Here is a 57,671-nt window from a genome sequence, read left to right as displayed (position 1 = left end):
CGCTTGCCCCCTGCAGCGCAGAACGAACTGGTGGAGACTTTTACATCTTCTTCACCAGGCGCGCCATACTAGACGACGATCGCATCAACGGACGGGTGTCACGAAGCGGCATCAAGCGATGCGCTGAACCTGGGGGCCTACTTGAGCGGTGACAACAGACGACGGGGTGTCATCCACCTGGGCGGCAGCGGGCCTTCCGTCGAAACCGAGAGGCATACGCCACGAGAGACGGCGCGGTCGCCGCGTCCGCTTGCGACGGAGCTCACCCGGCAGACGCCACGTGCCGAGATCGCAGGCCGCGGAGTCCTCCAGGTCAACCTCAACTGGTCGGTCGCATCCGAGGCCGATCTCGATCTGGGCTGCCTGGTTCTCACCCGTGACGGCGCGGGAACCGCTGTTCAGCCCCTTGGGGAGACGTTCGGCGATCTGGACGCCTGGCCCTACGTCAGCCTCGACCAGGACGACCGGACCGGCGAGACCTCGGACGGGGAGACACTGCGGGTCAGCCTTGAGCATCGGCGCCAGTTCACCAAGCTTCTCGTCTATGTGTACATCTACGAGGGAGCGGTCGACTTCCGGACACTGGGCGGCGTCGTCACCATCAGCGCCCCGAGCGGCACGTGGCGGATTCACCTCGACGACTCCCCTTCCGGAGCCACTTCGTGCGCCATCGCGCTGCTGACCCCAGGACGTTCCACCCTCGACCTCCAGCGCGAGGTGCGCTGGTTCACAGCCGACCCGTGGTCGTCGAACCAGGAACTCATCGACCGGGCCTACGGCTTCGGCTTCGAGTGGGTGACCGGGTTCAAGCCCTCTCTATAGCAGGTCGCTTCCCGAAAGGCGGTCTTCGGCTTCCACTTTGCACCGGCTTCCACTTTGGGTTGGTCCGACAGGCAGGAGCCGTGCCGCCGTGTGCCATGCTGTGGCAGTTTCCGGAAAGGGAGGGTGAGATGACCGAGAAGGCGCTGACGCACAAGCAGGCGCTCGCTGCGGTGATCCAGGCGCTGGCCGGCACCTGGGACACCGAACGCGCTGTCCTGGCCCTGCGCGTCGCCGCGTACGAGCCGACGAGCAGCGAAGTTGCCGCCAAGGAGGCTCGCCGCATCCTGCGTGAGCTGGCCGATGAGGGCCTCATCGTGAGACCGGACCCCGGCCAGGCGGTGTATCGACTGGCGTAGTCCTCCCTCGAGGTTCGGCGCTCCCCGTCAAGGGATGACGGGCTCCTGGAAGCCGTACATGGTGATGTGGGCGATGGCCTACGGGTGGCTGGTCAGCCACTCGCCGCACACCCGCCAGCGCGGGGAGGTGCCGTCTCTGAACTCGGGGTGTACCTCCGCGACGAGCTTCCCGCCGGGCCGGGCTCCAGTCGACCGAGGACGCCCCGGTGCTGCCGCTGCCCGGGGTCTGCCATGCCGTCCTGACCAAGCCGACGGCGTAAGACGTACTGGCGAACGTCCCCAGCCGCCTGCGGCCTGGCGCACGGAGCCGCGCTGCAGGGAACGTACCCAGTCGAGCACGAAGCGCTGTACCGACCTGTCGCCGAGGCGCTCAGCGGTTGCCGGTCCAGACGACCCGGTTCGCGAACCCGCCGCGCTCATTCGCCTTGGCCTGGCGGATCTTCTCCAGATGGTCCATGTCGATCCCCAGGTCTGCGGCGAGCGCGTGCACGACCTCCAGCACGTCCGCGAGTTCCTCCAGCGCCTTGGCGTCGTCGGCCTCCAGAAACTCGGCGATCTCCTCACCGAGCTTGTCCCGCAGGCGGTTGCGGTACTCCTCCGGGCTCGCCGTGTAAGTGACGGGCTCGGACCCGTCCTCGCGGATGATCTGCGGAATCCGGTCCCGCACCAACTTGCCGTACGCACCCCTGCGGTTCACCGGTCGTTCTCCCGCACCCATCACCGCGAGGCAGGCCCCGATAGCCGCCTCTTCATGCCGAGGCAGCCTAGGGAAATCGCCTCACCACTCGCCATGCAAACCGCCATTCTTGCCCGTTTGGGACCCAAGGGCGGGATCGTCCCGCCTTCACCGCGGGTTGACCGCGCGTCACCGCGACTGCCTCCGGTCCGGCTGGGACGGGTGCGCGCCGACGCTCTCAGCTGATCATCATGTGCGCCGACCACGGCGACACCTTCGGTGAGGACGGCTACCGTGGCCGCGGCATCGCCCATCCGACCGTGCTGAACGTGCCGTTCGCGGCCTGGCTGTCAGAGTAGGCGGCTACGCTCCCGGCCATGAGCGACACATCCCGGCGAGGGGCAGAGCGCGCCGCCTCCGTCATCGTGGCCCGAGACGCGGACAGCATGGTCGCTGTTCTGACCGCCGAGTTCCCCCGGCACGGCGGGGAGTACGTGTTCCTGCCCGGGGGGCGCCGGGAAGATGACGAGACACCGGAAGAGTGCGCGCGGCGCGAACTGCGCGAGGAGGCCGGCGTCACCGCCCAAGCCTGGCGCCCCCTCGGCTCGTACGCGATCACCCTGAACTCCCCGGCCCGAATCCACCTCTTCCTGGCCGAGGGACTCGCCTGTGGCCCGCAGCTGCTCACGCCGAGCGAAGCGGACTTCAAGCTCATGTGGTGGCCGATGGCCGACGCCATTAAGGCAGCCATCCAGGGACGATTCCTGCTCCAGGGCGGCCCCCTCGCACTGTTGCTTGCCCAACAGGTGACCGCAACCTAACGGCAGCGAATCCCCTTTGCCGTCCACTGCAGCCCTATCGCCCGCGTGGACCGTGGCCGGTGCGGCAGCGCGGGCAGCGGCACGGGGGCCACCCGAGGGACACCGGCGGGAGCGTGGCCGCGCCGGGTGCGTACGCGGTCGGCTCCGCCACGCCGACCCGGCGTCCGTCGCCGTCGAGGCGGTAGACGCTGAGGGTCAGGCGTGACGCGCCCGGCTCGGGAGGCGTTCCGGCGTTCACTGGTCATCCCCCGCCGTGTGCGTGCGGGAGGGGCGCGGGCAACTCCGCACCGGCAGGAAAACGACCGTCCCGGGCAGCGGCACCTCGCTGGTCCTACGACACGCCTCGCGCACCAGGTCGTGCCCTGGGGCACGGTCGAGGGTCGGCACCGCGACGTTCTCGGCCCTGTACCCGCCGCTCACCTCTCGCCCTCGCCACGGCCGGCCTCCGGCGGCAGGGACAGCACATCAGGCACGCGCGGGAAGTGCGGGGCGCAGTCCCGGCACGCGTACACCGTGAAGCCCGGACCGGAGCCCTGGTGCACCGCCGAGACGACGACCGGCGCATCGGTGATCGCACAGCAGCGGACACACATACGCACCGGCACCCGCGTCCCACCCGGTACGCCCCCGGGCCGCTCGCCCCGCTCACCCGACCCACTCATCCGGCCACCGCCTCGACGCCCACCACATGCAGGTCGAGGTCGATACCGAAGTCCGCCGCGAGAACCATCGCGACACGGCGCCGCCGCTGCCGCGCCCGCTCACACTCCAGCGCCCGCTCCCGCTCGGCGAGAACGACATACGGCTGGACCACGGCCGTCGCCTCACCGGGCAACGGCTCCTCCAGGCCGTACGGCGACCGCCGCACCGGGGGCCACGGCGCAGCCACGCCGGGCGCCTCCGGCATACGCGCGAGGGTCTGCCCGGCGGGGCGTGCGCCTGCCCTGCGCCTGCCGGTACCGGGGGCGAACACGCCCAGGATCCACCGCGCGAAGGCATGGATAATGCTCACTGTCATCAGCTCCTCAGAGGCTGGTGGCCATGCCCCCGGACCGGTCGGACGGTCGCGGGGGTCTTTCCGTCTGGACGGTAGCCCCGAGGACAGACCCTTGTCTACCTATGTATAGGAGAAGCACCTATACGTAGGTGGACAAGCACGGCTGTATCTCATTGCTTACCGTCAAACCCATGGGAGAGATCGACTACGGCTCGTACATCCCGCCGTACCAGCAGATCGCGGCGGAGCTCATCGCCGACATCAAGAGTGGGGCGCTCCAGCCGGGCCGCGCCATTCCATCCGAACCCCAGCTTGTGCAGCGATACGGCGTCGCACGCGCCACGGCCCGACGCGCAGTGGCGTACCTCCGAGACCAGGGGTACGTCTTCACGATCGCGCACAGGGGTAGTTACGTCTCACTCGACCTTGCCGACCGCGGCCTGCTCTCCGAGCCACCCGCCGACGCGTCCGAGGCCGACGAATCCAGCGACTGACCCCTCTCTCTGCCTGGAGCGCCGTCCCCACCGCTGTCGGCCGTGAGGACTGGACGCTGTTCGTGCAGTACGCGGCGTGTCTGAACAAAGTCAGCGGTGCTTCCACAGGCCATAGAGACGCAGGACATCGAGCTGCCACTGCGCGTGCAACTCGTCCTGTCGAACGGGAAGTGCCCGGCCGAGCGAGTACGCCACATGCCGGTACAGGGGGTGCATCTCCCCGTTGTTCGTGGTCACCAAAGCGGAGAGAAGCGGTTCGCTCATCGGGGTGTCCACGTCGACTAGGACCAGAACTTCCCCTTGGTCATCTGGGTGCAGATGCGGAAGATCGGCGCCCGGACGGTGCCGGATGGCGGACCAGGTTGTTGTCGTGCCGCCTTGTGCGACGTCTTCCAGTGCGGCGCGCACGACGGCCGCGAGTTCGGAGAGCTTCTCCCTGCTCGGCCGGGACTCGCGATCCGTCTCGGGGGCAGGGGGAGTCGCCTCACTCCGCGACGCGGTCAGCTCGTCCCGTAGTTCCCCGCAGGCTCCGAGGGCTGTTTGGAGGTCCTCCGGCAACTTGCCGTGGTACTTCCTCTTCAGTTCCTTCGCTCTGTTCAGGCTGTCGCGCAGGGTGTTGTCCGCTGCGGCTCTGTCCCTCCGCACAAGGCTCTCAAGCAACGGACGGAGTTCCGCCAGGACATTCTCGTTCTCGCGGTCCCGGACCCACTCGCCCATGGCGAGCAGGTCGTTCCGGTGCTCGGCCTGGGTCTCAGGCGTCAGTTTCGTACCGTAGAGCCTGCCCGCCGTCTGCCAGACCCGCTTGGCTTCGGCGAGGTCGCCTGCCTGACGGGCCCTGTCGAATCGCCAGCGGAGCCCCGTGAGTGTGCCGATGGCCGCAGCTTCGGAAACATCGACCTGGGGTGCGGAGTCCGATTGAGCCACAGGGATGGCTGCGGCCTCGGCCGGTGCGGCTCCGGCGGCCTTCTGCGGGCGCTGGGCCTCCGTGTACGCGTCGCGGATTCGGCCCACCTCCAGCTGCCTGGCCCAGTGCACCTCGCTCAGGAGACCAGGTACCGGCCGGCCATGACGCTGAAGGATCGTCGCGAAGTACGGCAGTGGCTTGCCGTCGTCGGCCACGACCAGGGCCGCGTACATAAGGCCTCGGTCGTGGAGTGGTTCGTCCACGCGGAACAGGAGGCCGGCGCAGCGCTCGTCCGAGAGAAGTCGGAAGGCGAACCCCGTCGCTTCCGAGAGTTCACGCCAGGTCACGTCGGCCGCCCCATTCTTCGCGCGTGCTCTGAGGTGCTCACGCAGTGCGAGTACGAGCTGAAGCGTGGGAAGGCCGGCCGGCGAGATCGGCTCGCGGACAGCCGGGTACTTCTGGGCCTTCTGCACCCCCTGCGGCTGACGTGCCGACGTGGAGGGGGTCTCCGCTACCTCCCTACGCGGCGAAGCCTCGGCCGCGCGCCCGCCGCAGAGCCGGTACGCCCGCTCCAGCTCTTGCAGGTGGATTCGATGAGCCTCCTGTGAGGACAGGCCTGGTGCCCCACCCAGCTCGGTGAGTACATCGGCGAAGAAGGATGCCGGTCCATCACCGCCCGTGGTGAGCAGCGCGGACAGCATCGGCCTGTCCTGGGCACGGGGGAAGTCCATTGCCACGAGGAGCTTGAGGCGGCGTTCCGGTGTGATCGGCTCGGCGCCGTCCCCCATCGCCCGGACGAGCGTGGACCAGGTGACCCGGCCATGGGAGCGGGCAGTGCGCTCCAGGCTCTGCCGGAGGGAAGCCACGATTTCGGGGTCGCTGAGGTGTGGTCGCGGAGCGTCAGGCGCCGGAGCGGGCTGGGCGGTCTGAGTAGGGCCGGATACCGCCGACTCAGGCAGCGCCGGCTTGAGTCCACTCCAGGCAGCGGCCTCCTGGGCGTTCAGGCGTCGTGCCCGGCCCGCGGAGAGGAGCCAGGCAGGGGCTTCATCCTGGGCGTCGGCGCCAAGAGGGGTCAGCGTCACCCCGCCCCCGAGGACGTACACCCTGGATGGATTGGGGGCCGGAGTGATCGAGGGAAGAACGATGCGGGCCCGGAGCGCTGCCGAGCCCACGGGCTGGATGTCCGCGTCGTAGACCCGCCCTTTTGTTCCGGCCGGTGGGGGTACCTCGTTCCGCGGTGCGGCCCCGGTGAAGGCCACGGTGTCGTCGGCCAACCGGAAGGAGACCTCGGCGGGTGTGACAGCGGCCTCGGCGGAACGGCGCGGCACGATGCCCTGGGGTGTGTACACCAGACTCGGCGTCACGATGCCCGCACGCGTCATCAAGCACTCGGACAAAGTCGTCCACTCGATGGTGTTGCCGGGAAGCTGGGTGCCGATGCGCACCTCACGCGTGGCACCGACGGTCCGGCACTCGACGCGAATCGCGTAGCCGTGTGTCTCCACCCTGTCGTAGGCGAGCATGCTGTCCGGGCCGAACAACCACTCCACGCCGTCGACCCCCCTGGCGAGGTCTTCCGCCTCCCGCTGCCACTGCCGGAGGCCCAGCCGGGCCATCTGTACCCGTACGAGCTGCCGTCCGCCGGACAGCCGGAAGTCCACGGTCCCTCCCGGCCTGTCCCCTACCGTCCGGTACGACGCCTTGGCCTTTCGGTGGTTCTGTTGGGCGAGCCATTGGGCCAGGGCCTGACCGATGTAGAGGTGGTCGGCACTGGACTCGCCGTTCGCGGTACGGCGGCAGTGCACGGGCGGGCGGTGGGCGAAGTGGCACTTCTTCTCGGTGTACCGCTTGGGCGTGAGCTTTTTGCCGCAGCCGCCGAGGAGGGTTCCGCAATAGAACCCGTCGCGCGAGCGGCCTCGCATAAAGGTGTCGAACTCGTCGTGTTCGTACGGGAGGAAGACTGGTACATCGGACCCGGCACGTCCGATGACGGCGGTCTGGACCTTCCGGGTGTCTCCCCAGTCGGGGAACGATGTCATGACACGCCTCCGGGTGGGTGGTGAGTCAGGGCGTACAGCAGGAAGCGGAACCGGCGGTCGTGACGGCGGCGAGGTGTCCCCCGACGCCGCCTCGGAAACCGGAGCCTGCCCACTGGGCGGGCGCGCCTCGGCGGACCGCTCGGTCAGCCTTCCGCGTCCCGCTCTTCCTCGTCGCCGCCCCCATTCCGACGGCGCACTCGCTCGGCGATCCCGCTGGCGAGCCTGCCCGTAGTCGTTCTTGCCCGGTCGAGGGTCTCGTTGCCGAGGCTCTTGGCTGCGCCGACGCCATTCGCTCCTGTTACCAGCGCCTTGTCCCTTACCTCCACCGCCGCTTCCACCCAGCGTCTGGTCTCCGATGACTGGCGACCAGACTCGATCCCGAGCCGCGCGTGGAAGTCATGGACGCCGGTCACCACATGGTTGCTCGACTGCACCACGACCGGAGATTTGGTCGGGTGTAGCAGCACCTTCGAGTTGGCCGCTTCGGCAGCCGCGTTCATCCGGGCCACCAGACGCTCGGTGCCTCGCGAGATGAGATCCAGCCGGTTCTGTCGGGCAGCCCGTAGCCCGAGACGGTGCTGGTCCAGCTGATCCGGGTGCGCGTCCAGTACCCGGTCGAGTTCGAGCACGGCGATCGCGTCCTGCAGTTGGAAGCAGCGAGCCAGGACGGCGAGCCACTCCCGAGCCCTGGGCTCGACTTCCTTGACCTTCACGGCGAGATCGCCGATCTTGGGCTTGCTCTCCAACTTCTCAGCAAGCCAGTCGAGTTGCCGCAAGGCGTACGCTTGGGTCTCCGCGATCGTCGTCGGCGCGGCCTGCACCTTCGACCACGTGACGTCCGAGACCCGGCCCACCTGATCTCGGATGGTCATGGTCTCCTCGATCACGAGGTCCATTCCGATCATGCGGGACAGCACAGCGTCCTTCTGGGCGCGGAGCACGTCGTCGACCTTCTCGTCGATCGTGGCGAGGTAGTCGGCGATCTCGTCCATGGTCTGCTGCATCGAGGACTGCGACATGATCCCCGCAACACCAGCCAGACGTGCCGGGTTAGTCAGGAACGAGCCGGCCCCCTTCTCGATCTGGAGCCAATTCTTGATCGAGCCGGGTTTCCCTATCATCGCGTGGCTGATGCCTGGCGTCTTGGTTTTCATCAGCCCGTACTTCTTGACCCGCTCGGCGGACTCCGTGGTCAGCTTCACCCAACGACCGGAGCTGGCGGCAATCTCCGAACCCGCCTGCGCGACTGCGGCCCCAGTACCGAAGACGGACTTGAGTCGATGCGCTCCGAGGTCCTTCGACGGCAGTCTTTCCGAGGCGAGGAAGCGTTCAACGTCCGTCGCAGTCCCGATGACCGCCAGTCCATCACCGTCACTGATCAGCTGGATCTCGTTGTCCAACGCCTGCTCCTGGAGTCTTTATCGCAGTTGGAAGAGGTCGGGATGCGCGCGGCAGTCACTCGGGCTGGCCGGTGACCGCCATCTGGACCTTGTCGGCGACTTCGTCGAGGCGCGACATCGTCACGCCGGGATACACGCTCGGTCAGGCAGGGTGGCGGGGGCCGTTGCCTGGAGGTGGGGTTAGCGTGGATGTGTACGTCTCGCCGTCCACGAGTGGGTTCTCCATGGTGAGTCCGGCCGTGGCCATGCGGTCGTACTCGGTCAGGACCAAGCGCTTGGTGCGGTACTCGCCGTACTTAGCGATCTCGTTGTTCTTCAGGCCGCCGTTCTCGGTCTGGAAGGACTCCAGGATGTAGTCGGCGTCCTCTCGGTTCACTCCGTAGAGGTGGAGGAAGTACGCGTCCAGTTCGGCGCGGAGCTGGGCGCGGCGGTCCTCGTTCCAGATGAAGGGGGCACCGGTGTCGTCGAGGTTCCTAGCGAGGGGCTCCATGTCCCAGGCGCAGTAGACGAGTTCCAGAGTGCGGGGTGTGAGGAAGCGGGTGTGGCGGGCGAGATCGTCGGGGTGGGGGACTGGGAGTTGCTTCCAGGTCATGAGGGCCATGTGGATGCCGCCAACCTTTTGACGGGCGACGAAGTCGAAAACCAAGGAGCTTTGCGCGGCGACCATGGCGGCGGCCAGCTTGACGGAGACCTTTGGAAACATGAGCGGGAAGGTGTGGCCCACGGCGACCTTCGGCAGAAGCGCCGGGATCGCAGTCCGCTCATCTGTCGTCCGGGCGACATCACGCCAACCCAGCAGCCAGTCTCTCTCCCACTCCAGTTCCTCCAGGCGGAGGTCGACGCCGGCGATCGTGACCTCCTTGCCCTTGCGTACCGTCGGGATGCGGCCACTCTCCTTGATCCACTGACGCGGCAGCGTCACACCGTGCGCGTCCTCCTTGTCTTCCAACGGAACGCGCTCGTAGTCGTCGTTGCCGAGGTCGTAGTAGCGGTTCCATCGGTGGTCAAAGATGTGAGCCATCTTGCCTTCGTAGAGGGGCAGCATCCGCTCCCCGTCCCGTACGAAGACGTTCCCCTCAAGCTCCCATCCTGCGGCTTCCAGCCTTCCGAGGTCACGGAACAGGTCGGAGTCATCAGTCACGTTAAAGAAGTTCTTGAAGGTGATGTTCCACGGATCACCACCTACGCGTCCCTCTGCGACAAGAACCGGGATCCGTCGCTGAATGGCAACCGTAAGATCGGCATCCCTCCGCCTCCGAAACACCGGAAGCGTCCCCGTATTCGGGTTGATCAGCGCGATCTCCTCGGGCGACAGTGCGAACACGGTCTTCCCATCAGCGAGTTCATCCGGATGACCGAGGAAGAACGCAAACCGTGCGGCGGGCTCCGTCAGGTCACGCCCAACGAGGGAGATGAGCGAGAACGAGTAGCGGGAGTCCACTGCCGGGAACAACTTCTCCCGCCTACCGTTCTCGAAGTCGTAGAGGTGCTTCACCGCACCCCGCTGTGTCAGATCCTGGAACAGGAACTGTGCTCCCGCACCCGTGGCGATCTGTGTCGGTACGACCGTGCCGCATCGCCCCTCTGGCGCCGTGATGGACACGAACCGCTCGGTGAACAGCTGATCGGTTTGCAAGGAGTTGACGCCCTTGATGGACAGTCCCTTACGCAACTGCGGATAAGCCCCCGAAGACCCCAAGAACAGGAACGACGACTTCACCCTCCGCCGAGCCTCCTGATACCGCGCCCCCTCCTCGGGGTGCTCAGAAGCCCACTTCGCGATCGCCGTACGCCGCTTCGTACCGGCGATCTCCGCGAGCGACGGCTCGACCACGCTGAAGTACTTCTTATCCTCGAAGTCGACCTTGTCCCACGGCGGATTCCCCAACACACAATCGAACCCCCCGGCCCACCCGGTAACCGGATCAACCCCCACCGCCGCCGACGGGTGGTCAGGCACGCTGAACACATCCGGAAACTCCAGATGCCAGTGGAAGAATCGGTACTCCCGGCTGAGCCGCACGATCTCCTGGTGGGTCTCCTGCAGCGCACCTTCGCTCTCGGCGTTCTGCAGCGACAGGAAGACGCGCTGCGTCACCGGCGCGGGCGCATCCTCCGTCTTCTCCCACATGAACGCGGCACACCACGCATCCGCGATGTGCAGGGCGTTGAGGTACGCGGGAGACTCCTGCCACGTCCGGTACCGCTCGGCGAGCGCCCGCACGCGGCCCAGCCTCGCCGTGGGGTCGTCGTCCTTCCCCACGACGTCACGCAGCTCGGCCGCGAACGTGTCGTTGCTGACGCTCACCTGCTCGTCGAGGGCCGCGTCCAGCATGTAGACGCCCTCGTGCTCCAGCTTGTTGCGCTTGAGCCAGTCGTTGGCCACCGACTTGTCGTCACCCTCGACGACCTTGAACGCCTGCTCCGGAATCCCACCCCGAAGCAGCGCGGGCGTGGCCCCGATGAGACCGTTGCCCAGCTTCACATGGGCGTCCAGGAAGCCCAGCGCCTTCCCCGGCTCCAATGCCTCCATCCACAGCGACACCTTGGCCAGCTCGACAGCCATCGGGTTCAGGTCCACCCCGTACACGCACCGTGCGATGACCTCGTGCAGCGCGTGCCGGACCTTCTCCGGCGGGGGCTCGGGCGTGCGCTCCCGTACCGCCGCCACCCGCTTGGCGATACGACGAGCGGCGGCGACCAGGAAGTGCCCGGAGCCACAGGCCGGGTCGCACACGGTCAGCGACAGCAGCTCGAAGACGATGTCTTCCCGGGCGTCGGACCGTCCCGCCTCCGCGGCCGCACGCTCACCGCGCCGCTGTGCCTCGTCAATGACCGGGTCGAGCGTGGAGTCGAGCAGCACGTCGACCAGTGGGCTCGGGGTGTAGTACGAGCCGGTCTTCTTGCGTTCGTTGCCCGCGCGGATCGCGAGCTCGAAGGTACGCTCGGTCGCGCTGTACTCGGGGACTAGGGCGAGGAGCGACTCGTAGATCGCGCCGAGTTCCTCGGCGTCCAGGGTGCGGTAGTCGACGGTCCGCCAGCGCTTGGCCTCGGTGTCGCGGACGACCGCGAGGTGCCGTATGGCGGCCATGAGGTGCTCGTTCGTGAGAGTGAGGCCGCGCAGCGGCTCGTCGGCCTCCGTGGCGTCGAAGAGACCGCCGAGGCCGGGGAGGCCCAGCTCCGGGCGGCCGGCCTCGTCACCCAGGGCGGACAGGACCAGGCGGAGCGCCTCCCAGCGGTCCGCGTGCGAGGTACCTCGGCGGCGGCGGGACTGTTCGCGCAGCCGGGCCGTCGAGAAGTACTTCGCGTAGCGGTTTCGGGCCTCCAGGGTCGCGGACGGCGGGTGGAGGGCGTCGCGGTCCTCGGCGACGAAGACGAACAGCAGGCGGTAGACCAGGCGGAGCAGTGCCGCGTGGTATGAGTGGCGGTCGAAGTTCTCGCGCAGGGCCGTGTTGGCGGGGTGTCGGAGGAAGCCCGTGCCCAGCTCCGTGATCGCGAGACGTACGCCCTCCCCGATGTCGTCGAGGAAGCGGGCGCCCAGGCGCAGGGCGGCGTCCCGCCACACCTCCAGCCAGCACGTCCACTGGGTGCCGCCGTCACGGGCCTCGAACCGGGAGGCGTGCAGCAGGCGGTACACGATCACGAACTCGCTGAACAGCTCACCGTCGAAAATTGCTTCCAGGTCGAACTCGACGTACGAGGCCGTGGCCAGCGCGTTGGAGTCGCGCAGCAGCCGCAGCTGGCGGCCGTTGGTGAGCAGGGCCCACAGGTGGGCGTCGGTGCGGTTGAGGGCCTCCTGTAGCAGGGACTGCGGGGCGGGGGAGCCGGCGCCCTGGTACTTGTTGAGCGGGGTGTTCCAGGGGGTGACGTGGACGAGGGTGTCGTCGCGGCGGTGGCTGACGGGGAACGTCTTCGTACCGTCGTCCGCCGCGATGCCCGTCGCGTCGACCGCGGTGAGGTGACCGAAGCCGAGCGTCTCGAACAGCGGCTCCACCCAGTTGGCCTGGGCGTAGCCGGTGCTGTCGGGGGGCACGGACGCCTCCGGGGCGGCGGGCAGCTTCTCGCGCAGCTCGCGCCAGAGCGACTTGAGGTTGTCCCAGTGCCGCTCCGCCTCGTCGCGCACGGAACGGGAGCCGGGGATGCGGTAGTCGGCGGGAGCGAGGCCCTTGAGGTCCTTGGTGACCTTGCCCTCGGAGATCCGTACCAGCATGTCGGCCGGCAGCAGCCCCCCGACCGTGTGGACGGCGGTGAACACCTGGTTGCGGGTGGTGGCGGACATCAGGCGGACACTCCAGCGGGGACGGAAGCGGTGGCGGGCAGGTAGACGTAGGCGCCGAGGACGTCGGCCGGCTTCTGGGCCGTCACCGACAGGCCGCGGACGATCTCGCCGGACGCGGCCCGCACCCGGCGGTGGGCGGCGTCCAGCTCGGCCGCCAGCTCGTCGCCGTACGTCTCCAGGTGGGCGTTCACATCCGGGAGTTGGTCCAGGATTCGGGTCATCGTGCGCTCCCCGAAGTGTGGGTCCGTGTTCCCCGAAGCCGTCGCGTCCAGCAGGCCCACCGCCCGCTCCGGAGGCAGCCACACCGCATTCCTCGGCGCCCCCTCGAAGGCCAGCAACCGCGCGTCCTCCGCCACCAGCTGCCGCTCACCGCTCCGCGACGGCAGCGTCAAGTGGAAGCGATACCTGACCAGCAGCAGTGTCGTCCTCGTGCTGACCGCGTCCGTCGTGATCACCCCGCAGCGGCGGGCCGGGCGGGCGCCCTCCGCCTGGGTGTCCAGGGCGGCGTTGAGGACGTGGGACGCGAGGGCGCCGACCACCGGGTCCGTGCGGACCAGGGCCGCCTCGCCGCGCGCCACCGCCGGGTCGCCGCGGAACGGGATCGCGCGGTCCTTCTCCACGATCTCCGCCCCCACCACCGGCGCCAGCGCGTCCCGCAGGCCCGCCGGGGTGCCGCCGACCTGTGCGGTGAAGTCCCCGGACTCGCCACCGCCGTCGGCGCCTCGCAGCACCGCGCCGAGCGCGCCCAGCGCCTCCCGTACGAAGGTCCGGATCTCCCCCGCCCCGCCCAGCGCCTCGCGGATCGAGGCGACCTCGCGGGCCACCTCCTCCGGGTGGATCGACCGCTGGGCGAACCGGGAGCGGGACTGCCGCTCGCGTTCCGCCGCCGAGTTCCAGTCGTTGTCGAGCTTCGCCGTGCTCACCTTGAACGCGTCCGCGCTGAACAGCGCGTCCTCGTTCTCCCGGCCGCGCATCAGCAGCCACTCCACGATCGCGTCCGTCACGCCCGTCGACAGCTCGTCGGGGACGGAGACCGAGATGCCCAGGTCCTTCTTGATCTGACGGTGCTTCTTGATGAGGACTTCGAGGACCTTGCCGTCGATGCCGTTGTCGTCGCCGTAGAGGGTGATGACGCGGACCTCGTCGCGGCGCTGGCCGTAGCGGTCGACACGGCCCTCGCGCTGGTCGTGGCGGGTGGGATTCCAGGCCAGGTCATAGTGGACGACGGCGTCGAAGTGGTGCTGGAGGTTGACGCCCTCGGAGAGGCAGTCCGTAGCGATCAGGACCCGGCGGGCCGCCGCGTCCTCGCCGGCCTCCGCCGCCAGCGCCTCGATCCGCTCGATGCGCTGCTGCGGCGACAGTTCACCCGTGACCGCTTTGACGACGGTCTTCGCGCCCAGAGGGCCGCGCTTCTTCGTCTCCGGGTCGTTCGCGAGCTGCTCGGCCAGGTACTTGGCCGTCGGGATGTAGCGGCAGAAGACGATCGGGTTGTAACCGTCCGCCAGCAGCCCCTTGAGGTGCTTGATGAGTGTCTTCAGTTTCAGGTCCTTCTCCGGGCCCTTCAACTGCGCTGCCAGCTCCGCCAGTTCGGCCAGCTGCGACTTCACCGGACCCGCGTCCGGACCCGCGCCCAACCCCGCGTCCGTCTCCGCGCCCGGCGCCACGTCCATACCCTCCAGCGCGTCGCTGTCCGCCGCGTCGCTGTTCAGCGGGGCGCCCAGCTTGTCGGCCTCCTCGGCCGACGCCGCGATCGCCGCCGCCGAACGGGTCGTGAGGGTCTGGGCGGCAGCCGCCGGGGACGACACCAGTGAGCGCAGCAGCGCGATCGCCGACCACCAGGCGATACGGGCCTCCCGCCTGCCCTGGCCGCCCGCTTCCTCGACGCGCTCGCTCGCGTAGGCGATCGCGTCGTCCAGCAGGGCCCGGTACTCGGGGGACAGCTTGTACGTCTCGTCCTTGAAGTAGCGGTCCGAGGGGAAGGCGGTGCGCTCGGCGAGGGAGTCGTCCGCCAGGCCGTCCTCCTTGGTGAGGTACTGGCGTACGTCCGCCCGCTTGCGGGCCACGAAGTGCTGGGCGAGCATCTTCCTGCCCGACTCCGACTCCAGGTTGACGTGCGCCAGCTCCGGCTTGACCAGCCCGAGCAGGTTGCGGAACGCCGACTCCTTGCCGCTGTGCGGGGTCGCCGTCACAAGGAGCAGGTGCCGATCGGCGTCCTCCGCCACCCGGCGCAGCAGCTCGTAGCGGAGCTGGCTCTGGGCGCTCGCCGAGGTGTCGTCGGCGGCCACGCACGTATGGGCCTCGTCGACGATCACCAGGTCGGGGCAGTGGCGGACGAAGTCGTCGCGGTGGCGGGTGGACTTGATGAAGTCGGTCGACACGATCACGTTCGGGTACCGGTCGAAGAGGGACTGCCCCAGGTCCAGGCCGCGCTCCAGGCGCGACACCGTCGAGGACAGGACCAGCTCCGCGTCGATGCCGAACTTGCTGCGCAGCTCCTGCTGCCACTGCTCGGCCAGGGCCGGGGAGCAGAGCACCGCCAGGCCGCTCGCCTCGCCCTGCGCCAGCATCTCGCTCGCGATCAGTCCCGCCTCGATGGTCTTGCCGATACCGACGTCGTCCGAGATCAGCATGCGGACCGTCTTCTGGCGCAGGGCCATCAGCAGCGGCACCAGCTGGTACGCGCGCGGCTCCACGGCGATGCCCGCCAGCGAGCGGAACGGGCCCGCACCCGAGCGGAAGCCGACCCGCAGTGCCGTGCGCAGCAGACCGGCCGCCCGCTGGTCGCCCAGGTCGGCCGGCTCGGGCGGGGCGAAGCGGGCCTCCTCGACGGGCTCGAAGGGGAACACCGCCGCGATGTCGTCGTCCGAGCCCCCGAGGGGGCGCAGGACGAGGAGGTCGGGCTCGCTCTCGGGGAGTACGACCCACTCGCGGCCGCGGGCCTTCACCAGGGATCCGGCGGAGTACGTGAATGCCATGGTGATCGTCAATCCTCTGGGTGGCGGTGAGCGAGTGGTCAGCGAGTGGTCAGCACGTGGTCAGTGGGATGTCATCGTCGGGCATCGACGGGTCAGTTGGCAGCCGATGAGCCGAAATATCGTGAGTTCGCGGCGGCGATCGCGTCCCAGTCGCCGTCGTGCGGGAAGCGGACAACGTCCCAGGTGGCGTCGAACAGCCGCTCCTCGGCGTCGGCGTCGCGCAACGCGGTCACCTCGGTGTCGGGGCCGTCGACGAACACCGCGACGTTGGCGCCCGGGAGCCGGTACACGAAATCCGGTGCCGCGTTCGCCTCCGTGAGGAAGGCGTCCTTCTCGTCGGGGAGTCGCAGGCCGCGGGCCTTCACCCAGCCCAGGAAGTCGTCCTGCGCGACGAGCTCGGACGCCGAGGCCTCGACGGCCGTCGGAGCGGCCGGGGATGCGGTCGGGGATTCCGCCAGCAACCTCCGGTACTGCTCCGACCTCGACTCGCCCCGCGACTCCCGCCGCGCCCTCGCCGACGCGAAGCGCACCAGCAGCCCGGCCACCGTGTGCCGGTTGATCTGGGCGTGGTCGAGCTGGTTGCCGTAGGTGAGGAGGCACTCGTAGCAGCCGAGTGCGCAGGCTCGTCCCGGGCGGTGGGCCTCGTCGCCCTTGTCCTTGCCGTCCTTGGAGAAGTGGCAGATCTCCAGGGCGCGGCTTGCCGCCTTGGCTAGGGCGTCGTCCTCGGCCTGGAGGCGGCGCAGCACGCCGGCGCCGCCCTCCGCCGCCTCCATGAAGAGGATGCGGCGCCGCGGGCCGTCGTCCGGCGGCAGAAGTTCGCTGGAGAGCTCGGCGTCCTCCAGCTCGAAGGCAGCCTCGATGCCGCGCTCCAGGGCGTACATCAGGGTGAGCGCGATCGGTTCGGGCAGCGCCTCGTCGAGGGTGACGACGAGGATGTTGCGGCGGTCCTCGACGAACGGGATGACCCGCTTCTTGCGGCGCCGCTCGTTGCCGTCGGCGTCCACCAGCGGCAGCTCGCTGGAGTCGCCGGACGCCTCCGACGCGTCCTTGTCGTTCATCCAGCGGCCGTCGGCCAGGTCCAGCCAGTAGCCCGGCGGCTCGTCCGTACGGGCACGCACCCGGCCGGTGTTCGTGATGCGGACCGTCGCGGAGTCGCCGTAGGCGATCTGCGCCATCTGCCCGTCCGGGTCGGCGATCGTCGCGTTGAGGCGGCCCTTGCGGATGCCGTGGTCGTGGAAGCGGTACGAGGTCTCCAGCCGGAAACCGGCCCGGCGCCGCTCCTCCTCGTCTGAGGAGATCCGCTCGCGGCGGGTGGTGTACACGGTGTGCAGGTGCAGCAGGCCGTACGTCGCGGCGCCCAGGGTCTCGTCGCAGAAGCCGCAGCGGTCCTCGCGTTCCTTGGGCTCGTGGTGGTAGCCGCAGTTCGCGCAGCGGCGGGCCTCGCCCGTGGTCAGCTCGCCGGAGGAGTCCGGTGGCAGCTGGATGCGGGTGACCTGGTAGCGGGCGCCCTCGTGGTAGATCAGGGCGCCGGGGCCGAACTCGCGGATGGCGAGGAAGCGGGGGCGCTGGAGGTAGTCGCCGTCGCCGCGGCGGCGGCCGATCGTCGGGATGTACGCGGCGAGCGGCAGGCGCGGGAAGCTGTAGCCGGGCAGGAAGCCCTCGGAGGCCAGGTAGCGGTAGGGGTTGAAGTCGGAGAGGACCGACTTGCTGTCGACGCTCTCGTTCATCAGCAGGTTCAGCTGTGTCTCGGCCTCGCGGCGGCGGGCGTTGGCGCGGTTGCGGTCGCCCTCGGTGAGGCTGTAGTCGAGGCGGCGCTTGTTCTGGACGTACTGGTCGTCCAGAGCGGCCCGGAACAGGCTGCGCCAGCGGTCGAAGGCGCGGTCGAAGCGCTCGGCGACCGTGCGGACCTTGTCGTCGATCCAGTCGTCGTGCCACCACGTGGTGTCCGCGAAGTCCCGGAACAGCGGGCCGAGGACGCGCAGCGCCGCGTTCACCGTGCGCCGCTGGGCGCCGTCGTCGTGCGCTGCGTCCCGGATGTCGGGCAGGAGGTGGAGGGCCGGGTCCGGGCGGTCCCCGGAATCCGGGTACGACACGTCGAGCACGTCGGGGATGGAGCGGCCGAGGCGCAGGCCGGCCTCGGCGATCCAGATGCCCTGGAGGTGGGAGAGGACCAGGTCCTCGTTGGCGAGGTCCAGGCGGGGTGGGGCGACAGCGCCCGCCACCATGCGCCAGGGCTGGCGGAAGTAGTACTGGTCGTGGCTGTTGCCCGTCGCGCAGTACGTCGTGACCAGCGCGGGCTGGCCGCTGCGGCCCGCGCGGCCGGAACGCTGGGCGTAGTTGGCGGGCGTGGGCGGTACGTTGCGCATCATCACCGCGTTGAGCTCGGAGATGTCGACGCCCAGCTCCATCGTCGGGGAGCAGTACAGAAGCTTCAGCTCCGCCTTACGGAAAGCCTCTTCGCGGGCCTCGCGGTCCTCCGGGGACACCTGAGCGGTGTGCTCGCGGGCGTAGAGACCGGACAGGGCGTCGGCGGTCTCCCGGTACAGCTTGAGGAAGAACGTGTTGATGCGCGGCCCGTCACCGCTCTGGTAGGTGCGGGTCAGCGGGTCGTGCGCGCCCGCCTCGCCCCTGCCCGCGCGCCACACCAGCGACTGGGCGGCCACCCGGTAGCCGGTCGTGGTCGTCGACGAGGCCCGGCGGTAGCGGCCGGTGCGCTGCGGGGCGACCTCCACCTCCTTGACCAGGCCCGCCTTGGTGAGGACCTTCAGCAGCTCGGTGATGATCAGCTGGAGGTCGTCCTGGTCCAGGTCGCGGAAGGTGCGGTCCGTGCGCCGCAAATACTTTCCGTACTTGCCGCGTGCTGACAGGAACAGGCTCGAACGGTCCGTGCCGGGCCGGGACGGGTGTGGGTAGGCGGTGCCGACCCGCGGCTTGTCGGCGGCGGAGAGCACCCACGGGTCGACCAGCCGCTCCTCGCTCGCGCGCTGGAGGGAGTCGAAGGCGTCGTCACGGAAGTACGACACGTCGATGGCGAGGGAGCGGCGCATCTCGTCCAGGAGCGCCTTCATGACCTCCGCCCGCAGCGCCGGGTCGGCGTCCCTGAGCGCCTGGTGAGTGCCCTCCCAGCGGTCCTGCTTGTCGGCGACCCAGCCCAGGTCCTCGTAGTCGATCTCCAGCAGACCGGTCTGTTCCAGGTTGGGCATGGTGATGCGCCAGCCGCGCTCCAGGTCCAGGTAGAGCCGGAAGGCGACCACGTCCCGCAGTGTGCGGGCCGCGTTGCGGGCCAGCGATGGCGGCAGGTCGCTCTCGCCGGTGTAGTCGGCGGGCGAGACGGCGAGGGCGTTGGTCACCGCCGAGGCCAGCTCCTCGTGGTGCAGACCGTCGTCGCCGGCGTCCAAGGCCGCCCGGTACAGGGCCCCGCGCAGCTGGGTGATCTGCACGAAGTCGTTGAAGTGGCCGGCCTGGAGAGAGGCGTCCTGCCGGTTGTCGACGAAGGTGAGAAGCTTGCGCGCCTTCTTGTCGAGGGCCTCCTCGGGCACCGACTTCAGCGAGCGGACGATCGACGCCGAGACCAGCGAGGTCGCGGAGGAGCGGCCCTCCTGGTCCAGGGTCGCCAGCTTGGCGAAGTCCCGCCCGCGCGTCTGCTCGTACGCCACCCCGCAGTGCAGGCAGAACAGGAACGGCGACGGGACGAACGCGGCCTTCAGCTCGCCCTGGCCCTCCCGGCCGAACGGGTCGACGGTGACGGCCCTCGGCACCCGGTCGCGGTAGGCACGCTTGACGACCTCCTGGCCCTTGTCGTCCAGCTCCAGCCAGGACTCGGGCAGTCGGCGGTCGTCGACCGCGTACTGCACGTTGGACGGCCACTCGCGCTCGTGGTCGACGTAGAGGTAGCCGTCGCCCTGCCTGCCGCCGGTGGCCGAGGTGTCACGGCGGGCCTCGTAGCGGACCTCACCGTCCTTCTCCGTGCGCCACACCGTCAGGTACTCCTGGCCGCACTCCCGGCAGAACGCCAGCGGGATCAGCGACTTGCCGCCGCTGCCCGGCTGTTCGAGCTGGTAGGAGCGGGTCAGGTGGCGGGAGGATTTGTCCTCCAATGTGACGTAGACGGTGTCGCCCTTGGAGAGGAACTGGTGCAGGCGGAACGCGAACAGCGGCCGTTCGTTGCGAGGGTTGAGCGCCTGCGAGCCGGCCTCCAGGGTGGCGCGGATCGCTTCCGCGCACTGCTCCTCGTCGACGCCGGACATCTCGTGGAGCGCCCGTGCCGCGACCTCGATCTGGGTCGGCGCCCGGCGCACCAGGCGGCCGGTGGCGTCGTCCTCGGCGAGGCCGAAGCGGTCCTCGATCCAGCGGGCGAGCGGGTCGCGCACCAGGTCGTCGTAGGCGCGAGGGGCGGGAGAGGTGAGGCGCTCGGCCGGTACGGTGTCGGGGGCCTCGCCGGTCGCGCGGACCAGGGTCTCGCCGATGACGTGCTCGGGGCGGACCTTCGTGCCGAACAGGGTGCTCGCCACACCGGCGACGACCTCCCGCTGGTCCGCCAGCGTGCCCTCCGTCGACATGGTGGCCGACGTACCGATGCACTGCAGGTTATCCGCCTGGCAGGCCTCGCGGACCCGGCGGATCAGCAGGGCGACGTCGGCGCCCTGGCGGCCACGGTAGGTGTGCAGTTCGTCGAAGACGAGGAACTCAAGACCCCGCGCCATCTTGATGAGGCTCGCCCGGTCGGCCGGGCGGGTCAGCATCAGTTCCAGCATCACGTAGTTGGTGAGCAGGATGTCCGGCGGGTTGTCGCGGATCTCCTTGCGCCTCTCGTCGTCCTCTTGGCCCGTGTAGCGGGCGAAGGTGACCGGCTCGCGCCCCGCGCCGTAGCCGTCGCGCAGGTACTTCTCCAGCTCCCGCAGCTGGCTGTTGGCGAGCGCGTTCATCGGATAGACGATGATCGCCCGCACCCGCTTCGGGGCGTTCGGGCCCTCCTCGTCGCGCTCGCGCAGCACCTTGTCGACGATGGGGACGATGTAGGACAGCGACTTGCCGGAGCCGGTCCCGGTCGTCAGGACGTACGACGCCCCGGACGCGGCCGCGTCGATCGCGTCGCGCTGGTGACGGTGCAGGAGCAGCGGTCGGCCGTCGCAGACGGTGCCCCCCTCGGTCTTCTTCGCCTGGAAGATGCGGGCACACTCGGGGTGCAGCACCTTCTGCTGGGCGAGCTCGACCACCGTGCCGCCGCCCTGGAAGAACGGATTGAGCGACAGCCAGGGGTTCGGCCACTGGGACTTGTCGTCGAGGTCCTTCTCGACGTAGGCCTTGACACGCTCGTCGCGGATGACGGTGCCGCCCTCGGTGAAGGAGCGGTAGTCGCGGATCAGGGCCTGGTGGACACCGAAGACGTCCATGCCGGCACTGGAGCCGGTCACGGGGGCAGGTTGCTGCGGCAGGGCGGTCGCCGGGGCGGGGGCGGCCTCACGCAGGGGGAGCGTCGGGTCCCGCTCACTCCACACGGGGACGAGGCAGGTGTCGTCCGCCGGGACGGCGAGCGGGAGCAGGGCGTCCCGTACGGTCACGGCGTCGGCGGGGCGGTTCGCCGGGTCCTTGGCCAGCAGGCGGTCCACGAGCCGGGCGAGCTCGGCGGGGACCTCGGCGCGGATCGCGCGGACGGGGCTGGGCTCCTGGTGGACATGCCGCTCAGCGAGCTCGTACGCCGACTCGCTCGTGAACGGGGGGACGCCGACGAGCATCTCGTACAGCACGCAGCCCAGCGCGTACAGGTCGGCGGCCTGGGTCACCTGCTTGGCCTGGCACTGCTCCGGCGCCATGTAGCGGGCGGTGCCCACGCTGACGCCCGTGCTGGTCAGACGGGTCTGGTCCGGGTCGTCGACGATGCTGCCCATGCCGAAGTCGAGCACCTTGACCGTGCCGCCCCGCGTGAGCATGACGTTGGCGGGCTTCAGATCCCGGTGGACCACGCCCTTCGCGTGCGCGGCCGCGAGACCGGCGGCGATCTGGGCACCGATGGCGGCGACCCAGGCCACCGGGAGCTGCGGCTCCTCCTCGATGAGGTCGCGCAGCGAATCACCGTCCAGGTACTCCATGGCGAGATACGGCAGATCGTCGCAGTCCGCGGCGATGCCGCCGGCGACGAGCCTGGTGATGTTGGGGTGATGATCCAGCTGGCGCATGATGTTCACTTCGCGGGCGAAGCGCTCCACGGCCTTGGTGTCGCCGCCGGTGTCGATCCGGCCTCCCGTGCGCCGACGCAGGATCGTCTTCACGGCGACGGTACGCTCGGGCGAGCCCTCGGGAGCGTGCAGGTCCTGGGCCCGGTGGACCTCCCCCATGTTGCCCCGGCCGATGACGCGCCCGATACGGAATCTGCCGTCGACGAGCTCCTGGCTCACTGCCGCTCCTCTGCCTACTGCCCGCGCTCTCCCGGTTCCGCAACGGAGCGCGCCCCCTCATCTACTGCCGCACGGCCCATGGTGTCAGAACGGACAGTGAGGCAGCCGTTACCGTACACGAGTTGATCCCTCTTGGGTAGAGCATTGGCGTGTTGACATCGTCAACGGATGCTTTTTTGGCTTACTGCTCGACGCTTTGCCGTCCGGAGCCGTCCGCGCCCGTAGACCCCGCGGCCCGGACGCGGCTCGACCATCGTGATCAGGGCGTGGCCGGGACGGACGCCGTACGGGCCGACGGCGGCCAGCTCGGCGTAGGTGGCGCTTCGGGTGTCGTCCGACATGGATGCTTCCCTTCCTTCCTCCACCGGTCGCCCATACTCTGACGCCCCGTCAGATAGAGCGCCAGCCCCTGGAGGTAGCGATGACCCCGCCCCTGCTGAACGGCAAGACCGTCGTCGTGTCGGGCGTCGGAGCGGGACTCGGCCGGCGGGTGGCCGCCGCGGTCGTGCGGGACGGCGGGAACGCTGTGCTGGGGGCGCGTACGGAGGCGCACCTCGCCAAGGCCGCGGCGGAGCTGGACCCGGCCGGCGCGCACACGGCGTACCGGGCCACGGACATCACCGACGAGGCGCAGTGCGAGGCGCTCGCGGCGCTGGCGCGGGAGCGGTTCGGGGGCGTGCACGCCGTGGTGCACGTGGCGGCCTGGGACAGCTGCTTCGGGGGCCTGGAGGACGCCGACTTCGCGACCTGGCAGGCGGTCCTCGACGTGAACCTGCTGGGCACGCTGCGGATGACGCGGGCCTGTCTGTCGGCCCTGAAGGAGGCGGGCGGCGGGTCCGTCGTCATCATCGGGACGCAGTCGTCGGTCGCCGCGCCCTCACAGGTGCGGCAGGCGGCGTACGCGGCCTCCAAGGGCGCGCTGACGAGCGCGATGTACTCGCTGGCCCGGGAGTTGGGCCCCCACCGGATACGGGTGAACACGGTGCTTCCGGGGTGGATGTGGGGGCCGCCGGTGGAGGCGTACGTCCGGTTCACGGCGCACGGCGAGGGGGTTCCCGAGGAGCAGGTGCTGGCGCGGCTCACCGAGCGGATGGCGCTGCCCGAGCTGGCCACGGACGGGGATGTCGCGGACGCGGCGGTCTTCCTGGCCTCCGACCGGGCGCGGGCGATCACCGGTCAGTCGCTGCTGGTCAACGCCGGGGAGCTGATGCGCTGAACCCGGGGGCGGGCCCGATGGCTTGAGCTGATCGTTTTCAGCCAATCAGTTGTTCACGTACATGAACCAGGGTCATCGCGCAGAACTCTTTTGCCCTCTCTTGACCTACCCCTTCCTTGCCGCGGGCATGTCACCCCACCCAGAGTTCACATGCCTGACCGTTCACATGCCTGACCCTGGCGGCGGACCCTGGAAGGGGGCCCATGAACAGTCTCGACTGGGCCGTGCTCATCGGCTACTTCGGTGTGATGGTCGCGATCGGCGTCTGGTCGCACAAGCGAGTGGACAACGTCAGCGACTTCTTCACCGCCGGCGGCAGGATGCCCTGGTGGTTGTCCGGCATCTCGCACCACATGTCCGGCTACAGCGCGGTGATGTTCACCGGGTACGCCGGAATCGCGTACACCTGGGGCGTGACCTCGTTCGTGACGTGGTCCTTCCCGATCGCCCTCGGTATCGCCATCGGCTCCAAGCTGTTCGCGCCCCGCATCAACCGGCTGCGGTCCCGCCTCCATGTGGCGTCACCGCTGGAGTATCTGAAGAACCGCTACAACCTCGGGACCCAGCAGGCGCTGGCCTGGTCCGGCATGCTGCTGAAGATCGTGGACGTCGGCGCGAAGTGGGCCGCGATCGCGACCCTGCTGTCCGTCTTCACCGGGGTCTCCCTGAACCAGGGCATCCTCATCACCGGCAGCATCACCGCCGTGTACTGCACCATCGGCGGCCTGTGGGCGGACGCGCTCACCGAACTCGGGCAGTTCGTCATCCAGTTGCTGGCCGGCATCGCGATGTTCGTGGCCGTCCTCGTGCAACTGGACGACTACGGCGGCTTCTTCGGCGTCTGGGACCGCCCCGAGCTGAAGGGGCACGCGGAACCCCTCGTCGGCCCGTACGGCACCGTCTTCCTCCTCGCGTTCCTCTTCATCAAGCTGTTCGAGTACAACGGCGGCATGCTCAACCAGGCCCAGCGCTACATGGCCACCGCCACCCCGTACGAGGCCGAGCGCTCCGCCCGGCTGTCGGCGATCCTGTGGCTGGTCTGGCCGCTGGTGCTGTTCTTCCCCATGTGGATGTCGCCGCTGCTCGTCACCTCGGAGAAGGGCGACGGCTCCGACACCTACGCCCTGATGACCGAACAGCTGCTGCCGCACGGGCTGCTGGGTCTCGTCATCGTCGGCTTCTTCTCCCACACCATGGCGATGTGCTCCTCCGACGCCAACGCCATCGCCGCCGTCTTCACCCGCGACTGCGCGCCGGTGATCTGGCGCCGGGCGCGGGCCTGGAGCGAGGGGCAGGGGCTGCGGGTCGCCCGGATCACGACCGTCGTGTTCCTCGGTCTGTCCATGGCGGCGGCCACACAGGTCAACTCCCCCGCGTTCAAGGACATCATCACCGTCGTCATCAAGTGGGTCGCCGGGTTGATGGGGCCGATGGCCATCCCGATGATGCTGGGCCTGCTGCGGCCGTTCCGCCGCTCCGGCCCTACGGCCGCGCTCACCAGCTGGGCTTGCGGGCTGTTCGCCTTCTGGCTGGTGAACTACCCGATCCACTGGAACGTCGAAGGCGGCGTCCCGCTCCAGTACCAGGTGTCCATCCCACTGGCGGTGTCGCTGGTGCTGTACATCGTCATCGGCTTCATCAAGCCGGAGGACACCCCGGAGCGGCTCGCCATCATCGAGATGATCAACACGGACGGCGACGGCGACGGCGACGGCCGAGGCGGCGCGGGAGCCGCGGCGGCGGTCCCGGCCCCGGGGCCGGGGCCGGGTTCGGGGAAGGACGCGGCCAGCCCGACGGGGGTCTAGGACGACGCGCCCAGTGTGCGGCGCAAGGCCGCTCCGGGCAGGAGAGCCCGGGGTCGGCCCTGCGGCGTGCGGCGGGCTACTTCTCCAGGCGCATCAGCAGGTGTCCCCGCCGGAACCGCTCCCCCTCACGGGGTTCGCGGAGCATGCGGCCGATCTCGGTGAAGCCGAACTCGGCGGTCAACGACGCGAGTTCGTCGATCGGCCAGCGGTAGGCCGTCGTCACCTTGTGGTCGAACTCGGTGACCGGCCCGCCCTCCGACTCGAAGAAGCCGAGCACGAGGTGGCCGCCGGGCGCGAGGACGCGGCGGAACTCCGCGACGTACGAGGACACGTCGCGCGGCGGGGCGTGGATCACCGAGTACCAGGAGACGATGCCGTCCAGCTCGTCGTCGGCCAGGTCGAGCGCGTGCATGGAGCCGACCTCGAACCGCAGGTCGGGGTAGGACTCCCTGGCCAGCCTGATCATCACCGGCGACAGATCGATCCCGAGGACGTCGAGCCCGAGGTCCCGCAGATACGCCGTCACACGGCCGGGGCCGCACCCCAGCTCGGCGACCGGCCCGCCGTCGACGGCCCGCACGGAGTCGGCGAACGCGGCGAGCATCGCCCGGTCCAGCGGCAGGGAGTCGAACTCGTCCCTGGCCAGTTGGGCGTAGAGGACGGCGATGTCGTCGTACGCGGCCGCTGTCGTACTGAGATGCGAGGGGAGTCCAGTCACAAGCGAGGACCCTAGAGCCCCGCCCCCGCGTAAACCACCGTTTTCCGCCAGGTCAGACGGTGAACGCCTCCGGACCGAACCTGCCCCAGGCGATGAAGGCCGCGAGTGCGAGATAGACGACGTTCAGCGCCACGAACCGGAACTCGCCGAGTCGGCCGTGGGTGATCATCGCGCCGATCATCAGCAGCACCCAGCACACGGCCGTCACCGGCACCACAACCGGCGCGACCCCGAGTGCGGCGGGCAGGAGCAGGCCGAGGGCGGCCAGGAGTTCCAGCACGCCGAGGGCCTTGATGAGGCCCGGCTCGATCCCCGCGGTCCATCCCCCGCCCGGCGCCCCGGCCAGCTTCTCCCTCGGCACGAACGTCTTCGTCACACCGCCGGTCAGCGCCACCGCGGCCAGCAGTCCCGCACCGATCCAGAGGGCGAGGTTCATGACAGCCACACTCCTGTCGCTCGTTGCCGGACCGGGCCAGCGCGGCAGGGTCCGACAACGAGACGAGCCGGGGCGGCCGTTTGTGACACGGGGGCCGGCCGTGGCACGGAACCGAACTTCAGCCCAGGCGGGCCGCGATGGTCCGGGCACAGGTGAGGGGGGCGCTGTGGGTGGTGTCGATCTCCAGGTCGTAGGTGACGTCCCTGTGGACCAGGGTGGCCTGGAGGGCGGCCATGCCGTGGGGGCGGTCGCCGCGGGCGGCCTCGCGGGCCGTGGCCACCGCGCTGTCGCAGTGGACGCCGACCCACAGGACGGGGAGGTCGCCGACGGCGTCGCGCCAGCGGCGCTGGGAGGCGGCGCCGCCCAGGAAGACGTCGTCGACGACGACACGGGCGCCCGCGCGGACCATGGCCGCGACGCCCGCCGCCCAGGCCGCGTCCAGCACCTGGAAGTCGGCGCCGGTGCTCACCGCGCCGTCCTCCGCGAAGTCGATGCCCTCGTCCGAGGACCGCATCCGTTCGGGCATCGCGTCCACGAGGGTGTCGACGCCGAACGCCAGCCAGGGATCCGGCAGCACGGTCTGAAGGCTTCGCGCGATCGCGGACTTCCCCGAACTGGAGCCGCCGTTGAGGATGATCATCCTGGTGCTCATGGCGTCACCGTAACCGCAGGGGCGTGGACGCCCGCCGGGTGGCGCACCATGAACACGTCCACCGGGTCCTCGGACTCCGTGGTGAAGCCGTGCCGTTCGTAGAGGCGGCGGGCCGGGCTGCCCCGCAGCACGTTGAGGCGGACCACGGTGGCGTCCCGGTCGCAGCGGGCCAGCAGTTCCCGCAGCACCGCCGTACCGGTGCCGGAGCCGTGCAGGTGCGGGGCCAGGTAGAAGTGCTCCAGCCAGTGGGCGTCGGCGGCGGGGCGGAGCGCCACACAGCCGACGGGTCGGCCGCTCACCTCGACGATCCAGGTGTGGGCCGCGTCGAAGCCGTCACGGAAGCGCCGGCGGACCCGGTCCTCGTCGTAGCGGCCGAGACGCTCCAGGTCCGTCCGCATCACCACGGCCCGCAGCTCCGCCAGGTGCTCCACATCCGCCACCGAGGCCCGGCGCAGGGTCCAGTCCGCCATGGGTTCCTTTCTCACCTGCCGGGGCTCTCAGCCGCGCGGGTAGCGCGCCAGCCAGCCCGGTACCGCTCCGTTGGGGCTGTGCAGGGCGGGGCCCTGGGTCATCTCCAGGGCGAAGTCGTCGGCGAGGACCAGGACGGTGGGGCGGCCCTCCAGTTCGGCCAGCCAGGCAGGGGGGAGCGCCGTCTCGCCGTGCAGGGCGCCGAGGAGGCCGCCGGTCAGGGCACCCGCCGCCTTCGAGGGGCCGCTGTGGTTGACCGAGAGGCACAGGCCCTGACGGACGTCCTCGCCCACGAGCGCGCAGTAGACGGCGACCGCGAGCAGCCGGTCGGCCGTGCCGGGGTCGGCCAGTTCCTCCACCAGGGCCGAGGACGGCGGGCCGCTGCGGACGGCGGCCAGGGCCTGCTGGAGGGCCTCGGCGACGGGCTGGTGGCCGGGGCGGGCGGCGAGCAGCACCAGGGCCTTCCGCACGGCGGCGTCCATGCTCTCGCCCCGGGCCAGGGCGTGCACGAGGACGGCGTACGAGCCGGCCGTGAGGTACGCGGTGGGGTGGCCGTGGGTCTGGGCCGCGCACTCGACGGCGAGCTGGAAGACGAGCTGGGGCTCCCAGCCGACGAGGAGGCCGAAGGGGGCCGAGCGGGCGGCGGCCTCCGCACCGGTCTCACCGGGGTTCTTGGGGGCGTCGAGCGTGCCCATCATGTCGTCGGCGAAGCCCAGCAGGCAGACGCGGGACGGGTCGCGCCGGGCGTACAGCCACTCCTCGCGGGCGAGCCAGCCGTCGTCCTTGCGGCGCTCGTCGGGGCCCCAGTCCCGCTGCGTCGCCGCCCAGCGGAGGTAGGCCCGGTGCAGATCGGTCGGCGGGTGCCAGGCGCCGGTGTCGCGGCGTACCTGGGCGCGGATCAGGCCGTCGACGGTGAACAGGGTCAGCTGGGTGAGGTCGGTGATCGCGCCGCGTCTGCCGTAGGCGGGCGCCAGGTCGGGCAGGCCCTCCGGGCCGTACGCCTCGCGGATCCGGGGCAGGGTCAGCGCCTCGACGGGCGCGCCGAGGGCGTCGCCGACGGCCGCGCCGAGCAGCGTTCCGCGGACCCGGCTGCGGAAGTCCTGCTGTTCGGCCCGCCCCCAGACGGCCCCGGCTGTCGCACCCACCCCGGCCTCCTCACGGCCCCACCCCGTACGTCAGTACGTAAGTACATCCGTACGCCCGTACGGCCCGACAGTCCAGCACTGTAATCGAACAGGAACAGTCGCCTCAGGGGTCTCGACGAGCACGTTCCGGCACGAGGAAGGCAACCCTTGCGTGCCCTCGGCGGTCAGACGGTCAGATGTGAACCATCGGCGTCCTCTGATCCAACTCCAGGAGAATCCGTGCCTCTTCGCACCAGCCGTCGCACGCATCCCGGCACGGCCCGTCGTGTGCGCGGCCGTGCGGTCGCGGGCTGCGCGGCCGTCGCCGTCGCGCTGGCCGCTCCGCTCGTCACGGCCGGCCCGGCCGCCGCCGTCCCGAAGGCGCCGGTCGTCGACTTCAACGGCGACGGTTTCGCCGACCTCGCGACCGCCGCGCCCGATGCCACCGTCTCCGGTGTGCAGTTCGCGGGCTATGTCGCCGTCGTGTACGGGTCCTCGGCCGGCGCCGACACCGCCCACCCGCTGATCGTCTCGCGGGCCCTGCCGTGGGTGCCCGGCGAGCCCTCGCCGCACAATTTCGGCATGTCCACGGCCGCCCGCGACCTCGACGGGGACGGTTACACCGACCTCGTCGTGGGCGCCTACCGGGGCGCCGCCGTGCTGTGGGGCTCCGCGAGCGGTCTGTCCTCCGCCACCGCCCTCGACGGCGCGGTCAGCCATCTGGCCGGCGGTGACTTCAACGGCGACGGCAAGGACGACCTCGCCCTCGGCAACAACGGCCTCCTCCAGGTCCGCCTGGGTCCGTTCACCCGTGACGGGACCCCGGCGGGCACCAACGTCTTCCCGGAGGACGAGAGGAAGGAGACCTGGGACGTCATCGCCGGTGACATGAACGGTGACGGCAGGGACGACCTCGTCACCACCCACGGCTTCGAGGAGCGGTCGTACGCGACCCTCTGGTGGCCCGGCACCGCGACCGGCATCGACACCGAGCACTCCCGGACCACCGGGTCCGCCTCCGTCGGCGGAGTCGTCGCCGACGTGGACGGGGACGGCTACGGCGACTACGTGGGACGGCGCGTCGACGCCGTCTCGGAGACGCGGATGTACGAGGCGGGCAACGTCCGGGTCGTGTACGGCGGCCCCGACGGACCGAGCAGGCGGATCACGAGCATCACGCAGGACACGGCGGGCGTGCCCGGCGTCTCCGAGGCCGGGCACCGCGACGATGACGACAGCGACTACGGCGACCAGTTCGGCGCGGCGCTCGCCGCCGGGGACGTGACGGGCGACGGCTACCCGGACATCGCGGTCGGCGTGCCCGGCGAGGACATCGGGTCCGTCCGCGACGCCGGCTCGGTGGTCCTGCTGAAGGGCGGCCCCTCCGGGCTCACCGGCACCGGCGCCCAGGCCTTCGACCAGTCCGACACCGGGGTGCCCGGGATCTCCGAGGCCGGTGACCGGTTCGGTGGGACCGTCGCCCTGCTCGACGTCAACGCCAACGACCGCGCCGACCTCGCCGTCGCCGCGCCCACGGAGGACGGCACGTACGAGAACTCCGGCGCGGTGTGGCTGTTCCGCGGCTCCAAGGCGGGCCTGACCACGAACAACATCACGTCGTTCGGGCCCGCCGTCCTGAAGGCGCCGGAGAAGGGCGCGCTCCTCGGCAGCGCGTTCGCCAAGTAGGCCCCGCCCCGTCCCGCCCCACCCCGTACGGCCGGGGGTGGGGCGCACGTTTCCGGCCAGCACGTGGCCGCTGATTCCGGCCCAACGCGCCGAAAACCAACTGGGGTTGGTCGGATCGCGCGGGACATAGTTGATCCATGTCCGCTGATCTGAGACCTCGTTCGTCCCTTCTTCCCCTCGCCTCGACGCTCCTCGTCGGCACCGTCGCCCTCTACATGGCGCTCGTCGCCTTCAGCAACATCACCGACTTCGGCACCAACCAGCAGTTCGTACGGCATGTTCTCGCCATGGACACCACGTTCAAGGACGAGGACCTCATGTGGCGGGCGATCACGTCGAAGGGCCTTCAGGACGCGGCGTACGTCGCCATCATCGTCTGGGAGACGGTCGCCGCGCTGCTCCTCGTGGCGGCCACGTACTTCTGGGCCACCGCCCTGCGGTCCCGCGCGTTCCACACCGCCCGCCGCTACAGCACCCTCGGTCTGCTCATGGTCCTGCTCCTCTTCGGCGCCGGCTTCATGGCGATAGGCGGCGAGTGGTTCGTGATGTGGCAGTCCAAGAGCTGGAACGGCCTCGACGCGGCCCTGCGCGTGTTCCTGCTGAGCGGTGTGGTCCTGCTGGTCACCTGCCTGCCGCAGGACGACCCGGGGAAGGGCTGAGCCCCGGACGCACAGGACCCCCGCCGTCGTACGGACCGGCGGGGGTCATGGCTGTCAGGGCCCGTTCAGCAGAGGCAGGGCTCCGTGCCCCAGCCCAGTTGACGGACGTCACGGTCGTCGAGGGCGCCGGCGAAGGCGTGGACCTCGTCGACGTCGCCGCGCAGGTACTCGCCCCAGCCCTCGCCGACGTGGGCGCGGCCGACCTGGAGGGGGCCGGAGCTCTCCCAGCCGTCGGGGAGGTCCGCGGTGGCCTCGGCGTTCGTCGTTCCGTCGAGGTAGAGCCTGATCCGGTCGGTGGCGTCGTCGTAGACGACCGCGAGGCGCCGGCCCGTCCCCTGGCCGCCGTCGGCCAGGGCCGCCTGGGCGACGACGACCTCGGCCGCGCCCTCCTCGTCGGCCACGGGCATCACCAGCTGCCAGGCCTGCGCGGTCGGCTCGTAGCGCACCTTGAACGCGTCGGTGTGCGTGCCGCCCTGGGACAGCACCGTCATCGGGCGGGACGGCTCCGCGTCCGCCAGACGTACGACCACGCCGATCGAGAAGCTGTCCGAGGTGTCGAGGACGGGGCCCGGGGTGGCCGCGTGGCCCGTCTCGCCGTCCAGGGTGAGGTGGCCCTCGCCCACGAGGGCGTCCGGTACCGCCGGGCAGTCCGGGTCGAGGTCCGGGACGCAGGAGCCGTCCGGGCCGCGGTGGATCGCGGCGCCCGTGCCCAGCCTCAGCGGCGTACCGCCGTCCTGCTCGGGGCTCGCTCCGTCCGTCGCGTTCTCCAGCGACCAGTGGCCGAGGGAGCGCGGCCCCCGGTGCGCGAGTTCGGCGGCCTCGGTGGGGACGACGACCCGGTCGTGGACCCGGATGCCGGCGAGCCCGCCGTGCCAGCGGTCGTGGTGGCCCCGGCCGTCACGGGCGCGCCCGATCTGGAAGTCGCCGGTGGCCGCGCCGGGCTCCGCCTCCGCCTTGGTGCCGACGGCCCGGCCGTTGACGTACAGCTGGGCCTCGCCGGTCTCGGCGTCGTACACGCCCAGCAGGTGCGCCCACTCGCCGGTCTCCGGCGCGCCGCCCGTCACGCGGGCACCGCCCACGGTGAACGACCACGCCGGCCGCTCGCCGCGCGCGTCGAGGCCGAGCGCGAAGGCCGAGTCGTCACCGGCGTCCTGGGCGGCGACGGTCATGGTCCGGTCGGTCTGCGCGGGCCGCGCCCAGCCGCTGACCGCGAACGTCTTCCGGGGGTCGGCGACGGCCGGGCCGCCCGGGGTGAGATACCCGTGGCTGCCGCCGTCCAGGACGGCCGCCGAGGCGAGGCCCGTGCCGGAGGGTGCCGCGCCGCCGAAGGTGACCCCGCTGCCCGCCTCGGCGGCGGTGCCGCTCTCGGCGGCGGCGGTCGTCGAGCCCGCCGGGTCGGCGAGGTTCCAGTGGGCGACGGGGGCGCGGCCGGACTTCACGAAGAAGCGGTACGACGTCTCGCCGCCGCTGCGCCCGGCGCGGTCGAGTGCGCGGACCTCCAGTGTGTTCGGTCCCGAACGGAGCGGCAGGAAGGGGATGGTCACGGCCCCGCCCGGCTGGTCGGGCCGCACGGTGTCGTACGGGCCGCCGAGGAAGCCGTAGCGGTAGGCCACCACGTCGTCCGAGGGCGAGTCCATGGTGAAGTGGCCGTACACGCCGACGCCGTCGACCCAGAGGACGTCCTCCGGGTACTCGGGCGAAGTGACCGTGGCCTTCTCCGGGTTCGTGTCGTCGTACACGAACTGACAGACCGAGCCCTCGCCCTCCGAGCTCCAGGGCGACTTCGCCGTGCCGTCGTCGGCTCGCACGTGCCAGGAGACGACGGTGTCGGCGGGGATGTCGTCCCACGGCAGCCGGAAGGTGAACGGGCTGCCCGAGAGCTTCTGCGTGGTCGTGGCGGTGCGTCGCTGCTCACGGCCGTCGCGGTCCGTCCACCGGACCTCGAACTCGCCGGCGACACGGCCGCCGTCGGTGTCGTTCAGCACCGCCCGGACCAGCGGTGGCGACTCCGCGATGTACGCCTTGGCGTCTCCGGTGGCGCACGCCTTGCCCTCGGTGCTCAGATCCGCCACCAGCGGCCGCTTCGGCGGCGCCGCCGCGTGCGCGACGCCGGGCAGCGCGGCGACGAGCGCCGCCACCGAGCACCCCACCGCCAGCAGCCCCCGGCCGCCGGACCTCCGTAACGTCCCCAACTGTCCCCTCCCCCATGAGCCTTGGGCTCGTGGATCACACGAGCCGGAGAAAGCTAACAGGAGTGACGGACGGGGCAGTAAGGGTTTTCAGTCCACGACGGGCAGCAGCTCCGGCAGATGCCCGTCGGAGGCGGCGGCCGCGCGCTGCCGTTCCTCCGGTACGGGGCCGTACAGGGTGGTGCGCGGCCGTGCCGGGCGGCCGGCGGCTTCGGCGACGGCGACGAGGTCCCGCACGGACTTGTACGAGCCGTACGAGGAGCCCGCCATGCGGGAGATCGTCTCCTCCATGAGGGTCCCGCCGACGTCGTTGGCGCCGGAGCGGAGCATCTCGGCGGCGCCCTCGGTGCCGAGCTTCACCCAGCTGGTCTGGATGTTGGGGATCCACGGGTGGAGGAGGAGGCGGGCCATGGCGGTGACCGCGCGGTTGTCGCGCATGGTCGGGCCGGGGCGGGCGATGCCGGCCAGGTAGACCGGCGCGTTGGTGTGGATGAACGGCAGGGTCACGAACTCGGTGAAGCCGCCGGTGCGCTGCTGGATGCCGGCGAGGGTCCGCAGATGGCCGAGCCAGTGCCGGGGCTGGTCGACGTGGCCGTACATCATCGTCGAGGTGGAGCGGATGCCCAGCTCGTGGGCGGTGGTCACCACCTCGATCCAGGTGGCCGCGGGCAGCTTGCCCTTGGTGAGGACCCAGCGGACCTCGTCGTCGAGGATCTCGGCGGCCGTGCCGGGGACGGAGTCCAGGCCGGCCTCCTTCGCGGCCGTCAGCCACTCCCGGATCGACATTCCGGTGCGGGTGGCGCCGTTGACGACCTCCATGGGCGAGAACGCGTGGACGTGCATCCCGGGCACGCGTTCCTTCACGGCCCGCGCGATGTCGAAGTACGCCGTGCCGGGCAGGTCGGGATGGATGCCGCCCTGCATGCAGACCTCGACGGCGCCCACGTCCCATGCCTGCGCCGCGCGGTCGGCGACCTGCTCCAGCGACAGGGTGTACGCGTCGGCGTCGGTGCGGCGCTGCGCGAAGGCGCAGAACCGGCAGCCGGTGTAGCAGACGTTCGTGAAGTTGATGTTCCGCGTGACGATGTACGTGACGTCGTCGCCGACAGCCGTCTTGCGGACGTCGTCCGCGACGCGGCACAGCGCGTCGAGGGCGGGGCCGTCCGCGTGCAGCAGGGCGAGGGCCTCGTCGTCGCTGAGCCGGGTCGGGTCGTCGGCGGCCGTGCGCAGCGCGTCCCGTACGTCGGTGTCGATGCGCTCGGGTGCCATGCCGGGCGCGGCGGCCTCGCGCAGGGCGCCCCAGTCGCCGTAGACGGAGTCGAAGTCGTCGCGGCGGTCGCCGGTACGGCCCTCGGTGTCGATGGCGGTGTGCAGGTCGGTGCGTCCGGCGGCGACGAAGACCTCCTCGGGCTCCTGCCACGGGTGCCCCTCGACGACCGCGTCCGGGAGGGCGAGGCCGGTCTCCGGGTCGGCGAGCGCGCGGACGTGCGGCAGGAGCCGCGGGTCCAGCCAGGGCTCGCCGCGGGTCACGAACTCCGGGTACACGCAGAGCCGTTCCCGCAGCTCGAACCCGGCGGCGCGGGACCGTTCGGTGAGCTCCTCGATCTGCGGCCAGGGGCGCTCGGGGTTCACATGGTCGATGGTGAGGGGCGACACCCCGCCCCAGTCGTCGATCCCGGCGGCGATGAGGCGCTCGTACTCGCTGTCGACGAGGTTCGGCGGGGCCTGGATGCAGCCCGAGGGGCCCATGATGAGCCGGGCCACGGCGACGGCGGCCACCAGCTCGTCGAGTTCCGCGTCCGGCATGCCGCGCATCGCGGTGTCGGGCTTGGCCCGGAAGTTCTGGATGATCAGTTCCTGGATGCCGTGGTAGGCGCGGGAGACCTTGCGGAGCGCGAAGAGGGACTCGGCCCGCTCCTCGTGGGTCTCGCCGATGCCGAGGAGGATGCCGGAGGTGAACGGCACGGACGACCGCCCCGCGTCCTCCAGGACCCGCAGCCGTACGGCGGGCTCCTTGTCGGGGGAGCCGTGGTGGGGGCCGCCCGGCTCGGACCACAGCCGGGTGGCGGTGGTCTCCAGCATCATGCCCATCGAGGGGGCGACCGGCTTGAGCCGCTGGAAGTCGGTCCAGCTCATGACGCCGGGGTTGAGGTGGGGCAGCAGCCCGGTCTCCTCCAGGATGCGGATGGAGATCGCGCGGACGTAGGCGATGGTGTCGTCGTAGCCGTGCGCGTCGAGCCACTCGCGCGCCTCGGGCCAGCGGTCCTCGGGCTTGTCGCCGAGGGTGATCAGGGCTTCCTTGCAGCCGAGGGCGGCGCCCTTGCGGGCCACGTCGAGGACCTCGTCGGGCGACATGAACATCCCGTGGCCGGCCCGGCGCAGCTTGCCGGGCACGGTGACGAAGGTGCAGTAGTGGCACTTGTCGCGGCAGAGCCGGGTGAGGGGGATGAACACGCTCTTGGAGTACGTGATGACGCCGGGCCGTCCGGCCTGCGCGAGCCCCGCGTCCCGCACCCGGGCCGCCGACGCGGCGAGGTCCTCCAGATCCGCGCCGCGCGCCTGAAGCAGCACGGCCGCCTCGGCCACGTCCAGCGCCACGCCGTCGCGGGCACGTTTCAGGGCGCGCCGCATGGAGTTCTGGGTGGGGCCGGTTCCCTGGCTGGCCTGGCTGGCGGAAGTCGTCATTCGTCGAGCATACGAGCGACGGGCGGGGTGGCCTCGGGGCGCCTCGTGACTCGGGGGCGGATCTCGTCGGCGACCGAGGGTGGGTGGGGGCCGGTCGCGCGGTTCCGCGCGCCCCTGAAGGGTCGGGCGACCCGTCGATCACTGCCCGGTGATGGATCACCGGTGATTACCGTTCAGTAATTCCGCCCGTTATTACCGGCCGGTATCCCGGCGGCCGATGCCGCTCCTTCCGTGCGCCTTTCCTGAGGAATCGGTGAACGCCATGTGCGGGATTCCGTCACCCGGCCTCCCGGAACCGAAGTTACTCGTGCCATAGACGATCTTGAACTTTCATTTTTCCTCAACTCGCTGTCAAATACGTTCACTTGAACCATCACGCGGGTCACGAATGACCGCGTTCAGGAAGGAACCCCCCACAAGTGAGCAGCAAACCCTGGACGTTCAGGGCGGCGGCGACCGGTGTGGTCCTCACCACCGCCGCGGCGACGTTCACGACGTTCACCTTCGTCACCCCGCAGACCGCCACGGCCCACACGCCCCCCGCGGCAACGGAGCACGGCCACCCGGCAGACGCCCACGCCACGCACGAGCACGACTTCGAGAGCCCGCTGAGCAGGACGCAGGCCGCCCAGCGCGAGGAGGCCCTCAAGCAGCTCATATCCGGCGACGCCACGGTCAAGAACCGTGACGGCTCCAAGGTCGTGCGGCTGAAGAGCGAGAAGGGCGACCCCAAGTACGTCGAGCTGGGGCGCGAGAAGACCGACCGGATCTTCACGGTCCTCGTCGAGTTCGGCGACCAGACCGACGACCGCTACGGCGGCACGCCCGGCCCCCTGCACAACAAGATCGCCAAGCCGGACCGCAAGAAGAACAACACGACGGCCTGGCGGGCCGACTACGACCGCGAGCACTACGAGCAGCTGCTCTTCGGCACGGGCAAGAAGACCGAGTCGATGAAGAAGTACTACGAGAAGCAGTCCTCGGGCCGCTACTCGGTCGAGGGCGAGGTCTCGGACTGGGTCAAGGTCCCCTACAACGAGGCCCGTTACGGCTCCAACAAGTGCAAGCCCGACACCTGCGCCTGGCAGGTCGTCGCGGACGGCGTCACCGCCTGGGCCGAGCAGCAGAAGGCGGCCGGGCGCACGGACGCCCAGATCAAGACGGAGCTGGCGAGCTTCGACACCTGGGACCGCGGCGACTTCGACGGCGACGGCGACTTCAACGAGCCCGACGGCTACATCGACCACTTCCAGCTCGTCCACGCCGGTGAGGGCGAGGAGGCCGACGGCGGACCGCAGGGCGAGGACGCCATCTGGTCCCACCGCTGGTACGCGTTCGGCGACGACTGGGACAAGACCGGCCCCGAGGGCAACAAGCGCGGCGGCGCCCCCATCGGCGACACCGGCATCTGGGTCGGCGACTACACGATCATGCCGGAGAACGGCGGCCTCGGTGTCTTCGCCCACGAGTACGGCCACGACCTCGGTCTGCCGGACCACTACGACACCACCGGCAAGGGCAGCAACTCCACCGGCTCCTGGACCCTCATGTCGGGCGGCTCCTGGCTGGGCCGGAGCAGGACCGAGATCGGCGACCTGCCGGGCGACATGACCGCCTGGGACAAGCTCCAGCTCGGCTGGCTGAACTACGACCGGGCCAAGGCCGGGAAGAAGTCCACGCACACGCTGGGCGTCGCCGAGTACAACACCAAGGACAAGCAGGCCCTGGTGGTCGAACTGCCCAAGAAGCGGGTGAAGGTCGACGTCGTCAAGCCCGCGGACGGCACCCAGGAGTGGTGGAGCGGCAGCGCCAACAGCCTGTCCAACACGCTGACCCGTTCCGTGGACCTCACCGGACGGACCTCCGCCGCGCTGACGCTCGACGGCTGGTGGGACATCGAGAAGGAGTACGACTTCCTCTACACCGAGGTCTCGACCGACGGCGGCGCCACCTGGACCGCCCTCGACGGCACCGTCGACGGGCAGCCGATCAGCCGTGACGGTGGCGGCACGCCCGCCCTGGACGGCACCACCGACGCGTTCAAGAAGCTGTCGTACTCCCTGGACGCCTACGCGGGCCGGAAGATCGAGCTGCGCTTCCGCTACCAGACCGACCAGTACGTGGCCCAGAAGGGCTTCGTTGCCGACCGGATCACCGTCACGGCCGACGGCACGCCCCTCTTCTCGGACAACGCCGAGACCGCCGACCCCGCCTGGACGGCGGTCGGCTTCTCCCGCTTCGGCGGCTCCTACACCACGGAGCACGAGCAGTACTACATCGCCGAGAACCGCCAGTACGTGTCGTACGACCAGGCGCTGAAGCTCGCGATCAACTCCGTGCGCCCCGGCTGGGTGGAGCGCTACCCGTACCAGAACGGGCTGCTGATCTGGAAGTGGGACACCTCGCAGCAGGACAACAACACCAGCCAGCACCCCGGTGTCGGGCTGTTGCTGCCGGTCGACGCCCACCCGAAGGCCCTGAAGTGGTCCGACGGCGAGCTGGCCGGCAACGACCACCAGACGCACGACTCGACGTTCACCCTGGGTCGCACGGACGCCTTCACGCTGCACTGGGGCAAGAAGGTCACGCTGAAGGTCACGTCGAAGAAGGGAGTGCCGGTCTTCGACGACCGCGCCCACACCTACTACGACAAGAGCAACCCCACGGGCGGCGTCAGAATCACCGACACCAACACCAGGATCCGGATCGTCAAGGAGGCCAAGGACGGCTCGACGGTCACGGTCCGGGTGGAACCGGCGGGGAAGTGACCACGGCCCTGGACTGATCGCGCGGTTCTCCCGCGCCGCTGAGAAGCACGGGGCGCAGCCCCGGCCGCTTCTCAGGGGCGCGGGGAACTGCGCGATCCACCACGACGGGCCCGCAGCCGGCCGACCGCCCCACCCGGCCGTCGCGGCGCCGCCTACCCCACGAACTCCCCGTACTGGTCCAGCAGCGCCAGCACCTCCCCCTCCCCCGCCGGAGGCAACTGCACCACCGCCTCCTCGATGCCCAGCTCCGCGTAGTACGCCAGCTTCCCCGCGCTCGGCTGGACCGCGTACGGCACGACCCGCAACGCCGCCGGGTCCCTTCCCGCGTCGGCCCACGCCCCCCTGAGGGCCGGCAGGGCCTCGCTCAGCCCCCGCCCGCCGATCGGCAGCCATCCGTCCGCGTACTCGCAGATGTGGGCGAACAGCTTGGGTCCGGCCGCACCGCCGACGAGCGTGCGCGGCCCCACCACCGGGCCCCGCGCCTTCTGCGCCGGCTTCGGGTACGCGTGGCTCGCCCGTACGCTCCCGAACCGCCCCTCGTACGCCGTCGGTTCCTCCGCCCACAGCGCCCGCATCAGCGCCATGCGGTCGCGGACGAGGTCGCGCCGGGTACGCCACTCGACGCCGTGGTCGGCGGCTTCCTCCACGTTCCAGCCGTAGCCGAGCCCGAGGGTGAGGCGGCCGCCGGAGAGGTGGTCGACGGTCGCGATCTGCTTCGCGAGGTCGATCGGATCGTGCTGGGCGACGAGCGTGATGCCGGTGCCGAGCCCGAGCCGCTCGGTGACGGCGGCTGCCTGGCCGAGCGCGACGAACGGGTCCAGCGTGCGGCCGTACTCGCGCGGCAGGTCACCGCCCGCCGGGTACGGCGTGGTCCGCTCGACGGGGATGTGGGTGTGCTCGGGGAGGTAGAGCCCCGCGAAACCGCGTTGCTCCAGCTCACGGGCGAGCCTGGTCGGAGTGATCGTCTCGTCGGTGAGGAAGATCGTCACGGCGATGCGCATGCGACATCTCTACCGGCGCGCGACGCACTTGTCCATACCGACCGGTCGGCACAAATGATCGACTGCCGCCCGACGCACGGCGCGACCATCGCGACTCGGCCAACTCGAAAGCCGCCGATCCCCCTCCCTTGTCCCGGGGTTCACCACCGCATACGAAGGTGTCCCGCACCACCACCGCACCCTCCACGCCACCTCACACTCGACCACCCGGGGAGCAGCAGATGTGCGACGACCACCACGGCGACGCCCGCGGCGACGGGGACGAAGGAAACAGGCTCGGAAGGCGCGCGCTGTTCGTGACGTCGGCGGCGGCCGCGCTTACGTTGGGAAGCGTGACCTTCGGCAGCAGCGGCGCGGCCGCGGACGGCGACCAGGAGACCCGGACGATCCGGGGCACCCTCCCCGCCGGCTCCCCCGACTTCGTGTATCTGCCGGTCGAAGTGCCGCCGAGGGTGCGTGAGTTGAAGGTGGTGTACAGCTACGACAGGCCGTCCGTCCCGGCGGGCACGGCCGGCAACGCGCTCGACATCGGTGTCTTCGACGAACGCGGCACCGACCTCGGGGGCAAGGGCTTCCGCGGCTGGTCGGGCGGTGCCCGCTCCGAGTTCTTCATCCGCGCGGACGAGGCGACCCCCGGCTACGTACCGGGCCCGGTCCGCCCCGGCACCTGGCACATCGCGCTGGGCCCGTACACGGTGGCGCCGCAGGGACTGCCGTACGAGATCACCATCACCCTGACCTACGGGCCGCCCGGCGAGCGCGTGAAGCCGGTGTACCCGCCGGAGCGGGCCAGGGGCCGGGGCCGGGCCTGGTACCGGGGCGACTGCCATCTGCACTCCTGGTACTCCGACGGCCGCCGTACGCCCGCCGAGATCGCGGCGCTGGCGCGGGCCGCCGGGCTCGACTTCATCAACAGCTCCGAGCACAACACCCAGTCCGCGCACGCCCATTGGGCCGAGCACGCGGGTGACGACCTGCTGATCCTGCTGGGCGAGGAGGTCACCACGCGCAACGGTCACGTGGTCGCGCTCGGCATGGACCCGGGCACCTTCGTCGACTGGCGCTACCGGGCCCGCGACAACCGCTTCGGCGCGTTCGCCCGGCAGATCCGCCGCGCCGGGGGCCTGGTCGTCCCGGCCCATCCGCACGCCACCTGCGTCGGCTGCAACTGGAAGTTCGGCTTCGGCGAGGCGGACGTCGTGGAAGTGTGGAACGGCGGCTACTCGCCGGAGGACGAGGTCGCCCTCGCCGACTGGGACGGCATGCTCGTGGCGTCCGTGCGGGACGGCCGTGGCTGGATCCCGGCGATGGGCAACAGCGACGCCCACCGCGCCCCCGACCCGGTGGGCCGCCCCCAGACGGTCGTCCTCGCCGACGACCTGACCAGGGACGCCATCCAGGACGGGCTACGGGCCGGACGGTCGTACGTCGCCGAGTCGAAGGACGTGTCGGTGGCGTTCACGGCGTCCGGCGCGCGCGGCGAGCACGCCGGGATCGGCGAACGGCTGAAGGTGGACCGCGACACCCCGGTCACCGTCCGCCTGGAGGCGACGGGCGCCCCCGGGTGCCTCATCCGCTTCGTCACCGACCAGGGCGTCCTGTTCACCTCCCCCGCGCTCCCGGACTCCGGCACCGGCTCCGCCGAGTGGCGGACGACCGCCTCGTACGCGGCGTACGTCCGCGCGGAGGTCCGTCACCCCCCGGTGGTCCCCGGCTTCCCGGGCCCGCCGGCGGCGTTCACGAACCCGATCTTCCTCGGGCGGCGGTAGGGCCTGTCGCCCCGCGGCCCAGGCGTGATCCAAACGACAGGCCCTGGGGCGGGAAGGTAGGGGGAACCCGTGTACGAAACAGTCGTGTTGGGCCTTAGGTTTGGCTCGACACAACCCGTGCGTCCGCAGGTGTGACGCACCTGCTCGGTGGAGGAGAACGGCGCCCATGACCGATCACGCGACCACGCCCGAACCCGCGGCGAAGGAGAAGGTCGACACTTCGGTGCCCGCCTCCGCCCGGATCTGGAACTACTGGCTGGGCGGCAAGGACAACTACCCGGTGGACGAGGAGGCGGGCGACGCGTACGCGGGCGCGTTCCCCGGCATCGTGACGATCGCCCGCAGCAGCCGGGCGTATCTGCGGCGCAGCATCCGCTACCTGGTGGAGGTGGAGGGCGTCCGGCAGTTCCTGGACGTCGGCACGGGCCTGCCCACCGCCGACAACACCCACCAGGTCGCCCAGCGCAGCGCCCCGGAGGCGCGGATCGTCTACGTCGACAACGACCCGACGGTCCTCGCCCACGCCCGTGCGCTGCTGTACTCCGCGCCGGAGGGGGCCACGGCGTACGTCGACGCCAGCCTCTACGAGCCGGAGAGGATCCTGGAGGCGGCCGCGCGGACGCTGGACCTGTCGAAGCCCACCGCCCTGATCCTCAGCGGCATCCTGGGCCACGTCGGCGACTACGACCAGGCCCGCGACATCGTCCGCCGTCTCCTCGCCGGGCTCCCCTCCGGCAGCTTCCTCAACATCAACGACGGCTCCCGCGGCACCGACCCCGACTACGAGCGCGCGCAGGACGCCTACAACGAGACGGGCGCCGTCCCGTACTTCCTGCGACCCGTCGACCTGATCGAGGGCTACTTCGAGGGACTGGACCTGGTCGACCCCGGCATCGTCTCGGTACCGCTGTGGCACCCGGACGAGGACGCGGGCACCCCGCAGCCGATCGGCCAGCACGGAGGGTTGGGCCGCAAGCCGTAGGGAAGCGGGCGGCGGGCCCCGGAACGGCTCAGGTGACGGCCGTCCCCGCACCCAGGTCGGCCACGACGGCCGCGTGGTCGGAGGGCCAGACGTCGTCGACCGGGGCGTCCCCCGCCCGCCGCACGGCCCGGACGTGGCCGAGACCGCCGCGGCCCGGCGGGGCGACGTGGATGTAGTCCACGCGGACGCTGGGGCCGTGGGTGGGGGCGACGTACGGGTTGGCCGTGTCCCAGGTGGCCGAGGGGGCGCCGGGGGCGGCGTACTCCCACGCGTCGAAGAAGACCTGGCCCGGTACGGCGGGCGCGGTCCGGTAGCCGCCGAAGAGACGGACCTCGTCGGAGTCGGGCCAGGCGTTGAAGTCCCCGGTGACGACGGGCGGGAACGGGCCCTCGCCCCGGTGCCGGGCGACGAACCCGACGAGCGAGGTGACCTGGCGGCAGCGCAGCGCCGAGGCGTCGGTGGCGGAGCTGAGGTGGGCGGTGAAGAACGGCACGGGCGCCTCCGGCGCGTCCAGCAGCGTGTACAGCGCGCCCCTGCCGCTGCCGTCCGCTCCCGTGGGGAGCCCGATGGCCGCCTGCTCCCGTACGGGCCACCGGCTCAGCACGGCGTTGCCGATCCCGACGCCCGGGTCCCCGATCCGCCGCTGCCACGCCTCGGGGTCGCCGTACGAACCCCACGCCCAGTGCAGGCCCAACTCCCCGGCGAGCCACCCGGCCAGGTTCTCGCCGCCCTGCTCCCACACCTCCTGCAACCCGACGACGTCCGGGCGCAGTTCCCGCAGGACGGCGAGGATCGCCTTCTGCCGTTCCTGCCAGGGCCCGAACCGCCACCACAGGTTCCACGTCACGACCCGCACCGACCACCCACCGCCTCGCACGCTTTACTGTCCCGTCCCGTCCCCGTACGGCCTCCTTCCACCGCACCAGGAGAACCACGCCCATGTCCCGCGATCCCGGCCTGAAACAACGCGTCGTCACGGCCTTCCAGCGCCACGTCGCCAACCCGGTCCTGCGCCGCGTGCCGTTCCAGACGGTCCTGGAGACCACCGGCCGCGTCTCCGGCCTCCCCCGCCGGACGCCCATCGGCGGCCGCCGCACGGGCGACACGTTCTGGCTGGTCTCGGAGTACGGCGAGAAGTCCCACTACGTCCGCAACATCAAGGCCGACCCGTCCGTACGGCTCCGCCTCCGCGGCCGTTGGCACCACGGCACGGCCCACCTCCTCCCGACCGACGACCCACTGACCCGTCTGAGCACCCTCCCCACACTGAACAGCACGGCGGTACGAGCCCTGGGCACGAACCTCCTGACGATCCGCGTCGACCTCCACGACTGATCCGGAGCCCGCTCAGCCCCGCTCCGGCCGCGTGGCGACGAACACGAACTCCCTCCCCGGGCGGTCCGGGGCGTCCCGTGTCTCCGTCAGCGTGTAGCCCTCCGCGGTCAGGTCCGCCTCCACCTCCTCCCGTTCGCGGTACCTCAGCGTGGAGTCGGAGGTCAGCTCCTGGCCGTCCGCCCGGAAGACGTAGTGCCAGCGGAACGTCACCAGGGGGCCGTCCACCTCGGTCAGGTCCACCCAGCTCTCGACCTCACCGGTCCCCGGGACGTCCGTCACCCCGTACGTCTCCGTCCGGTTCCACCTCTCCCAGGCCCGCGCGGCCGGGTCGCGGGTCTCGAAGACGAACGTTCCGCCCGGCCGCAGCGCCTCGTGGGCGCCCCGCAGCGTCCCCCGCCAGGCGTCCGAGTCGACGATCTCCTGGGCCGCGTTGGCCGTCATCGTGGCGAGGTCGACCCGGAGCGGTGGCAGCGCGGTCGCGTCACCGTGGATCCAGCGGACCCGGTCACCGCCGGGCTTCGCCCGCGCCACCTCCAGCGAGGCGCGCGCCGGGTCGACGCCCACGACCTCCACGCCCCGCTCCGCCAGCAGCAGCGCGAACACGCCCGTCCCGCAGCCGATGTCCAGCACCCGCCGCGCGCCCAGTCCGTCCGCGAGCCGCAGATAGGCGTCCAGATCACCGCGGTCCGGGTCGAGGAGGTCGTAGATCCTCGCCAGCCGCGGGTCGTTGAAGATCTCGTCAGCCATGCGCTCACAACTGCCCACGCGGCCGGTCCAATTCACGCGACAGGACGGCACGGCTTTGAAACGCTGGCCACGACGGCGTGCGGTCAGCCGTCCCCGACCCAGGAAGGTCCCACCATGTCTCAGCGCGTCACGCGTGTGTCCGTCGTGGAGTTCGTCGTCTCGGGGAGCGACGCCGGGCCCTACGGGATCACCTGCGGGCCGGACGGCGCGTTGTGGTTCACCCTGGTTCACGCGGGGCGGATCGGTCGGCTGACGCCCGGCGGGGAGAGCACCTCGTACCCGCTCGACCCCGCCTCGGGCGGCCCCTCGCTGATCACGCCCGGACCGGAGGGCGACACGCTGTGGTTCACGGAGTTCCGGGGGCACCGGATCGGGCGGATCACCACGGCCGGTGCCGTCGACTCGTTCGCGCTGCCCACTCCGGTGGCGGGCCCGTTCGGGATCGCGGCGGGCCGGGACGGGGCGCTGTGGTTCACCGAGGCGGGCGCCGACCGGATCGGGCGGATCACGCCGGACGGGGACGTCACGGAGTTCCCGCTGCCGCTGACCGGCGCGTTCCCGTCGGCCATCACCGCCGGGCCTGAGGGGGACGACCGGCTCTGGTTCACGATGAACCAGGCGAACGCGATCGGCGCGATCGGGCCGGCCGGTGACGTCACCGTGCATCCGCTGCCCACTCCGGGCGCCGCGCCGGTCGGGATCACCGCCGGTGGGGACGGGGCCCTGTGGTTCGTGGAGATCGGGGCCGGGCAGATCGGACGGATCACGCCCGACGGGAAGATCGACGAGTTCCCGCTCCCGGACCGCGCGGCCCGCCCGCACGCCATCACCGCCGCCGACACCCCGGATGCCGGCTGCTGGTTCACCGAGTGGGGCGCCAACCGCGTCGGCCGGATCACCCCCGACGGCCGGATCGAGGAGTACGACCTCCCCAGCCCGTCCTCCGAACCGCACGGCATCACCGCCGGCCCGGACGGCGCGCTGTGGACCGCCCTGGAAACGGGCAAGATCGCCCGCCTCACGGTCCTGTGAGCCGCCCCGACGGCCCGGCGAACGGCCCCCACGGCCGGGTGCGCGGCCCCCACGTCCCGGCGAACGGCCCCCACGGCCGGGTGCGCGGTCCCCACGGCCCGGCGAGCCGACCCGGCGACCTCGCGGCCCCGCCCGACCGGGCTGCGGGCCCCCGTCACCTCGACCTCGATCCCGAAGCCGAGGTCCACCGAACGAATCGGCCGTGACCTCCCCGACCGTTCCGTCCGCTGCGCCGAGTACGAGGAGCACCTCAACAGCCTTATGCGATAGAGGAGTCGGGGGTGAGCGGAGATCCACGACTGACGGTCCGGGTGCCGGGGCCCGGCACCGGCACCAGCCCGCCCCGCCAACCTCAGATCAACCTCTGAACCCGCGCCCGAGCCTGGCCCCCTCCCTTCCCCCGGTGTCACGATCACGATCTCGTCCGCCGGGCGCGCCAGACACAGGCGCTACGCGCCGCGCACCGCGCCGCGCGTCGTCCGCGGACCGACCGGACTCACGGGGGGTTCTCCATGTCGCACCGCACCCGCTCCGCCCTCACCCTGTCGACGGCTGCCGTCCTGCTCGCCGCCGCCACCGCCACCTGTTCGTCGGCCGTCGCCACCACGTTCGAGGCCACGGCGTTCCAGCCGCCCGTGCGGTCGTCGGTGCAGCGTCCGGCGAAGATGACGCAGCCGGTGGACCTCACGGCGCCGCGCCTGGGCGGCGGCAAGGTCCTCGTCCGCCAGGACGGGACGCACGGCAGCCGGGTCCTGGAGTTCCCGAGGGCGGGGAAGGGCGACGGTGACGCCCTGGTCGTCGCCGTGCGCTGTCACGGCGAGGGGCGGATCGACGTCCGCCTGCGGCCCCTTGGCGTCGACTTCCCCGTGGAGTGCCGGGCCGGTGAAGTCCGCGCCGTCCATCACGAGTCCGCCGTCTCCCACGCTGGGGACGCGGGCACCATCGCCGTCACCGCCACACCCGGCTCCGTCCGCTGGTCCCTGACGGTCGGCCGGGACGCCCTCGCGGCCGTCGATCCGATGTGACCCCGCCGCACGCCCCGCCCGGCCCCCTCACACCCCGTCGGCGAACTCCGCGAGCGCGGTGAAGTCGGGGGCGAGCAGACCGAGCCGGGGATCGACGTACAGCAGCAGGGCGGGGGCCTTGTGGTGGACGTTCACGTGGGCGCGGTCCCGGCTGCCGAGTTCGTCGTCGACCCAGGCGAAGGGGCGTCCGGCGGCGTGGGCGACGAGGTGGCGCGTCTTCCAGAAGAGGCCCGAACCGTCGGTCCCGGGCGGCGGGGCACCGTCCGGCCACTCCACGACGGGCAACTCCGGCAGGCCGAGGACGGGAGCGATGAACGTGTTGGCCTCGCCGACCCAGGTCGTCGCCCAGGTCAGCTCGAACCGTGTCGCCAGGGCGCGGAGTTCGGGGCCGTGGGCCTCGTTGAGCCAGACCCGCAGCGGCTTCACCGCCGCCGGGGGCTGACCGGGGTGCCGGGCGATCCAGCCGTCCGGCTTCATCCGGTGGGTGGTGTAGCCGGCGGGCCGCCGCTGCGGCTTCGCCGCGTACGGGTTCAGCGGCCCGTCCACGTCGAGGTAGAGAAGCGGCCGGGTCGCCGTCATGTCCTCACGCCCCTCCACGGTCCGCACGAGGAGGGGCGCGGCCGAGTCGTCGCCATCGCCCTCACCCGCACCCTCCCCCCTCCACACGCGAACCCTACGCGTCACGCACCGCTGTCCGCCTGCGCGTTCTGCCACTGGGTGGGGAGCCGGCGGGTGCCGGCGGCGTGGCCGCCCGCTCGCGACCGCCGATGACCGCCGATGGCCGTCGATGGCTGTCATCCGGTCCGCTCCCTCACCCCGCCCAGACGATCGCCTGCAACTCGCTGTAGGCGTGCAGGGCGTACGAGCCCACGTCGCGTCCCACCCCGCTCTTCTTGAAGCCGCCGAACGGCGCCTCCATGTTGCGGCCGACGGTGTTCACTCCGACGCCGCCCGCGCGCAGGCGCCGGGCCACGCGGAAGGCGCGGGCCACGTCGCCGGACCAGACGTAGTCGATGAGGCCGTAGTCGGTGGCGTCGGCGAGCCGCACGGCGTCCTCCTCGTCGTCGAAGGGGAGGACGACCACGACCGGGCCGAAGATCTCCTCGCGGACGACCCGCATGTCGGCCGTGCAGTCGGCGAGGAGGGTGGGGGCGACGTAGAAGCCCCGGTCGAGCGGCGGGCGTTCGCCGCCGGTGACCACGCGGGCGCCCTCCTTGCGGCCCAGTTCGACGTACGACTCGACGCGGTCGCGGTGGGCCGCCGAGATCACGGGGCCGACGACCGTGCCCCGGGCGCGGGGGTCGCCGACCGGCAGACGGTCCGCGTACGCGGCGAGCCGCGTCACCACCTGGTCGTAGACGCCCCGTTGCGCGAGGACCCTGGTCGGCGCGGTGCAGATCTGTCCGCTGTAGAAGGAGAAGGTCGTACCGATGCCGGCCACCGCCGACGGCACGTCCGCGTCGTCGAAGACGATCGCCGCGCCCTTGCCGCCCAGCTCCATCAGCTGGCGTTTCATGTCGCGTCCGCAGACCTCCGCGATGCGCCGGCCGACCGCCGTGGAGCCGGTGAAGCTCACCATGTCGACGTCGGGCGAGTCCACGGCCGCCTCGCCGGCCCGCGGGCCGCTGCCGCTCACCACGTTCACCACACCGGGCGGGATCCCGGCCTCCTCCAGGGCCTGCGCCATGCGGTACACGGACAGGGGGTCCTGGGGCGCGGGTTTCACGACCACCGTGTTGCCCATGGCGAGGGCGGGCGCGATCTTGCCCGCCGGGTTGGCCCACGGGTTGTTGTACGAGGTGATGCAGGTGACGACACCCACCGGCTGGCGTACGGCGAGGGCGCCCATCACGGCCGCCCGGCCGAACGGGCCCGCCTCGTTGACCTGGGGGGCGATCGGTTCCTCCGCCGGTTCCGGTCGGGCGTAGCGCTGGAAGCGGGCGGCGGCCACCCCGACCTGCATGCCCCGCGCGGTGCCGGTGGTCGCGCCGGACTCGGCCCCGGCGAGGTCGGCGTAGGGGACGAGCCGGGCGCGGATCAGCTCCGCCGTGCGGGCCAGGACGGCGGCCCGTTCGTCGGGGGAGGTGCGCGACCACGCCCCGAGGGCCTCGCGGGCCGCGGCGGCGGCCGCGTGCACCTGCTCCCGCGAGGCCTCCGGCGCCAGTCCGACGACCCCCTCGGTCGCCGGGTCGATCACCTCGTGGTGCCCGTCGTCGGGCTCCACCCAGGAGCCGCCGATGAACAGCCGCTGCCGCTCCGGGGAGCCCGCCCCGGCGCTCACCTCGTGCTCACCGTGCGGGTGTCGCGCCCCGAGCGGAGCACCGTGCCGGACACGGCCCCGGTCACCACGTCGTCGCGGATGGTCTCGACGCCGTTGACCCAGACCGCCCGTACGCCGAGCGCCTTGGAGTCCAGGCGCGGGCTGTCACCCGGCAGGTCGTGCACCAGGGTGGCCTTGCCGGCGTCGATCCGCTCCGGGTCGAAGAGGACGAGGTCGGCATGCCAGCCCTCCGCGATCCGCCCGCGTTCACGGAGCCCGAAGAGCCGGGCGGGGTCGTCGGTCAGCATCTTCACCGCCTGTTCGAGGCCGACGAGTTTCCGGCCGCGCAGACAGTCCCCGAGGAACCGGGTGGTGTAGGGGGCGCCGCACATGCGGTCCAGGTGGGCGCCTGCGTCGGAGCCGCCGAGGAGGACGTCCTCGTGCCGCCAGGTCTCGGCGCGCAGGGCCCAGGACGCGGGGTCGTTGTCGGTGGGCATGGGCCACAGCACCGTACGGAGTTCGTCGGCGGCGCAGATCTCCACCAGGCAGTGGAAGGGGTCCTGGCCGCGTTCGGCGGCGATGTCCCGCACGACCCGTCCGGTGAGCCCCTCGTTCGCGGCGCTGTAGGTGTCGCCGATGACGTACCGGCCGAAGTCGGCGAGCCGCCGGAAGACGCCCGCCTCCTTGCTGTCGGCGCGCCGCAGCAGTTCGGCGCGGACCTCCGGGTCGCGGAGCCGCTCGATCCGCTCGGGCACGGGCAGACCGAGGACCGGGCCCCAGCCGGGGATCAGGTTGAGCGCGCAGAACGTGCCGAGGGACATGTTCATGGGGGTGAGGATCGGCATGGTCAGGGCGACCACCCTGCCGCCGGCCTTGCGGGCCCGCTCGCTGGCCTCCAGCTGCCTCGGCACCCGCTCGGGGACGGCCGCGTCGATCGTGAGGACGTTCCAGTTCAGGGGGCGTCCCGCCACCGAGCTCATCTCCACGAAGAGGTCGATCTCGTCGTCGCTGAACTGGTTGAGGCAGCCCGCGACGATCGCCTCGATCTGGGTGCCCTCGTGCTCGCCCACGGCCCTCGACAGGGCGATCAGCTCGGCCGGCCGGGCGTGCCGGGACGCCACGGGGCTGCCGTCGCCGTCGCTGTGCGAGGACGACTGGGTGGTCGACAGGCCCCAGGCGCCCGCGTCCATCGCCTCGTGCAGCAGCCGGACCATGTCGGCGAGCTGCGCCTCGGTGGGCTGCCCGCCGACCGCGTCCGGTCCCATCACGTACCGGCGCAGCGCGCAGTGCCCCACCATGAACCCGGCGTTCACCGCGATCCGCCCGTCGAGGGCGTCCAGGTACTCGCCGAAGCCGTGCCAGTTCCAGGGGGCGCCCTCCTCCAGCGCGACCAGCGACATCCCCTCGACCTTGGACATCATCCGGCGGGTGTAGTCGGCGTCCTCGGGCCGGTCGGGGTGGAGCGGCGCCAGGGTGAACCCGCAGTTCCCGCCGGCGACCGTGGTCACCCCGTGGTTGAGGGAGGGCGTCGCGTACGGGTCCCAGAACAGCTGCGCGTCGTAGTGGGTGTGCGGGTCGACGAAGCCGGGGGCGAGCACGAGCCCGGCCGCGTCCTCGGAGGTACGGGCCTGTTCGGTGACGGTGCCGATGACGGCGATACGGCCGTCGCGCAGGCCCACGTCGGCGGTGTGGGCGGCCGCGCCGGTCCCGTCGACGACGGTCACGCCCTTGATGACGTGGTCGAGCATGCCTCGCTCCTTCCGGGTGCTGGTGGTGAGGGGGTGGGTGCCGCCCGTGCCGTGGGGGGCAGCCTCACCCGGCCGCCCGGAACCTCGACGTCCGGTGCACGGGGTCCGTGTCGATCTTGGGGATGACGTGCTCCCCGACGAGCCGGATCGTCTGGAGCGTCTCCTCCTTGGGCACCCCCACCGGCAGTCCGAAGCTCAGCTGGTCCGCGCCGGCCTGCTCCCACCGCTTGCACTGGGTGAGGACCTCGTCCGGGTCCCCGCAGATCAGCAGTTCCTCGGCGATGAGCAGCTCGATGAACTCCTCGTCGTACGGCGGCAGCGTCTCGGGCCACACCGGGAACCCCTCGGGGCGCGGGAACGTGTCGTGGTAGCGGAACACCAGCGACGGCAGGTAGTGCAGGCCGCCGTCCACGGCGATCCGTACGGCCTCCTCGTGCGTGGGCGCGCAGATCGCCGTGGTCGTCACCATGACGTTGTCGTTGACGAAGTCCCCGATGGGTTCGGCGTCGACGACCGCGGTCTTGTACTGCTCCAGCACCCACTCCATGTCGGAGACCTTCTGCACGCTGAAGCCGAGCACGCCGAGCCCCTTGCGCGCGGCCATGGCGTACGACGGGGGCGACCCGGCGGCGTACCACATCGCCGGGTGGGACTTCCCGTACGGCTTGGGCAGGATCTTGCGCGGCGGCAGCGACCAGTGTTTGCCCTGGAAGCCGACGTACTCGTCCTGGAGCCACATCTTGGGGAACTCGGCGATGGTCTCTTCCCAGATCTCCTTGGTGTAGTTCATGTCGGTGACGCCGGGGATGAACCCGAGGATCTCGTGGGAGCCGGCGCCGCGGCCGCTGCCGAACTCGAAGCGGCCCTCGGAGAGGTGGTCGAGCATGGCGACCTTCTCGGCCACCTTCACCGGGTGGTTGACCTGGGCGAGCGGGTTGAAGATGCCGGAGCCGAGATGGATCCGTTCGGTGGCGTGCGCGAGGTAGCCGAGGAAGACGTCGTTGGCGGAGAGGTGCGAGTACTCCTCCAGGAAGTGGTGCTCGGAGGCCCAGGCGTACTTGAAGCCGGACCTGTCCGCCTGGATGACGTACTCGGTCTCCTCCATCAGCGCCTTGTGCTCCGCGAGCGGGTCGGTCTCGGCCCGCTTGCCCACGTACCCCTGTACAAAGAGCCCGAATTCCACGGAGGTTCACCGTCCCCACAGCCCGTGGCCGCGCCGGCGGCACAGCCTTTCTGACGATGCGTCAGATTCTGATACGGCCGACTGTTCCACCGGCCCCGTGGAGCGTCAATAGCTGATGGACCGTCAGCTGGACCCTCGGCAGGAGTTCAGAGGAGGCTGACCCCGGCGAGCCATCCACCGTCGACCACGAAGGGCTGGCCGGTGATGTACGACGAGTCCTCGCAGGACAGGAACAGCGCGAGGCGGGCCACCTCCTCGGGCCTGCCGATCCGGCCGAGCGGGATGCGCTTGCGGTAGAGCTTGTCGACGGTCTCGGCGGACACCCCCTCACCCGGGTCGGTCATCGCGGTGTCGACGGCGCCGGGACAGACGGCGTTGACCCGGATGCCCTTGCGGGCCAGCTCCAGCGCGGCGACCCGGGTGAGGCCGACGATGGCGTGCTTGGTCGCGGCGTAGGCGCCGACGTACGCCATGCCGGCCAGGCCCGTGTACGACGCGGTATTGACGATGGTGCCGCCGCCCGCCGCCTCGATCTCGGGAGCCAGGGTCCTGATCCCGAGGAAGACGCCGACCTGGTTGACCCGCACGACCCGCATGAACTCGTCGAGGGAGGTGTCGACGAGGGCGTTGAAGCGCAGGACTCCGGCGTTGTTGACGAGCCCGTCGACCCGGCCGTACGCGTCCTTGGCCGCGGCCGCGGCGGCGGTCCAGTCCTCCTCGCGGCCCACGTCGAGGTGGACGTAGAGGGCGCCGATCTCCTTGGCGAGGGCCTCTCCCTGGTCGTCGAGGACGTCGGCGACGACGACCCGCGCCCCTTCCTCCCGGAACAGCCGGGCCTCCTGTTCCCCCTGTCCCCGTGCGGCACCTGTGACGAGGACGACACGTCCGTCGAGCTTGCCCATGTGGACTCCCTTCGCGCGGCGTTGGCCGAGGTCAGCGTACCCGCTGAACTGACGATCCGTCAGTTACGCACACTCCGCTTGCATACGCGACTCAAGTGACCCACCAGTAGGGATATTTGACTCTGTCGAGAGTCTTTGCAGAACCCAATAATTCTCCATCGAAAGGTAAAGCAACCCCCAAGGAGTGAACGCGAGATGGCGAAGAGGCGGTTCAAGAACAAGAAGGCCCGGTACGTCGCGATCGGGGCCTCACTCGTGACGGGCACGGCCGCTGTCGCCGTACTGCTTCCTTCGGCCAACGCCGCCGAGGAACTGACGGCCGACCAGATCATGAGGAAGTGCGAGAGGACGGCGGTACTGAACGGGAAGAAGCAGACCACCGCCGATTTCGGCGGCGGTCTCGGGGACGGCTTCGAGTCCGACACCTGTGATTTCGTCGAGACCAAATTCGAGACATTCGACGGACCCACCGAGAAGGTGACCGTCGACTTCCCGAACTGCGAGCCGAACGCCACCGCGCCGGCGAAGGTGACGACCGAGTTCTCGAAGGCGATCGGCCAGGGCCAGGGCAAGTACACCGTCACCCAGCAGGGCGCGCTCGGCGGCCTGTTCGGCGCTCTCAGCGGCTCCTGGGTGAAGCACAAGGGGACCCTGGACATGACCGTCAAGACGGCCACGGCCAGCGAGTCCGAGCAGCGGGAGGTGCCCGTCGGCAAGGTCATGCACGTGACGTTCACGCCGAAGATCCAGCGCATGACCGGCGAATGGCGCGTGCACCTCGACGCCAGGCCCGGCGGCTTCGCGACCAACCCCACGCCCGAGCAGAACTTCGTCGCCGAGGAGGTCGTCGAGGGCCCGGTGATCCTGGCGAGCGCCGCGGGCACGCCCGGACTCGCGGACGGCACCTCCAAGGTCGTACTGGAGGACTGCTGACCGGCACCGGCCGGCCCCCTCCCACCCGAAGACACCCCCCACGGGATCCGCACCGCCTCCCCCCTCCCGACGGTGCTCCCCCTCCCCGGGAACACCTCCCCACCAGCCTTTTCCGCTCGATCACCCCTGTAGGAGACACCCATGACGAACACCGGGCGCCGCGGCAACCACCGCAGCAAGAAGAAGCGCATCACCCTCGTGCTGGCCCCGATCGCCGCCCTCGGCATGGCCGTCCCGCTGATGTACAGCGCGGGCGCGGCCACCCCGGACGAGGTGGCCACGGACTGCCGTACGGACTCGGACAAACTGGAGAACTGCGAGTTCGTCGACGTCCAGGTCAAGCGGGACAGCCTCGGCCCCAACGAGCGGGTCACCAGCGTGAGCGACAACTGCGGAAGCACCACCGCGGCGACCAAGTCCTTCAGCGGAACGGCCTCCGTCACCCGCGTCATCCAGTTGGAGGACGGCTTCAGCGTCGACGGCAGCACCAAGCTCGGGAACTCGTTCTTCGAGATCGGCGTCAAGTTCGCCACGCAGGAGATCAACATCAAGCGTGACGACACCACGTCCTCGTTCTCCTTCACCCGGAGCGACACGGTGCAGCCGGACCACATCGCCTTCTTCATGTGGTCCCACAAGCGCACCGACGTGAGCGGGTTCCTGAAGGCCACGTACAAGGAGGAACAGAACGGCCAGAAGGTCTTCTTCTCCCCCAGCGAGGGCGCGGCCACCGTGCACGTCTTCTACCCGCAATTGCTCCAGAGCGGCACCCCGGACGGCCGGCTGTGGCTGCGCAACGTGAAGTGCGACACGCCTCAGGCCAACGGAATCATCAACAGCGAGAACAGCGCCCGCGCGGAACCCGGATTCGGTCAGGGCGGCGAGAACGTGACCGATGTCGAGGTTTCGCTCTCCGATGTGTCCGTGCAATAGCGGGTGATGCGCGGAAGTCGCATTCGACTCGAAGAAGAGAATGCGGGAAAGCCGGTCGGCACGAGAGGTGCCACCGGTCGGCTGTGAACCCCAGCGGGCCTCTGCGAAGACGCAGAGGCTCGTTCTCATTCGCGAAGAGCCATGTTCACGCGCGGACCGAGGGGGTCGCGCCCAGCCACTTGAGGACCGCTTCCGTGCCCCCGCGGACGTCGAGCTTGGCGTAGATGTTGCTGAGGTTGTTGCGCACGGTCTTCTCGCTCAGCTTTAAGCGCAGACCGATCTCCTGGGCCCCGAGGCCGGTGGAGAGCAGCTCCATGATCTGCCGTTCCCGGGTCGAGAGCAGCGACCGCAGCCGCTCCACCGCCTCCCCGCGGTCCGGCGTCCACGGGGAGCCGTCACGGAGGGCCACGCAGGCATCAGGGGACAGATAGGTGTGCCCGACCGTCGCGGCCATGACGGCCGAGGAGAGCATGCGGGCGCAGTAGTCGCCCTCGACCAGATAGCCGGCCCCGCCGCGGAACGCCTCGACGACCGTCTCGGCGTCCCTGCACGGCGTCACCACGACCACCGGCGCGCTCATGGCTCCCATCGCCTTCAGCAGCTCGGGGAACGAGTCGCTCGGGTCCTCGCAGCGCAGGACCACGACGTCAGCGCCGGACCCGCGAAGGCCGCGGTAGGGCGGGGCCATCGGCACCGCGCGCACGATGTACGGATCGTCGGGCGCGGGCCAGTCGGCGTGCGGCCAGTCGCCCTCCGCGCAGGCGAGAGCGACGGTCAGCCCACGCGGACGCGCTCCGGAAACGGTGGTACCGACGTGCTGGGAAGTGAGGATGTGCCAGGGGGATCGCACCTCGCGTGTCCTTCCGCCGAAGCCATGACGTACGTACATACGTGGCTCGGGCGTCAGTTGTTCGAAGTTTCAAGGAGAAAGTGTCTGGCTGTCAGACAGCCTCGGGCGCGTCCGTCGTCCGGTGGCCGAGGCCGGGGGCCTCCTCCCCGCTCCCACGCGACGGCGGAAGGTATTCACTCCGCCCCATATGCCCGCTCTTATCTTGGCTTTCACAAAGGCTGCCTCGTGATTACCAGAGAGTAGGGGCATTTGACTCTGTCGCCGAGGCGCCTTCGCTCCTAGGTTCACGATGACCCTCACGGACATTTACCTGACAACCGCTGCCGAGGGTGGAAGGTCTCATCGAAAGCGAGGAGTTCACCGATGGCGGGCACCAGATCACGTAACAAGCGGCGGGCCAGGCTGCGATTGTTCGCCGGCTTGTTGACCGCACTCGGACTGTCGGGCGTCGTCGTTTTCGCGGCGAATGCCGACAGCACCGTCGACGGCACCCTGGACTACGTGGCGCTCGGAGATTCGTACTCCTCCGGCCACGGCGCGAGCAGCACCTACGCGGACAAGACCTGCAAGAGAAGCGACTCCGCGTATCCGACGCTCTTCTTCGCGAAGTACAAAGCCGATCAGCAGCCGTCCCTGTCGTCCAGCATCGTCAACCGCGCGTGCACGGGGGCCAAGATACAGAACGTCATCGACGACCAACTCGAATTCGTCACGGGCTCTGTCGAGATGGTGACCATCACCATCGGCGGGAACGACGTGGACTTCGCCAGCGTCGCGACCACCTGCGTCCTGAACGGTTCGGCCACCTGTACCCAGGCACTGAACGAGGTCGGCCCGAGGATCTCGGCGCTGCGGCAGCCGCTCACCGACCTCCTCGCCTCGATACGCGCGAAGGCGCCGGTCGCCAACATCGTCATCTCCGGGTATCCGAAGATCTTCGCCACCGGATCGTGCGGCGCCCTGGCCATCTCGGAGGACAACCGTGACCAGATGCGGGGCCTTCAGGAGTCGATGAACACCCTGATACGTGAGGTGGCGGCGGCCAGCAACCGGGTCCAGTACGCCGACCCGGACGGCCTGTTCAACACTCACCGGGTGTGTGACACCGGCGACCGGTGGATCAACCAGGTGAGCGACGGAATCGCGCAGCTGGACACCGGGGCGGCCTACCACCCCAACGCCAACGGCCAGGCGGCCATGGCCGATGCCGTCTTCGACGCCGCCACGGGCTTCACCACCGGACCGTCATAAGCGGCCGAAGAGACCAGTCATCGACCTGGGGCCGATCATTCCGGTCCTCGCCATCCTGTAAGGAGTGCAGCCACTCATGTCCTTGAAAAGGACTCACGCCAGACGTTCTCGGCCCGTCAAGGCTGCCGCCTTGGGGATCGGGCTCCTCACGGTCATCGGCATCGCCGGCGTGAGTGTCGCCACCGAGGAAAACGGCACCGCCAGTTCGGCCGGTACCGCCAGTAACGCCAATACCGCCAGAACCCTTGCGGCTGATTCCGGTCGCCGCGACGAGGTATTCGAGCTCGTCGAGGCGGCCAATATACCGGGGCTGGACGGATTCTCGGTCGGTATCGATCCGGTCGCCGACCGGATCGGCGTGTCCCTCTTCGTCCCCAAGGGCCTGCCGGACGCCGTGACCGGAACGCTGAAACTCGGTGACGATGTGACCGTCACGGTCGAGAAGAGCACGGCGCCGCAGCCGAACATCGACGTGAGCGGCGGGGCAGGCATAGGCAACGTCGGTTTCGCGGGATGTACCGCGGGATTCCCCGTCGGACTCGCCAATGGAAAGTCGGGCTTCGTGACCGCCGGGCATTGCTTCGATGCCGCGACGCCCGTCACCCAGCAGACCGTCCGGATCGGTTCCGTAGCGGCAACCGGGTTCGAGTTCAATTACGGACCGTCCGATCACGGTGTCTACTCACTCGACAACAGCACCGACACCGACAGGGTGCTGCCCCAGGTCATCGCCGACGACGGGGCCCACCCGGTCAAGGGGATCACCCCACCCACGGTCGGCATGGACGTGTGCAAACACGGCATCACCACCGGCACCACCTGCGGGAAGGTGACTCTCCTGAACACCCGGGTCACCTATGCGCAGGTGACGGACGAGACGGGAAGACTGATACGCCCGAGCACACAGATCAACAATGTGATCCAGAGCAACCTGTGCACGGAACCCGGTGACAGCGGAGGTCCTGTCTTCACCCAGCCGGCCGCGGGCAGCAACACTCCTGTCAACGCCGTAGCCGTGCACAGTGGAGGACTCACCGTGAAGCAGAACGGCAAGAGCGTATGCGGCGAGAAGGTGGGATCCACCAATATCGCCTACCACGTCCCTCTGTCCGACACCCCCGCCAAGAGCACCAATCCGTTCGACGACGTCTTCCTC

Annotated in this window: 41 protein-coding genes and 1 pseudogene (1 of these 42 only partly in view); 18 read left to right on the top strand and 24 right to left on the bottom strand. The window is 70.5% G+C overall.

What is annotated here, in order from left to right; all coding sequences use genetic code 11:
* The first annotated feature begins 141 nt into the window (after positions 1-141).
* Entirely contained in the window at positions 142-822 is a 681-nt protein-coding gene (locus SMA5143A_RS25905; protein WP_258193743.1) for a tellurium resistance protein, read from the top strand.
* 128 nt (positions 823-950) lie between these two features.
* Entirely contained in the window at positions 951-1,178 is a 228-nt protein-coding gene (locus SMA5143A_RS25900; RefSeq protein WP_181362012.1) for a hypothetical protein, read from the top strand.
* 370 nt (positions 1,179-1,548) lie between these two features.
* Here SMA5143A_RS25900 and SMA5143A_RS25895 read toward each other — a convergent pair whose 3' ends face one another.
* Positions 1,549-1,875: a nucleoside triphosphate pyrophosphohydrolase gene (locus SMA5143A_RS25895; RefSeq protein WP_258193741.1), complete on the bottom strand. Its 327-nt coding sequence runs from the start codon at positions 1,873-1,875 to the stop codon at positions 1,549-1,551.
* A gap of 356 nt (positions 1,876-2,231) precedes the next feature.
* On the opposite strand from SMA5143A_RS25895, the gene SMA5143A_RS25885 reads away from it, so the two are divergent.
* A complete protein-coding gene (locus SMA5143A_RS25885) occupies positions 2,232-2,675 on the top strand; it encodes an NUDIX hydrolase (protein ID WP_107465249.1) in 444 nt (147 codons plus the stop codon).
* Positions 2,676-3,333: 658 nt separating this feature from the next.
* On the opposite strand, the gene SMA5143A_RS25875 is transcribed toward SMA5143A_RS25885, so the two are convergent.
* A complete protein-coding gene (locus SMA5143A_RS25875; RefSeq protein ID WP_107465247.1) occupies positions 3,334-3,693 on the bottom strand; it encodes a hypothetical protein in 360 nt (119 codons plus the stop codon).
* Between the two features lie 170 nt (positions 3,694-3,863).
* Between SMA5143A_RS25875 and SMA5143A_RS25870 the strand changes: the two genes are divergently transcribed.
* Positions 3,864-4,166, top strand: coding sequence for a GntR family transcriptional regulator (locus SMA5143A_RS25870; RefSeq protein ID WP_107465296.1), 303 nt, complete (start codon positions 3,864-3,866; stop codon positions 4,164-4,166).
* A 90-nt stretch (positions 4,167-4,256) separates the two neighbouring features.
* On the opposite strand, the gene SMA5143A_RS25865 is transcribed toward SMA5143A_RS25870, so the two are convergent.
* The 6 genes from SMA5143A_RS25865 to SMA5143A_RS25840 form a co-directional block, all read right to left on the bottom strand.
* Complete coding sequence (locus tag SMA5143A_RS25865) at positions 4,257-6,611, bottom strand: hypothetical protein (RefSeq protein WP_258193740.1); 2,355 nt, start codon at positions 6,609-6,611, stop codon at positions 4,257-4,259.
* 641 nt (positions 6,612-7,252) lie between these two features.
* Entirely contained in the window at positions 7,253-8,509 is a 1,257-nt protein-coding gene (locus tag SMA5143A_RS25860) for a hypothetical protein (protein WP_107465245.1), read from the bottom strand.
* Between the two features lie 142 nt (positions 8,510-8,651).
* A complete protein-coding gene (locus SMA5143A_RS25855; protein WP_107465244.1) occupies positions 8,652-12,788 on the bottom strand; it encodes an Eco57I restriction-modification methylase domain-containing protein in 4,137 nt (1,378 codons plus the stop codon).
* On the bottom strand, positions 12,788-15,763 hold the full coding sequence (locus tag SMA5143A_RS25850; RefSeq protein ID WP_107465243.1) for a helicase-related protein: 2,976 nt from the start codon (positions 15,761-15,763) through the stop codon (positions 12,788-12,790). Before SMA5143A_RS25850 ends, SMA5143A_RS25855 begins: the two co-directional genes overlap by 1 nt.
* A gap of 92 nt (positions 15,764-15,855) precedes the next feature.
* A complete protein-coding gene (locus tag SMA5143A_RS25845) occupies positions 15,856-22,158 on the bottom strand; it encodes a protein kinase domain-containing protein (RefSeq protein ID WP_107465242.1) in 6,303 nt (2,100 codons plus the stop codon).
* 161 nt (positions 22,159-22,319) lie between these two features.
* A complete protein-coding gene (locus SMA5143A_RS25840) occupies positions 22,320-22,499 on the bottom strand; it encodes a hypothetical protein (protein WP_107465241.1) in 180 nt (59 codons plus the stop codon).
* Between the two features lie 80 nt (positions 22,500-22,579).
* Between SMA5143A_RS25840 and SMA5143A_RS25835 the strand changes: the two genes are divergently transcribed.
* Both SMA5143A_RS25835 and SMA5143A_RS25830 read left to right on the top strand, forming a co-directional pair.
* Positions 22,580-23,374: an SDR family oxidoreductase gene (locus SMA5143A_RS25835; protein WP_107465240.1), complete on the top strand. Its 795-nt coding sequence runs from the start codon at positions 22,580-22,582 to the stop codon at positions 23,372-23,374.
* 203 nt (positions 23,375-23,577) lie between these two features.
* Positions 23,578-25,179, top strand: coding sequence for a sodium:solute symporter family protein (locus SMA5143A_RS25830; protein ID WP_107465239.1), 1,602 nt, complete (start codon positions 23,578-23,580; stop codon positions 25,177-25,179).
* 76 nt (positions 25,180-25,255) lie between these two features.
* Here the strand turns inward: SMA5143A_RS25830 and SMA5143A_RS25825 are convergent, their stop codons facing one another.
* The 5 genes from SMA5143A_RS25825 to SMA5143A_RS25805 all read right to left on the bottom strand — a co-directional run bounded on the left by SMA5143A_RS25825 (position 25,256) and on the right by SMA5143A_RS25805 (position 28,598).
* A complete protein-coding gene (locus SMA5143A_RS25825; protein ID WP_107465238.1) occupies positions 25,256-25,897 on the bottom strand; it encodes a class I SAM-dependent methyltransferase in 642 nt (213 codons plus the stop codon).
* Positions 25,898-25,949: 52 nt separating this feature from the next.
* Complete coding sequence (locus tag SMA5143A_RS25820) at positions 25,950-26,333, bottom strand: DoxX family protein (protein WP_107465237.1); 384 nt, start codon at positions 26,331-26,333, stop codon at positions 25,950-25,952.
* A gap of 118 nt (positions 26,334-26,451) precedes the next feature.
* Positions 26,452-26,985 carry a chloramphenicol phosphotransferase CPT gene (cpt, locus tag SMA5143A_RS25815; RefSeq protein ID WP_107465236.1) on the bottom strand — a complete coding sequence of 178 codons (534 nt, stop codon included), beginning with the start codon at positions 26,983-26,985 and terminating at the stop codon, positions 26,452-26,454.
* Positions 26,982-27,455: a GNAT family N-acetyltransferase gene (locus SMA5143A_RS25810; protein WP_107465235.1), complete on the bottom strand. Its 474-nt coding sequence runs from the start codon at positions 27,453-27,455 to the stop codon at positions 26,982-26,984. The genes cpt and SMA5143A_RS25810 overlap by 4 nt, the downstream gene beginning before the upstream one ends.
* A 27-nt stretch (positions 27,456-27,482) precedes the next feature.
* Positions 27,483-28,598: an ADP-ribosylglycohydrolase family protein gene (locus SMA5143A_RS25805; RefSeq protein ID WP_107465234.1), complete on the bottom strand. Its 1,116-nt coding sequence runs from the start codon at positions 28,596-28,598 to the stop codon at positions 27,483-27,485.
* Between the two features lie 219 nt (positions 28,599-28,817).
* Here SMA5143A_RS25805 and SMA5143A_RS25800 point away from each other — a divergent pair, with 219 nt between their 5' ends.
* Together SMA5143A_RS25800 and SMA5143A_RS25795 are read left to right on the top strand one after the other, a co-directional pair.
* Positions 28,818-30,263 (top strand): FG-GAP-like repeat-containing protein, encoded by a 1,446-nt coding sequence (locus tag SMA5143A_RS25800; protein WP_308812049.1) that lies wholly within the window; start codon positions 28,818-28,820, stop codon positions 30,261-30,263.
* Positions 30,264-30,400: 137 nt separating this feature from the next.
* Positions 30,401-30,922, top strand: coding sequence for a DUF2165 domain-containing protein (locus SMA5143A_RS25795; RefSeq protein ID WP_107465233.1), 522 nt, complete (start codon positions 30,401-30,403; stop codon positions 30,920-30,922).
* Positions 30,923-30,987: 65 nt separating this feature from the next.
* Here the strand turns inward: SMA5143A_RS25795 and SMA5143A_RS25790 are convergent, their stop codons facing one another.
* Positions 30,988-32,559, bottom strand: coding sequence for a LamG domain-containing protein (locus tag SMA5143A_RS25790; RefSeq protein ID WP_375136547.1), 1,572 nt, complete (start codon positions 32,557-32,559; stop codon positions 30,988-30,990).
* A gap of 642 nt (positions 32,560-33,201) precedes the next feature.
* Positions 33,202-35,796, bottom strand: a complete 2,595-nt coding sequence (locus SMA5143A_RS25785) for a bifunctional FO biosynthesis protein CofGH (RefSeq protein WP_107465232.1) — start codon at positions 35,794-35,796, stop codon at positions 33,202-33,204.
* 419 nt (positions 35,797-36,215) lie between these two features.
* On the opposite strand from SMA5143A_RS25785, the gene SMA5143A_RS25780 reads away from it, so the two are divergent.
* Complete coding sequence (locus tag SMA5143A_RS25780; RefSeq protein WP_107465231.1) at positions 36,216-38,564, top strand: immune inhibitor A domain-containing protein; 2,349 nt, start codon at positions 36,216-36,218, stop codon at positions 38,562-38,564.
* 152 nt (positions 38,565-38,716) lie between these two features.
* Here the strand turns inward: SMA5143A_RS25780 and SMA5143A_RS25775 are convergent, their stop codons facing one another.
* Positions 38,717-39,565: a TIGR03619 family F420-dependent LLM class oxidoreductase gene (locus SMA5143A_RS25775; RefSeq protein WP_107465230.1), complete on the bottom strand. Its 849-nt coding sequence runs from the start codon at positions 39,563-39,565 to the stop codon at positions 38,717-38,719.
* Between the two features lie 221 nt (positions 39,566-39,786).
* Between SMA5143A_RS25775 and SMA5143A_RS25770 the strand changes: the two genes are divergently transcribed.
* The gene (locus SMA5143A_RS25770) at positions 39,787-41,334 is read left to right on the top strand and encodes a CehA/McbA family metallohydrolase (RefSeq protein ID WP_107465229.1); all 1,548 of its coding nucleotides are present in this window, start codon (positions 39,787-39,789) and stop codon (positions 41,332-41,334) included.
* A gap of 166 nt (positions 41,335-41,500) precedes the next feature.
* A complete protein-coding gene (locus tag SMA5143A_RS25765) occupies positions 41,501-42,316 on the top strand; it encodes an SAM-dependent methyltransferase (RefSeq protein WP_107465228.1) in 816 nt (271 codons plus the stop codon).
* A gap of 28 nt (positions 42,317-42,344) precedes the next feature.
* Here SMA5143A_RS25765 and SMA5143A_RS25760 read toward each other — a convergent pair whose 3' ends face one another.
* Complete coding sequence (locus tag SMA5143A_RS25760; RefSeq protein ID WP_107465293.1) at positions 42,345-43,172, bottom strand: endonuclease/exonuclease/phosphatase family protein; 828 nt, start codon at positions 43,170-43,172, stop codon at positions 42,345-42,347.
* Between the two features lie 83 nt (positions 43,173-43,255).
* Here SMA5143A_RS25760 and SMA5143A_RS25755 point away from each other — a divergent pair, with 83 nt between their 5' ends.
* Entirely contained in the window at positions 43,256-43,651 is a 396-nt protein-coding gene (locus tag SMA5143A_RS25755) for a nitroreductase/quinone reductase family protein (protein WP_107465227.1), read from the top strand.
* A 12-nt stretch (positions 43,652-43,663) separates the two neighbouring features.
* On the opposite strand, the gene SMA5143A_RS25750 is transcribed toward SMA5143A_RS25755, so the two are convergent.
* Positions 43,664-44,398 (bottom strand): class I SAM-dependent methyltransferase, encoded by a 735-nt coding sequence (locus SMA5143A_RS25750; protein WP_107465226.1) that lies wholly within the window; start codon positions 44,396-44,398, stop codon positions 43,664-43,666.
* A 114-nt stretch (positions 44,399-44,512) separates the two neighbouring features.
* Here SMA5143A_RS25750 and SMA5143A_RS25745 point away from each other — a divergent pair, with 114 nt between their 5' ends.
* Together SMA5143A_RS25745 and SMA5143A_RS25740 are read left to right on the top strand one after the other, a co-directional pair.
* Positions 44,513-45,430, top strand: a complete 918-nt coding sequence (locus SMA5143A_RS25745; protein ID WP_107465225.1) for a Vgb family protein — start codon at positions 44,513-44,515, stop codon at positions 45,428-45,430.
* A 512-nt stretch (positions 45,431-45,942) separates the two neighbouring features.
* The gene (locus SMA5143A_RS25740; RefSeq protein WP_107465224.1) at positions 45,943-46,455 is read left to right on the top strand and encodes a hypothetical protein; all 513 of its coding nucleotides are present in this window, start codon (positions 45,943-45,945) and stop codon (positions 46,453-46,455) included.
* Positions 46,456-46,482: 27 nt separating this feature from the next.
* Here SMA5143A_RS25740 and SMA5143A_RS25735 read toward each other — a convergent pair whose 3' ends face one another.
* The 5 genes and pseudogenes from SMA5143A_RS25735 to SMA5143A_RS25715 all read right to left on the bottom strand — a co-directional run bounded on the left by SMA5143A_RS25735 (position 46,483) and on the right by SMA5143A_RS25715 (position 52,548).
* On the bottom strand, positions 46,483-47,034 hold the full coding sequence (locus SMA5143A_RS25735; RefSeq protein WP_107465292.1) for a hypothetical protein: 552 nt from the start codon (positions 47,032-47,034) through the stop codon (positions 46,483-46,485).
* Between the two features lie 232 nt (positions 47,035-47,266).
* Positions 47,267-48,736, bottom strand: a complete 1,470-nt coding sequence (locus SMA5143A_RS25730) for an aldehyde dehydrogenase family protein (protein ID WP_107465223.1) — start codon at positions 48,734-48,736, stop codon at positions 47,267-47,269.
* Positions 48,733-50,472: pseudogene (locus SMA5143A_RS25725) on the bottom strand (N-acyl-D-amino-acid deacylase family protein); the annotation flags it as partial. The pseudogene SMA5143A_RS25725 and the gene SMA5143A_RS25730, both read right to left, overlap by 4 nt.
* Before the next feature lie 55 nt (positions 50,473-50,527).
* On the bottom strand, positions 50,528-51,646 hold the full coding sequence (locus SMA5143A_RS25720) for an LLM class flavin-dependent oxidoreductase (RefSeq protein WP_107465221.1): 1,119 nt from the start codon (positions 51,644-51,646) through the stop codon (positions 50,528-50,530).
* A gap of 146 nt (positions 51,647-51,792) precedes the next feature.
* Positions 51,793-52,548 carry an SDR family NAD(P)-dependent oxidoreductase gene (locus SMA5143A_RS25715; protein WP_107465220.1) on the bottom strand — a complete coding sequence of 252 codons (756 nt, stop codon included), beginning with the start codon at positions 52,546-52,548 and terminating at the stop codon, positions 51,793-51,795.
* 195 nt (positions 52,549-52,743) lie between these two features.
* On the opposite strand from SMA5143A_RS25715, the gene SMA5143A_RS25710 reads away from it, so the two are divergent.
* A complete protein-coding gene (locus tag SMA5143A_RS25710; RefSeq protein WP_107465219.1) occupies positions 52,744-53,481 on the top strand; it encodes a hypothetical protein in 738 nt (245 codons plus the stop codon).
* Positions 53,482-53,622: 141 nt separating this feature from the next.
* Entirely contained in the window at positions 53,623-54,414 is a 792-nt protein-coding gene (locus tag SMA5143A_RS25705; RefSeq protein WP_107465218.1) for a hypothetical protein, read from the top strand.
* Positions 54,415-54,559: 145 nt separating this feature from the next.
* Here the strand turns inward: SMA5143A_RS25705 and SMA5143A_RS25700 are convergent, their stop codons facing one another.
* Positions 54,560-55,264: a LuxR C-terminal-related transcriptional regulator gene (locus SMA5143A_RS25700; RefSeq protein ID WP_375136546.1), complete on the bottom strand. Its 705-nt coding sequence runs from the start codon at positions 55,262-55,264 to the stop codon at positions 54,560-54,562.
* A gap of 420 nt (positions 55,265-55,684) precedes the next feature.
* On the opposite strand from SMA5143A_RS25700, the gene SMA5143A_RS25695 reads away from it, so the two are divergent.
* Positions 55,685-56,515 (top strand): SGNH/GDSL hydrolase family protein, encoded by an 831-nt coding sequence (locus SMA5143A_RS25695; RefSeq protein WP_258193738.1) that lies wholly within the window; start codon positions 55,685-55,687, stop codon positions 56,513-56,515.
* 130 nt (positions 56,516-56,645) lie between these two features.
* Positions 56,646-57,671: the 5' portion of a S1 family peptidase gene (locus tag SMA5143A_RS25690; RefSeq protein WP_181362011.1), read on the top strand. Its footprint extends 15 nt past the window's final position; 1,026 of the gene's 1,041 nt are visible here — the first part of the coding sequence; it begins with the start codon at positions 56,646-56,648; the stop codon falls past the right edge of the window.

It is taken from the genome of Streptomyces sp. MA5143a, assembly GCF_900290235.1.
In the GTDB taxonomy this organism is placed as follows: domain Bacteria; phylum Actinomycetota; class Actinomycetes; order Streptomycetales; family Streptomycetaceae; genus Streptomyces.
The sequence above is the reverse complement of the archived record's forward strand: the minus strand, read 5'-3'. Positions and strand labels throughout refer to the sequence as shown.

Bases quoted from the DNA above. Each gene is read 5' to 3' on its own strand.
- SMA5143A_RS25900 (WP_181362012.1), top strand. From the start codon at position 951: ATGACCGAGAAGGCGCTGACGCACAAGCAGGCGCTCGCTGCGGTGATC.
- SMA5143A_RS25885 (WP_107465249.1), top strand. From the start codon at position 2,232: ATGAGCGACACATCCCGGCGAGGGGCAGAGCGCGCCGCCTCCGTCATC.
- SMA5143A_RS25875 (WP_107465247.1), bottom strand. From the start codon at position 3,693: ATGACAGTGAGCATTATCCATGCCTTCGCGCGGTGGATCCTGGGCGTG.
- SMA5143A_RS25870 (WP_107465296.1), top strand. From the start codon at position 3,864: ATGGGAGAGATCGACTACGGCTCGTACATCCCGCCGTACCAGCAGATC.
- SMA5143A_RS25855 (WP_107465244.1), bottom strand. From the start codon at position 12,788: ATGTCCGCCACCACCCGCAACCAGGTGTTCACCGCCGTCCACACGGTC.
- SMA5143A_RS25850 (WP_107465243.1), bottom strand. From the start codon at position 15,763: ATGGCATTCACGTACTCCGCCGGATCCCTGGTGAAGGCCCGCGGCCGC.
- SMA5143A_RS25840 (WP_107465241.1), bottom strand. From the start codon at position 22,499: ATGTCGGACGACACCCGAAGCGCCACCTACGCCGAGCTGGCCGCCGTC.
- SMA5143A_RS25835 (WP_107465240.1), top strand. From the start codon at position 22,580: ATGACCCCGCCCCTGCTGAACGGCAAGACCGTCGTCGTGTCGGGCGTC.
- SMA5143A_RS25830 (WP_107465239.1), top strand. From the start codon at position 23,578: ATGAACAGTCTCGACTGGGCCGTGCTCATCGGCTACTTCGGTGTGATG.
- SMA5143A_RS25820 (WP_107465237.1), bottom strand. From the start codon at position 26,333: ATGAACCTCGCCCTCTGGATCGGTGCGGGACTGCTGGCCGCGGTGGCG.
- cpt (WP_107465236.1), bottom strand. From the start codon at position 26,985: ATGAGCACCAGGATGATCATCCTCAACGGCGGCTCCAGTTCGGGGAAG.
- SMA5143A_RS25810 (WP_107465235.1), bottom strand. From the start codon at position 27,455: ATGGCGGACTGGACCCTGCGCCGGGCCTCGGTGGCGGATGTGGAGCAC.
- SMA5143A_RS25795 (WP_107465233.1), top strand. From the start codon at position 30,401: ATGTCCGCTGATCTGAGACCTCGTTCGTCCCTTCTTCCCCTCGCCTCG.
- SMA5143A_RS25790 (WP_375136547.1), bottom strand. From the start codon at position 32,559: ATGGACTCGCCCTCGGACGACGTGGTGGCCTACCGCTACGGCTTCCTC.
- SMA5143A_RS25785 (WP_107465232.1), bottom strand. From the start codon at position 35,796: ATGACGACTTCCGCCAGCCAGGCCAGCCAGGGAACCGGCCCCACCCAG.
- SMA5143A_RS25775 (WP_107465230.1), bottom strand. From the start codon at position 39,565: ATGCGCATCGCCGTGACGATCTTCCTCACCGACGAGACGATCACTCCG.
- SMA5143A_RS25770 (WP_107465229.1), top strand. From the start codon at position 39,787: ATGTGCGACGACCACCACGGCGACGCCCGCGGCGACGGGGACGAAGGA.
- SMA5143A_RS25765 (WP_107465228.1), top strand. From the start codon at position 41,501: ATGACCGATCACGCGACCACGCCCGAACCCGCGGCGAAGGAGAAGGTC.
- SMA5143A_RS25755 (WP_107465227.1), top strand. From the start codon at position 43,256: ATGTCCCGCGATCCCGGCCTGAAACAACGCGTCGTCACGGCCTTCCAG.
- SMA5143A_RS25750 (WP_107465226.1), bottom strand. From the start codon at position 44,398: ATGGCTGACGAGATCTTCAACGACCCGCGGCTGGCGAGGATCTACGAC.
- SMA5143A_RS25745 (WP_107465225.1), top strand. From the start codon at position 44,513: ATGTCTCAGCGCGTCACGCGTGTGTCCGTCGTGGAGTTCGTCGTCTCG.
- SMA5143A_RS25740 (WP_107465224.1), top strand. From the start codon at position 45,943: ATGTCGCACCGCACCCGCTCCGCCCTCACCCTGTCGACGGCTGCCGTC.
- SMA5143A_RS25735 (WP_107465292.1), bottom strand. From the start codon at position 47,034: ATGACGGCGACCCGGCCGCTTCTCTACCTCGACGTGGACGGGCCGCTG.
- SMA5143A_RS25715 (WP_107465220.1), bottom strand. From the start codon at position 52,548: ATGGGCAAGCTCGACGGACGTGTCGTCCTCGTCACAGGTGCCGCACGG.
- SMA5143A_RS25710 (WP_107465219.1), top strand. From the start codon at position 52,744: ATGGCGAAGAGGCGGTTCAAGAACAAGAAGGCCCGGTACGTCGCGATC.
- SMA5143A_RS25705 (WP_107465218.1), top strand. From the start codon at position 53,623: ATGACGAACACCGGGCGCCGCGGCAACCACCGCAGCAAGAAGAAGCGC.